Source organism: Roseovarius sp. (assembly GCF_040223625.1).
In the GTDB taxonomy this organism is placed as follows: Bacteria; Pseudomonadota; Alphaproteobacteria; order Rhodobacterales; family Rhodobacteraceae; genus Roseovarius.
In genome coordinates this window covers 1-41,553 of record NZ_JAVKFX010000009.1, presented here as the reverse complement: position 1 = coordinate 41,553, position 41,553 = coordinate 1, and the positions used below count along the sequence as shown (strand labels likewise).

The window sequence follows — 41,553 nt, the reverse complement described above, 5'->3', positions numbered from 1 at the left end:
CTGCGCATCGAGGCACCGGAAGGCTTCAGCGCCCGGCAAGAAGGCCGGATACAGGGCATCACCATCAAGACCGTGCAACGCGGCCTTGAGGAATACGACCGAACCCAACTTCCGCAAAGCTTCAAGCGCATCAACGAAGATCCTAGGAGGCGTGGCTGATGGCATTAACTTACCCACTTTCGGTGGCCGACTTCTGGGGAAAACTCCGGATGGCGGCGACCAGTTTCTATCTGAATGAACCGCAACAAATTGACCGCACCGCAGGCGGCACTGTTCTCAAGGCCAGCTTGGGGGAGAGCTACTGGCGCGGCACGGGGGTAATGATTCCGCACCGTCTCGATGACCTGAACGGTTACGAGATCGAGGCGCTGCTATCGGTGGTCAACCGGGCAGGTTCCACCTTCCTCTGTTACGACACCCGAAAACCGTATCCCTCGGCTGATCCTGATGGCTCGATCCTCGGCAGTTCCACGCCGACAATCTCGGCGCTGAACGCCAACAACCGGCAGATGAACGTCACCGGCCTACCCTCTGGATATGTCCTGACGGCCGGCGACCTGATCGGCTGGACCTACGGCAGCAATCCCACGAGGTACACCCTGCACCGGATTGTGAAAGGCGTGACCGCCAGCGGCGCAGGAACTGCCATCGGCTTCGAGGTGGCCCCGTTCATTCCCTCGGGCACGACAACAGGAACACCCGTTTCGCTGATCAGGCCGGTGGTGAAGGCGGTGCTCGAACCGAACTTGAGCTTCGGCGCCGGGCAGGGCGTCATCATGCCCGGTGCGCAGTTCTCCTTTGTCCAGACGATGAGGTAGCGCATGGATCGCCTCCGCAAGCAGCTCACGCGCGCCCTGGACGATCATCTTGCCGGTGAGCCTCTGCGCCTGCCGGAAGGCGCGGCGGTGCTCTGGAACGCGTTCACCGCCCTGTCACATGCGCGCACACTTGGGCCAGTCGGACCGAACCCGATACAGCACTCCGAGATCGAAGCCTGGGCACGGCTGATGCGCATGCCTCTAGAATCGCGTCACGTGGCGATCCTCGCCGAGATGGATCGGATCTGGATGCGTGACGCCTATAGCAAGAAACCGGCACCGGAGGGCGTGAAGACCCTGCCGGCGCGATCAACACAGGCGATCACGCCGGGGCTGTTCGATTTGGTGGTGGGCTAAAGCTCATCCCTTTGAAACGTCAAAACCGATAGTCTTGTTGGTGAAGAACTCATCTTGGGTCGCATCTAGATAGCGTTCAACTTCTGCAATAACTTCCTTTGCGCAAAAAAGTTGAGAATGCTCTTTTTCGTCGTTATTGAAGGTTTTTTTCGTATGACGAAATCTCACTTCAATCTCCGATGAATTCAAACGACACCATAGCGGAACTGGAAGAGTTCGCTTTGGATATGCGTTGGGGCTTTGTTCAAATGTGACATAGACTGCAAAGCGGACAGTACCGTCACTGTCAATCTGGACGGCGTCGGGCTGGAAGCGTACGGCAGTTGCGGCTCCGTCCTCATCTGACGCCATAAGCCCAACGTAAGGCTTGTTGTATTTGGAATTTGCTTCTCTCACCTCGAACTTTTCGGGCGCGTCGATCAAATCTCTGACGCTTTCTGCAACACCAAATGCGAATGAAGTGCATTTATCAATATAGTCCCTTTCCCTTTTCTGACGGGCTTTAAACTTTTCGTTTAGTTCTTCGTAATTCAAAGTCATTTCTTAAGTCTCACTCCTGCGCCGCCCCCGTTTTCCGCGATGAACTCCACCCCGGCGGCTTCGAGGGCGGTGCGGATGGCCAACACCGTGGCAGGCTTCAATTCTTCGCCGCGCTCAAGCCGAGACACCGTATTCGGTGAGACACCCGCATTCTGAGCCAATTCTCGAAGCCCAAGGCCGGTCGCGGCACGAGCCATTTTACATTGTGTGGCATTCAATTTGATAGCCCTGCTACTTTTTGGTTGACCGTTGATCGGATGAAATGATAGCCATGCTATCAGATTAACGCAATCAGGAGACCCTGACAATGACCAAAGAACGCGCTCGCGCGAACGGCCTCGCTATGTCCCGCCGCACCATGCTTGGCGGGGCACTGGGCACCACCGTAGCAATCCCCGCAACCGCACTGGCCTACCAGGGGGGTGTTGCTAGAGAGCCGATCGGCTTGCCTTCGCCCGTCTTCGCCGAACCGGAAGCCTCCGCCGAACCGGAAGCCTCCGCCGAACCTGATCCAATCCACTCACTGCCATTCGTCCGTGATAGGGCGCCCGCAGAATGTCGCCCCGGAATGCCGCGTCGCATATTCTGGGCGGTAGAGCCTTCCGGCGATTATTTGGCTGACTGTGAAACCGGAGACCACTTTGCACACCTTGCCATGAGCTTCATGGTTGAGCAAAAATTTCCTGGGCTTCTCAACTGTGTGGTGTTCGACATGATGCGCGCCGGACCCGAACGCTCCGGGATCGAGGTCGGGTTTCTGTCGGTGTTCGCGCGACACTCGATGGTGGGAAAATACGTGTCCGATGAACTGTCGCCGCAGCATGGGCGGTGCCGATCCTGAGGAGCTAGAGGTATGCCGATAAACTACACCGAAGCGGAAGCACGAGTGGAATTCTATGCCGACACCATCGGGGTTACGCCCCCGGCACGTATCGTAACTAAGGGCCGCGCGCCTTCGCCTGAACTACTAACATTCTGTAATAGATACGGCGCATCATTGGACTGGATATTCCTAGGCGACATACGCGGCATGATCCGAGGTAACTATAGACTGGCGAGACGGAATTGAGGCTTGATCCCAATCTGGCGAAACCCTGGCCGTCATTGCGATCTGGAAAGCGTGCACGGGGCTGGATGGGTATCCGATCACTTGAGTGGAGCGAGCAATGGGCCATTACAGCCTATTGACAAATGCCATAAGTTTGTGAGAACCATGCTATGGTAAAGTGGAATAGGATACCTCTGACCAATGGCTAAAAAATTCAGAACAAAGGCAGCATGTCGTATCGCGGACGTTAACCCTCTTCGGCTGAACGAAGCTATCTATGCTGGCAACTATCCGTGCGCACCCGAAACGAAATCAGGTTCCGCGAGGGTGTTCGAGGAAGTCGATTTGATGGGGCTCTCTCTTTGGGGCAAACTGATGAAAGACCCTGATATTCACAGGGCGACCGTCGGCGATATTGTGTGTAGCTTTCTTAGCTATCTCAAGATGGACCATATGGAAGAAATCGAACGGCTCGATTTCCCTAAGAACCCGTTTGGTTTCATGAACCCTGCTAAAGCAGAGCAACCGATTTCTTTCACTTATGCGGTGGAAAAACGGCATGCATTTTATGCAATGAGCTTTGATGTCAAGGCGATCCGCGAAGAGGTGCGGGCACGTATCGCCGAGGAAATGGAGATAATTGGGGAAGAGGATTAATGACCTTGGTCGATCCTGTTTCGTGCTGCGCGCAAAGAGCTCAAGAGGAGCTACGGGAGGTCGACCGGATGAACGCGCGGATCGAGATGGAAGAAAGGCGGGCGCGCGAGGAGGTACTCGACAGGATAGACAAGGCTAATGCTGAACTTGTCGGGATCCAAAGGGTGGGTGGGCGTGTCTGACCCGATGACCATATCCATTCCTGAAGCTGCCAATAGACTAGGTGCGCCAAAGGCAACTGTTCGGCGCGTGGCAGAAGATCTTGGGTTGATCATCAACTACGGAAACCGGAAGCGGATCGACCCCAACGACCTAACGGAGATCATGAACGCATGCCGCAGCACGCCAAGGGACCGCGTCTTTACAGGCGCAAAGACACAGGAATTTACATCATCCGCGACACCGGCCGAGGGGAGCGCTCAACAGGCACGCGCGACAGTCGCGAAGCTGAAAAAATCCTCGCCCAATACGTCCACGACAAAGACCGCCACGGTGGCCCAGCTACATCCAGCGAAATGACCGTGGCGGAGGCGTTGAACATATACGCCTCCGAGCATGCACCGCACGTTGCGGACCCGGCCCGGATCGCCTACGCCCTCGATCCCCTAATAAGCTTTTGGGCAGAACTTCCGATATCAGCGATCAGAAGAGAGACCTGCCGGGCATATGCAAAACAGCGCGTGAAGGTGTTAAAGCGCGACCCGGCGACAAGGCAGCCTACAGAGACGGAGCCGATCGGTGCCGGTACCATCCGTAGGGAGTTGGGGGCGCTTTCCGCTGCGCTCGCTTACTGCAGGGAGGAAGGGCGCCTTGTAGATCCTCCGAAAGTTCACCTTCCACCAAAGCCGGAGCCGAAAGACCGGTGGCTGACGCGCCAGGAAGCCGCGCGTTTGCTCTGGGCGGCATGGCGGAACCCGAACGCCAAACACCTCGCGAAATTCATACTTGTCGCGCTCTACACTGGCACGCGCAAGTCCGCGATCCTTCGGCTGCGCTTCATGCCTAACACAAGCGGCGGGCACGTCGACCTAGAGCGGAGCGTAATGTATCGAATCGGCTCTAGCCAAGCGCGGACGAAGAAGCAGCAGCCGGAGATCCGCATAACACCGCGTCTTCTCGCGCACCTGCGCCGATGGCGGATTAACGGCTCCCGTTTTGTTGTGGACTTCCGCGGACAGGGCGTCGGCTCCATTAAGCGCACATGGGCGACCACGGTTCGCGAGGCGGGCTTAGAGGGCACCGGCGTCGTGCCGCATTCCCTGCGCCATACGGCGATCACATGGTCCATGCAGGCCGGCACCGACATCTACCAGGCGGCTGGATACTTCGGCGTGAGCATCGAGACAATGTTCAAGGTCTATGCGCACCACCACCCGGACCACCAGCAGGAGGCCGTCGCAGCAGCCGGGCGCGGTGGTCGGAAATTGTGAGGTCACACAGTTTCAAAGCAAAGCGACGCAGTAAAAGGCGAACAAAAGAAGGTGAAAACCATGATCAAGAAGAGAACATCAGTGTCTGGAATGTCTTCGGGAGGCAGGGGCCGGAGGTTCGAATCCTCTCACTCCGACCATTTAAAAGGGCCCTCAGGGGCCCTTTGGTTTTTTCGGGGGCTAGTTCATCTCGGAGGCGTCCCGGAAACGAAACGCCACCATGGTCTCACGGTGACAAGATCGCTGAAACGGCGCAGGTCCTCAGGCGAGTTCCAATACCTTTTCGATCACGTACTCGGTCTGCGCTGCCGTCTGTCCGGGGCACATGGGCAGGCTGATGACCTCGTTCGCCAGCCGTTCGGCGATGGGAAAGGCGTCTTGCCCATGGCCAAGGTCGGCATAGGCTTTCTGCAGGTGGGGCGGGATGGGATAGTGGATCACGGTCCCGATGCCGGCCTCGGACAGGCGCGCCTGAAAGCGGTCCCGGTCGGGGTGGCGCAGCACGTAAAGGTGCCAGACCGGCTCGGCCCAGTCGGGGACGTAAGGAACGCTCAGCCCGGCGCGGGAAAAGGCGGTGCTGTAGTCGCGCGCGATGGCGCGGCGGTGCTCGGTCCAACTGTCCAGAACCCGCAGTTTCACCGATAGCAGGGCGGCCTGAAGAGGATCCAGACGGCTGTTGAATCCCCGAATATCGTTCTCGTACTTTCGCTCGGACCCGTAGTTCCGCAGCAGCCTGACCGTCTGCGCAACATCGGCATCCGATGTCGTCAAAGCCCCTGCATCCCCCAGCGCACCAAGGTTCTTGGTGGGATAAAAGCTCCAGGCCGCCGTGCCGACGCTGCCGATCCTGCGCGACTTGTAGCGTGCGCCATGCGCCTGTGCGGCGTCCTCCAGAACCTTCAGCCCGTTCCGATTGGCCACGGCGTTCAGGGCGTCCATGTCGGCGGGCTGCCCGTAAAGGTGCACCGGCAGGATGGCCTTGGTGCGCCCGGTGATCGCTGCGGCGGTGCCCTCGGGGTCGATGTTATGCGTGTCCTCAAGGGGTTCGACGGGCACCGGAATTGCGCCGCACTGGCTCACGGCAAGCCAGGTGGCGATGTAGGTGTTCGACGGCACGATGACCTCGTCGCCCGGGCCGATGCCCAGCGCGAGAAGTCCCAGGTGAAGCGCGTCCAGCCCGTTCGCCGTTCCGATACAGGCGCCGGCCTCGACATAGGCCGCAAATCCGGCTTCGAAACGCTCCAGCTCGGGGCCCATGACATAGCTGCCGGAATGCGCGACACGCAGAAGCTCGTGGTCCAGCTCGGCCTGTATGCCCGCCCGTGCCGCCGCAAGATCCAGGAAAGGGACGATCACGCCGCCCCCACCGCTTTGAGAAACTCGCCGCGGTCGCGGATGTAATCCGCCTCGTCATAGGGGGCCGAGGCCAGAACCATGCAGACAGACCCGGAGGAGAAATTGTCGAGATAGCGCCAGATCATCGGGCAGATATATATGCCGTAATAGGGCCGGTTGAGCTGGAACTTTTTCTTCTCGAACCCGTCATCCAGGAGCAGGTCGAAACTTCCGGACATCGAGATCACGAACTGGTGCAACTCCTTGTGCGCGTGCTCGCCCCGGTCGGCGCCGCCGGGAACGTCGTAAAGGTAGTAGACCCGCTTGACGTCGAACGGGATGTGGTTGTTTCCCTCGACAAAGGTAAGGTTGCCGCGACGATCTTCGATTTTCGGGAGATCAATGAGCTTGCAGTCACTTAGGGGCATCTCAAATTACTCCACCTGTTTCCAGTGCTCGTTTCATTGCCGTGTCAGGACTTGATGCATTGAATACGACTGTAATGCAACGTAGTGATATTCTACTTCTGACGCACAACAAACTGGCCAAGAATGTCTGACACAGGAGATGCGTTTGAATAGCGCCGCTAAGCAGATCTTCGTCGGTGGTGTTCACAGATCGGGCACGACACTCGTTCAAAGGATCATGGGATCCCACTCGGAAATCTACGCCGGACGAGAGTTTGATTTTACCAAGGACATCGCTGCCCTGCGGCGCCGTCTGCACGGCGGACACGAAAGCGGGCGTATCGCGGACCTGGTCAACAAGGATGATATCGACAAGGCGGTCGAAAGCTTCACGATGAAGCTTTTCGAGCGTGCCTTGCGCGAAAGCGGAAAAACCATCCTTTGCGAGAAAACCCCGACAAATGCCTTGGTCATGGCAGACCTCTGCGAGTGTATGCCAAACGCATACTGTATTCTGGTTTTGCGTGACCCGCGGGCGATTGTTGCGTCAAACAAAGAGGTGGCGCGAAAGTATTTCGCGGAAGGGCTTCGTCCGCCTTCCTTTTGCGCCAGTGTGTCGGCCAGCATAAAAGACATCAACGAAACCTGGCGCAAAGGTTTGGCGGCAGCCGAGAAATACGACCGTGTGAAAGCGATCCTTTATGAAGACTTGATCGCCAACCCCGAGCGCGTTGTCCGGGACATCTGCCAGTTCGTCGGTTTGGATTACGAGGAAGGCATGGTTCGCCCCGCTCCTTTGGAGGATCGGCAAAACCATGTGAGCGATCAGTTCTGGTATACGAAGGAAGAGCTGGCAAAGCCGATTTCGGATAACAGCCTCGAGAAGTACAAACAGATCCTTTCACCGTCCGAGATAACCTTGGTGGAACGGTTCGTGGTCAGTTACCCGTTGGTTCAACATTACGGTATTGGCCAGCAGTCGCCTTCATTTCTTGACCACTGCGCGATGTTGTGGAGCAAGTTCAACGCGCTGAAGATCATACAGAAAATTCGGGCCAGGCTCAGATGCTGATGTCTGGAAATACAGAAGCAGATCGCCGGATCGAAGCAACAACGCCACCGCGGATGTTTCCAGCGTCCCGCAACAGCGACAGGATGCAAAAGTGACCACGACTGTCGATATCTGTCGTTACCGCTCCGACAAGAAGGGGGCGTGGGACGCGTTCGTGAAGACATCCAAGAACGCAACCTTCCTGCATTATCGGGACTTCATGGAATACCATGCAGATCGGTTCACCGATCATTCCCTGATGATGGGCGTGGACGGAGACCTCGTTGCAATACTGCCGGCGTGTGAAGAGCAGGGCGTCCTGAAATCCCATGCCGGGCTGACCTATGGGGGCATCCTGACAGGTCCGAAAATGACAGCGGAACGCATGTTGTTCATTGTTGAAACCCTGTTGCAGTATCTCCGCGACAATGGTTTCGACAGCTTCCAATACAAGCCCGCTCCTCATATCTACCACGCCCAGCCGGCAGAGGAGGACATTTATGCAATGCACCGCTTTGCCGGCGTGGTGACCAGGGTTGATGTCTCGTCGACAATAAACATGCTGGATCCCTTGCCCTGGTCGACGTTGAGAAAACGTGGCGTGAAAAAAGCACGGAAAGCCGGTTTGATGACCGTCGAGACCCGTGAGTATGCACCGGTCTGGGACATTCTGGAGGAGAACCTGTCGTCCAAGCACGGGGCTCGCCCCACACACACCCTTGCCGAGATAGTGTATCTCGCCAGGACGTTCCCGGACACCATCAGATTGTTCAACGCCATGAAAAATGACAAGGTTCTTGGCGCGATCGTCGTTTTCGACTGCGGGCAGGTGGCGCATGCGCAGTATATCACGAGCAACGAGGAAGGCCGGGATCTTGGCGCTCTGGATTATCTGACCAACAGCCTCTTGACCGAGCATTTCGCCAGTCGTCGCTGGTTCGATTTCGGGATTTCGACGACCGATCAAGGCCGCAATCTGAACTCGGGTCTGGCAAGACAGAAGGAAATGTTCGGCGCCAGAACGATCCTGTACCAGCATTATCAACTCGAAGCTTGAGATACGAAAGAGCAGCGGCAGACCGTGAAGAACTCCTATTCCATCGTAGTGATCGCATATAATCAGTCCGCCTGGATCGAAGATGCGGTCAAGGCTGTTCTGCAACAGGACTGTGATCCCATAGAAATCGTCTTGAGCGACGATTGTTCGACGGATGACACCTTCACGAAGATGACCGCACTCGCGCAGGGCTACGACGGTCCTCACACTGTCGTACTCAACAGAAACCCCGTGAACCTGGGATTGGCCGGCCACGTCAACCGGACGTATGACCTGGCGTCTGGAGATGTCATAATCTCCGTGGCGGGGGACGATATCTGCTATCCCAATCGGGCCTCTCGTACGATCGAGGCCTTTGAAACCGGTGATCCGCTGCTGGTCTTCTCGCAGGCCCGCGTGGAAACCTTCGATGGGCAGGAAAGGCCCAGAACCTATCAGAAGGGTGCGCTCTACTCGGCTTATGACCTGACCTCTGTCGCGGTCTCGATGGAACTCTACCTTGGCGCAACGGCCGCGTGGCACAAGGACATGTTCCGAAAGTACGGACCGATAGCGTATCCCGAATGCTACGAGGATCTGATCTTCGGTTTTCGGGCAGCCTTGGAGGATCGTGTCTCGTGCATAAACGAAGATCTTTTGCTTTACCGAGTTGGAAACGGCCTGACCAACAGCACGACAAGGTCGTCAAGCCGTGAAGAAAATTCCGAGAAGCGCATCCGACTGTTGCAGCGCATGATCTCCGTGTTGGAGCAACGCTATCAGGATGCCCGGACCTTCGGTCTGGATGAAACTCACCCGGTATGCCGCGCCCTCAGGGTCTTGCGGGATCGAACGGAAATGCGACTTTCCTACTATCGGGGCAACAGGCGACGCCACATTCGAACGCCTGCTCGGCTAACGCGTGCATTGCTGTCAGAATGGCTGCGTGATGTCAGGAAACGCTGACAGAGCGCTCGCTCAAGGCAAGGCTCAGACCTTCCTTGCGCTTTTTACAAGGCTGTTCAACTCACCGAACAGGTCCGCCAACTTCTTGCGCTGTTCGGCTTCTTCAGCGCTCATCACGTCACGCGGCTGCGCGTCCGCCTTCTCACGCAATTTTTCGGCCAGCTTTTCATGCAGGCGGATGGAACGGGGGTTCGCATTGTGCAACTCGTACCCCAGTTTCTGCAGAACCTTGCCCCCTTCGGCTTCTACATACTCCAGTTCGCGACCATCCATCGCCTCGAGATATTTTCGCGAATTATCCGCCTTGATAGGCTGCGCCACTTCCTTCCAGTAGATCGAGCTCTGAGCGTGCTTGATCGTCTCCGAACTGCTGTAATACTCCAACTGTGACGCCTCGAACTCCAGACCAACGCTTTCCATGATCGGGCTCAGAACCGCCTCCGGCGACGTGATCAAATCCTCGTAGCGGATGGTGTGGGTCATGTTCGATACGCGCGTGTCTTCCAGGGCTGTCAGCATCCCCTCCTGCTCGCGCTTCCAGCGTGCCATGCCCTGCCGCATGGTGTTGGCGTAATGCCTTTTGCGTACCATGGAGACCGCAACATCGCGCCCGTCCCGTACCAGGTAGACGAAATGGGCGTTCGGAAAGTTCGCGGCAATCTCGACGGCATGCCCGATCAGCCCCGGCTCCTTGCTCAGCCAGATTTCGCCATCGCGATTTCCGATGTAATAGGAATTATAGGCTGCGAACAAGTCCCAGAAATTCGGCTCGCTCGGAAGCATCGCGAGAATGTCCTCGGGATCCGGGAAGTCCGGCCATTTATTCATATGCGTCTGCGTAAGCTCACTCGCATAGGAGATGATTTTCTCCAGCGGCAATTCCGAACCTTCGCGTTTGAAGGCCTCGAACACCGGGTGCAGGGCCAGGACCATCCCAGACGGCGGCGGCGAGGAAATGCGGGAGTTCGAGGACAGGATCGACCGAAGCAGGTTCGTGCCCGACCGTTCAGACGCCAGGATAAAGATGGCGGGTTTGTCGCGCATTGTGGTCATCCGACCTTCCCCAACTGGCCTGCCTGCTGTCGTCATGATCGCTTCGACCTGTCGGTCGAACAAGCGTTTTCTGCCTAATGCGGCACCTGCGGTTGTGCAATGTGCCGGATCAGGCCTGCGATTGCTTTTCACGTCGATTTCGCGCCATCAGATCAGCCCCCTGTCGCCAAGCTCCTTGCGGATGGCGTCGCTGTCGGCGCCGCGCGCGGGCGGGGCGGCGGGGGTCGGGACGGCCCCGCCGAAACGCGGGGCGGGCGCCGGTTGCAGGGTGCCCCCCGCATCCGACCACGTGGCGCGGGCCTGCATGTGCGGGTCCCGCGCGGCCGCCTCCGGCGACAGGACCGGCGCGACACAGGCGTCGGATCCCTCGAACAGCGCGGCCCAGTGGGCCACCGGTTTCTCCGCGAAGATCGCGGCCAGTCGTTCGCATTGGCCGGGCCATCGCGCCCGGTCATACTGCTCGGCGAAGGCCGGGTCGCCCTCCAGCCCCATGAGCGAGAGGAACTCGGCATAGAATTTCGGCTCGAGGCATTGCACGCTGATCCATGCCCCGTCGGCACAGGCATAGGTCCGGCACCAATGCGCCCCGTCCAGCAGGCTCTGCCCGCGCTCGCTCACCGTGTTGCCCGAGGGCGCCATCGACATCAGCAGCGCCATCATGTGCGCCGAGCCGTCGACGATGGCGGCATCCACCACCTTGCCCCGCCCCGTGCGCCCCGCGCTGATAATCCCCGCCAGCAGCCCCGCTACGAGGTAGAGCGCCCCGCCGCCCACGTCCCCCACCAGCGTCGGCGGCGTGACCGGCGCATCGCCCGGCGCGCCCGCGTACCACAGCGCGCCCGAGGTGGCGATATAGTTGAGGTCATGCCCGGCGGTCATCGCCCGCGGCCCGGTCTGGCCCCAGCCGGTCATCCGGCCATAGACGAGCTTCGGGTTGCTCTCCGCGAAACTCTCCGGTCCCAGCCCCAGCCGTTCCATCACGCCGGGGCGGAACCCCTCGATCAGGCCATCGGCCGAGGCGATGAGCGCCCGGGCGGTGGCAAGGTCGCCCGCGTCCTTCAGGTCGAGCGTGATGGAGCGCTTGCCCCGGTCCAGCAGCGAGGGCCCGCTGCCCGTGGGGTTGGCCGAAACGGGGCGGTGGATCACGATCACCTCGGCGCCCATATCGGCCAGCATCATCCCGGCAAACGGGCCGGGCCCCAGCCCCTCGACCTCGACGATGCGAATGCCTTCCAGCATATGTGCCTCCCTCTTTTCCGGCGAAGGGTAGCGAATGGCAGAGACAGGGGAAATGCCGTTTCAGCAACTGTCCCGCCCGGAATCCAGCCACGCCAAGGGCGTGGCGCCGGGCAGCGCCCGTCCGCCCCACCGGGCGGGCGCTTCTGTACCGTATCCACGTCGAACCAACCTCGGATGAATTCGGCACCATAAACCAACCAACACACCCGTCGGCGCGCCCACCCGAGGACGGGCGCTGCCCGGCGTGCCCCCGTTGCGCGCCACGCAACATCTCGTGGCACCCAGCATCGAACGCCACATCAACCAAGGCAGACACCGCCAAAAACACCGACGTAATACCGACAAAATACCGACGTTATACCGACCGGGGCTTCCTCAGCAAAATCAACGCATTAACCCTGATTCGCACCGAAACGCGGAACCGCGCCGCTCAGAACCGCCGGTGCAGCCGCTTCCGCGTCACCACGAACCGCTTCTTCTGCCGCTCCCGCAGGAACACGAACAGCCCCGCGCCCAGGATCAGCGCGATCCCCGCCAGCACCACCGGCCCCGGGAACTCGCCCCATACCAGCCAGCCCCACAGGATCGCCAGAGGCAGCCCCACGTATTCGAACGGCGCAATCGTCGCGGCATCGGCAATCCGGTAGGCCGCGCTCAGGCAATAGCCCACGATGGCCGAGTTGACCCCCAGCGCCAGGAACAGCCACACGTCCTGCCCCTCCGGCCAGACCCACGCCCGAAGCAGGAAAACAAGGCTCCCGTTCTCCACCCCGGCGGCAAAACGCCCGTCCCCCGCCACCAGCCAGAACAGCCCGCTGACGAGGATGAACCCCACCTGGATATAGATCGCCATCGCCGACGCCTTGGAACTGACCCCCAGCTTCCGCGTCAGCACCTGGTTCAGCGCATAGGCCAGCGCCGCGATGATCGGCAGCAGGTAGACCCACAGCGACACGTCGCGCGAGGCGTCGCTCTCCCACGGCCGGGTCATGATGATCACCCCCACCAGCCCCACCACCACGGCGCCGATCCTGAGCGGACCGACCTTCTCGCCCAGAAGCGGGATCGACAGCAGCGTGATCATCAGCGGCGCCACGAAGAACACCGCCGTCGCCTCCGCCAGCGGCAGCACGGCCAGCGCGGCGAAATAGGTCATGTTGGCGAAGATGATCATCAGGCAGCGCAACGCGTGCAGCCCCGGCGTCGCCGTGCGCAGCAGCGTCCAGCCGCCCTCCAACTGCAGTATGACAAGGCTGAAGGCAATGCCGATGGCCGAGCGGCAGAACACCATCTGGTGCAACGGGTACCCGCCGGACAAGAATTTGATCAACACGTCATTCCCGGACAGCGCGACAATCGCCAGCAAGATGAATCCGATGCCCGCCGAAGGGTTCTGAAGCCGTGCGATCCCTGACATGAGAGGTCCTTTCCCTGATCCCGTAGCACGGGCGGGCAGGGGGCTCCATCCTCAATTGCGACATTCCGCCACATGGAAGCGCGGCGCGCCCTTGGCCCGGCCCCGGCGCTGCGCTACGCTCGCATCGACAGCGCGACAGGAGGGAGCCGCCGCCATGAAGATGAGTGACGAAAAGCAGATCAACGCCGACCGCGAAACCGTCTGGAACGCGCTGACCAGCCCCGACGTGCTGCAGGAATGCGTGCCCGGCGCGCAGGATGTCACCGGCTCGCCCGAGGAGGGGTTCGAGGCCACCGTCACCCAGAAGGTCGGCCCGGTGAAGGCGACCTTCAAGGGCACGGTGACCTTCTCGGAAATGGAGAAGCCCGAGAAGCTGACCCTGACGGGCGAGGGCAAGGGTGGCGCCGCCGGCTTCGCCAAGGGCAGCGCGGCGGTGACCCTGACCGAGAACGAGGGCGGCACGCTTCTGTCCTACGATGTCGAGGCGAAGGTGGGTGGCAAGCTCGCCCAGCTCGGCAGTCGGATCGTCGACGGCTTCGCCAAGAAGATGGCCGACCAGTTCTTCACCCGGCTCGAAGAGGTGATCGAGGGGCCGAAGGACGAGGATGAAGAGGCCGAGGCCGAGAAAAAGGGCTGGCTGAAGTGGCTGATTTCCTGATATTTTTCAGATGCTTGGGATCGGCCCCGCTTTCTTGAAAAGAAAGCGGGCAGAAATCTTTTGAAGATTTCGGCTCCCCCGCCTCAACCAACGAATAGGGCGCCCCCGAAGGGGCGCCCCGATCCGTCACCGCACGCCGCCTCAGAACGACTGCGTCGTGTAATCCACCTCGTCGGGGTACAGCGTGTCCTCGATCGACGTGGTATGCACCCGTTTGAGGAACCCGTCCTCGACCCGGCTGATATACTGGTGGCCAAACACCTGGTGGGTCTTGCCGTTGAACCGCTTCGCCCCCTGCGGATGCTCGTTCGATTCCGGCATGTCGGTCATCGCCTCCACGGCCTCGATCAGCGCGGCGCGATCATCCGGCCCCTTGTAATCGGCGGCCTCCATCCCGGCCTTCAGGATGTGCAGCGTCTCCCAGCATCCGAACATGTGGGCATAGGTCGACACGTCGCTCGCATCGCTAACCGAGGCGCCGCGCTCGTCCACGCCCACCTTCTCGCGGAAGAACTTGTCGAACTCGGTCTGGTCCTCCTGCGCGTGGCGCGGGTTGCCCTCCCAGAAATAGGTGCCGTCGAGATACTCGAGGCCGGGGCTCGCCATATCCACCGCTTCCAGGCTGTCGATGAAGCCGAAGATTTCCGGCCGGCTCGGCCCGAAGAACTCGCCCAGCTCCTTGACGAAGGTCAGCACGGCCGGGCCCACCATCACGTGGTAGAGCACCTCGGTCTCGCGCGGGATCTTGGGGAAATACTTGGTAAAGCTCGTCTCGGCCGGCGGAATGGCGATATGCTCCAGCACTTCGCCGCCCTGTTCCTCGATCGCGGCGGTGAAGAAGTCGCGGTGATCGTGACCGAAGGCGAAGTCGGGGAAGACCATCGTGACCTTCTTGCCCAGGTTCTCCGACACGTAGGGCGCCATCGCCTGAACCTGGCTCTTCACATCCGTGATGCCGGGCTGCAGCGTGTAGCGGTTGAGCATGCCGCTGGCCACGTGATGCCCCTCGGAGACCACGAAATACGGCAGCTTCAGCTCACCCGCCCGCGGGGCCGAACCGATCACCACGTGGCTGAACAGCGTGCCGAACCCCACGTCACAGCCATGCTGGTTGGCGAATTTCTCCACCACCTCGGCGCCGCGCTTGGGGTCGGTGCCGTCATCCTCGGCGACGATCTCGATCATTCGGCCGTTGATCCCGCCATTCTCGTTGATCAGCTTGGCGGCGGCCTGTGTGGTGCGGTCGTACCAGCGGCCATAGGCGGCGCCGATGCCGGTGCGGTGCACCTGGAAGCCAACCTTGATCGGTTCCGATGTCTGCGCCTCGGCGAACCGCGCCCAGAGCGGCAGGCTCGCCGCGCCCGCGGCGCCCCCCGCCAGTGTCTTCAGCGCGCCGCGGCGCGTGGTGCCCTTGATGAGTCTGGTCATTGCAAGCTCTCCCTGTTGCTTGACCCGATCCTGCGAAGCGTCAGCGCGTTTGTCCAGTGTCTTGCGGGGGTCACAGGCCCCGCGGCGAGGCCAGCAGCCACAACCCGAACACCGTGTAGGCAACCATGAACGCCGCCAGCGGCGCCTGCCCCAGCACGGCGCGGCGGGTGCCGGGCATGTCCTTCAGCGCCAGCGCATGGGCCAGCAGGATGGCAATCACATGCCCCGCCACCACCACCCCGGCCTGCGTCAGCCAGATCAGCTTGACCGTGCCGGGCGTGTTGAAAAAGCCGGTGGTGACATAGAACTCCGTCAGCCCCAGCAGGCTTGCACCGTTGCCCAGCGGGTCGTTCAGCGCCTTCAGCACGTATTGCCCGTCGACCAGTAGCGCGGTCAGGTAATGGGCGATGTGATAGGCCAGCGCGATCGGCAGGATCGACGGCGCGAAGAGGCAGAACGCGTCGCGCAAAGTCCGCCGCGTCCCCGCCAGCCGCTCTCCCAGCCACAGGCAACCGGCAAACGCCCCGATGAGCGCCAGGTTGCACCCCACCAGCCCCGCCAGCGTCTGCCCGATCACGGCAGACCGGCCGGGAAACTCCAGCGGGTTCACCCCCAGCACGCCCATCCACCAGAACGTCTCGTTCAGCCCGTCGAAACTGCCAGTGCCCAGCAGCACCAGCGTGAACACCGCCAGCGCCAGCGGCGGCGCCTTCAGCCGGATCACCTGCCAACCCGGCAGCCCCGCCGCCACCCGCCCCCTGTCACGACCCAGCACCGCCATCCGCGCATAAATCCGCATCAGCACCGTGATCCCCTCGGCCCGCACCATCCAGGCCGGCCCGAACAGCACCAGCCCCAGCAGGGCCACGTACCAGTAGGCCCCGGCATAGGCCGCCAGTCGCGCCGGATCACTGGGCGCCGGGTCGGCCAGCAGGAACCCGGCGAACATCAGGAAAATCCCCACCGCCGGCCAATGCCCCAGCCAGCGCGGATACCGCCACGGCGCCCGGCTCCCGGTCAGCCTTGCCAGCACCGCCGCCGGCCCCGTCCACGGGTTCGTCCAGCGCCAGTGATTGCCGACCAGCCCCTGCAGCGTGACCAGCCCGATCCACCACACCGTCCAGACAAACAGCGGCATCGGGTTCACCGACGGGTCCCGCGACCCGGTGAACCCGCGCCACACCAGGAAGGCCAGCAGCCCCGCCGCCAGGCAGGAGGTGACATGCCGGAACGCCGCGCTGGCGGGCCACAGCCGCGCCGTGCGAAATACCGCCTCCGCCGCACCCGGCGGCAACAGCGCCAGCAGCACCACCGTCAGAGCGACACTCGCGCCCCCGGCGGCGATATAGACATCCGTAGGAAGAAGCAGCACGAACCCCTGCTCCGAGGCATGCGCCAGCGCTGCCCCCGCCGACAGCGCGACACCCGCAACGACAGCGAGAACGGCAAGGGAGGATTTGAGTATTTGAACCAAGAAGAAGCGCAGGCGCGCCCCGGCTTCTTCTGGCCCCAAATATCCCCGCCGGAGGCATCCCGTCACCTGCCCCAAGCGCGCCCGCCGATGGCTCATCCGCCGCTCTCCGCCTGCCTGTCCCGGCCACCAGCGTCGGGCGTGGCGCGGGCCAAGTCAAGCGGCGCCGGCGTCAGGGCTGCTCGCCCCGGCGCGCCAGCTCGTCGACCCGGCCCAGCGACAGCAGGTGGATCTCCCGCGCCAGCCGCAGGGTCGGCTTGACGCAGAACAGGACAGAACCCACCACGAAGAACCAGATGGCCGCCGTCTCGGTCTCCTTCCAGAAGAACAGCACGGAGCCCACGAGGAAACTGACTGCCGCGCTGAAATCGACAATCGTGTGGGCGATCTCGTAGGTGGCATAAAGCCGTCGGCTGCGCTCGCTCCGCTGCCGGTTCTCATGTCTGAAAAGACGCATGTGGCGACCTCCGGTTCGGCGACGTTCGCGGGGTAACATAAACGCCCCGTTCCGTGTCGCAACCCGGCGGCACGCCCGCTATTCAAACCAACGACACTCCAACGATTTCTGCCAGAAGCCCTCGAGCGTTTCGGCCACCAGGATGAAATCCTCCGGTCCGTCATGCAGGGAAGGCAAGAGGCCATATCCGACGCCTTCGCGATAGACGATGATTTCCCCGCCACCGTTGCCGCCCAGCGGCACGAACCCGGCCGGTAGAAAATCGCGCTGGAACTCGTCGAACGCGGCGAGGTTGTCGGAGACATCGTAGAAACGAACGTACTCTCCTTCCGCATTCTCGCCGCAGAAGCCTTCGAAGGTCAGATTTCGGACTAGGTGCGCTTTCAGCTCATCGGGGATGCGAACGCCCCACCGGGCTTCCAGGGCCTCGATTTCCGTCAACGCCGCCTACCGCGACAACCCGCCATGCAGCGTCGGCACATCCAGGCTCGAAAACCCGTAGTGCCGCAACCACCGCAGGTCGGAATCGAAGAACGCCCGCAGATCCGGGATGCCGTATTTCAGCATCGCCAGCCGGTCGATGCCGATGCCGAAGGCGAAGCCCTGCCAGCGATCCGGGTCGATATTGCCGGCCTGCAGCACCTTGGGATGCACCATGCCCGACCCGAGGATCTCCATCCAGTCGTCGCCCTCGCCGATCTTCAGCGTGCCGCCTTCCCATGAACAGCGGATATCGACCTCGGCCGAAGGCTCCGTGAACGGGAAATGCGAGGCGCGGAAGCGCAGCTCGACCGCGTCGACCTCGAAGAACGCCTTCACGAACTCCTCGAGGCACCATTTCAGGTTCGCCATCGAGATGTCGGTATCCACAGCCAGCCCCTCGACCTGGTGGAACATCGGCGTATGCGTCTGGTCGTAATCGGCGCGGTAGACGCGGCCGGGGCAGATCACCCGCAGCGGCGCGCCCTGAAGCTCCATCGACCGGATCTGCACCGGCGAGGTATGGGTGCGCAGCACGTGCGGCGGGCGCTCGTCGCCCTCGGCCCGGTGCATGTAGAACGTGTCCATCTCGGCCCGGGCCGGGTGGTGGCCGGGGATGTTCAGCGCGTCGAAATTGTGCCAGTCGCTCTCGACCTGCGGCCCCTCGGCCACGGCAAAGCCCATGTCGGCAAAGATCGCCGTCACTTCCTCGGTCACCTGGCTCACCGGGTGGATCGTGCCGCCGCGCCGGGGCCGGCCGGGCAGGGTGACGTCCAGCCACTCGGTCTTCAGCCGCTCGTCCAGCGCCGCATCCGCCAGCGCCGCCTTCTTGGCCGCCAGCGCCGAGTTGATCTCGTCCTTCAGCGCATTGAGCTTCGGCCCGGCCTCCTGCCGCTCCTCGGGCGTCATCTTGCCCAACTCGCGCATCTTCAGGCTGACCTCGCCCTTCTTGCCCACGGCCTGCACGCGCAGGTCCTCCAGCGCGGCCTCGTCGCGGGCCTCGGAAATCAGGGAAATATACTTGTCGCGCAGATCGTCCATCGCCGGGCGCCCTTGGTTGTGCTGTCGGCTGTCCTGCTAGCCGGGGAGGGGCCTGAATGCAAGCGGTGGCGGGGCTTTCGCCCTATCGCAGCGCCTTGGCATAGTCGGCCGTAAATGCCGCGTAGCCCTTCGACGTCACCGCGTGGCGGCCCTGCATGTGCCCGTGCAACTCCGGCAGCCGGTGGAAGGGCACGCCCGGCAGGGTGTGATGCTCGACATGATAGGGCATGTTCCACGCCAGGAACCGGATGATGCGGTTGGTGTAGGTGGTGCGCGTGTTCTCGAACATGTTGGCCACGAAGGAACAGCGCCCGTGCTCGGCCAGCAGGTAGAGCCGCAGGAAGGGCTGGCCGACAAGGCAGGGCAGCAGCCACACCCAGAACACGAGCGGCGTGACCACAAGGCTCGCCAGCGCCACGGCATAGATCGCCAGCATCCACCGCGCCTCGGCCACCACCCGCGGCCGGGCGCGCTCCGGAATATACGGCCCCGGGTCGCGCCCCAGCGCATTCCTGACCGTAACCCCGATCATCGCCCCCCAAAAGGGCAGGCCCGAGACGTGGCGGACATACTGCGCCCAGGTCTCCGGCTTGCCGCCGGCCACAAGCTCGGGGTCCTTGTCGGGGATGTTGGTAAAGCGGTGATGGGCGAGGTGGAAATACCGGAACCACTCGAATGGCTGCGACAGCAGCAGGCCACAGATCCGCCCGACCCACTCATTGATCCACAGCGTGCGGAACGGCGTCTTGTGCGTCGCCTCGTGCTCCAGCGTGAACAGGAAGCAGATCGCGATCCCCTGCGCCACCACCGCCACCGGCCAGAGCCACCAGCCCTGCGCGATCCACACGCCGAACAGCCCGATCAGCCCGAAATGCCCGGCAAGATGGCGCAGGCCGGGGGCATCCTCGGTCGCGTTCAGGTCGGCCAGCACCTCGCGGGGCAGGGCGGCGGTGAATTGCTTGTGGTCCATGGCGCAGAGCCTATGCAGGCGCCGCCCGCCCGGCAAGGGGCATCGGAGGCCGGGCAGATCGCGCTTTCGTCGGTTGACACTCCCGGCGCGGATTCCTAGCGAAGGCGGACAGATTTCATGACCCGTATGGCAGGCCCCGATGCGTTCCTTCTCTCCCGCAGACCAGTTCCTCTTCGGCCTGATGAATGCCAGCCTGCTGTTCACGCTGGCCTACTGGGTTCTCGGCTTCGATCGGCAATTCGCCACCGGCTTCGCCATCGAGGACGGGCCCGTCGAATACGGCACCGCGCTGATGCTCTTCGTCTCGGCTTTGGTTCTGGCCTGGCAGGCGGTGCGGCAGTTCCGCATGGGGCAGGCGCTGGCCGGGGCGTGCCTCACGCTCTATGCCCTGATCTTCGTCTTCGGCACGGGGGAGGAGATTTCCTGGGGCCAGCGCATCCTCGGGCTGGAAACGCCCGACTACCTGCGCGGGCAGAACGCGCAGGAGGAGATCACGCTGCACAATATCGTGGTGGGCGGCAAGCAGCTCACCAGGACGGTGTTCGGCGGCGGGCTGACCGTTGCCATCCTGCTCTACCTGCTGGCCCTGCCGGCGCTCTATGGCAAATCCGCCCTCGTCACCCGGCTGGCCGACCGGCTGGCGGTGCCGGTGCCGCACTGGCGTCACGGGATCATGGGCGTGGGGGCCAGCGTGGTGATGCTGGTGGTCGACATCCCCCGGCAATGGGAGGTCTACGAGCTGGTCTTCAGCCTGCTCACCGTGTCGATCTTCCTCGCGCCCGCGAACCTTGCGGCCTTCGGGCGGCGCACGGCTACTTGAGCAACATCCACGCGCCCATCGCGATCATCACCAGGTTCTCGGTCAGCGACACGAAGCCCAGCGGCACGTTGGAATTCCCGCCCACACAGGCGCATTTCAACTCGCGTTTGTCGACATAGACCGCCTTGAAGACCGAGACGGCGCCCACCGTGCCGATGAACAGCGCCACGGGTGTCGCCAGCCAGATCAGCGCCCCGGCGATCATCAGGATCCCCGCCAGCGCCTCGCCGAACGGGTAGAAATAGCCGTAAGGCACCCAGCGCCGGGCCAGCAGGTCGTAATTGAGGAACATGGTGGAAAAGCTCTCCACGTCCTGCAGCTTCTGCACCGCCAGCAGGGTCATGGCGGTGGCGGCGAACCATTCCACCGTGCGAATGGCCAGCACCGTGCCCAGCGACGCCCAGGCCATCGCCAGCGCCACCAGCGCCGAGACGGCAAAGATGGCGATCACGGGGGTGTAGGAGGTCTCGCCCTCCTCGGTCACCGAATATCCAAGCCGTTCGCGCAACTCCTCGTAGCCGCCGACCCGCTCGCCGCCGATATAGGTCTGCGGCGTGGTCTCGACCCCCTCGCGCTCCATGAAGGCATCCACCTCCTCGCGGCTGGTGAGCAGGTGGTCGTCGACCTCGTACCCCTCCCGCTTCAACAGCCAGCGCGACTTCAGCCCGAACGGGCAGAGATGGTCGGGCATGTCCATCCGGTAGAGGCTGGCAGTGCGAGTATCGGCGGGGGCGGAACTGTGTGCTGTGGCTTCGGTCATGACATGAGAGGAACGTGCTGGCCCGGCAGGCTGTTCCGATTCAGCCCGGCCCGGGCCACTCGCCCTAAACTTTCATTGTTCCAAAAATACTCAAATCCCGCGGCCCGCCACGCGCGGGGCGGCCGCAATCGTGGCTCCTCCATCACCCCAAACAGAAAAACGCCGCCGGCATCCCTGCCCGGCGGCGTTTCAATTTGTCCCTCGGTGCGACTGGCTTACCGTGCCAATGCGCTTTTTGCCTGCTCGACGATGGCGCCGAACGCCGCCGGCTCGTGCACGGCCAGGTCGGCGAGGACCTTGCGGTCCACCTCAACCCCGGCCAGGCTCAGGCCGTTGACGAAGCGAGAATAGGTCAGGCTTTCGTCATGCGCGCGCACCGCCGCGTTGATCCGCTGGATCCACAGGGCGCGGAAGTTGCGCTTGCGGTTCTTGCGGTCACGGGTGGCGTACTGGTTGGCCTTGTCGACGGCCTGTGCCGCCACCTTGAAGGTGTTCTTGCGGCGGCCGTAATAGCCTTTCGCGGCGCTGGTGACTTTCTTGTGACGGGCGTGGGTAACGGTCCCACCTTTAACGCGTGCCATTGATCAGTTCTCCTTAGCGCGAATAGGGCATCATCGGCTTGATGATCTTCTCATCAGCCTTGCTCAGCGTGGTCGTGCCACGCGCGTCGCGGATGAACTTGTTGGTGCGTTTGATCATCCCGTGCTGCTTGCCAGCCTGGGCGCGGATCACCTTCCCGGTGCCGCTGATCTTGAACCGCTTCTTGCAGCTCGACTTCGTCTTCATCTTGGGCATTTCCGGCTCCTTTATCGGTCGGTTGTTCTGCGCGACTCGGCATGCCACTCCGGCCGGCCGCGCCGATGAGCGGGCGATATACGAACTTCCCGCCCGAGAAGCAAGGGGGAATCCGGGCCGCTCAGCCGGCCCCGCGCAGGTGTCCGGCCTCCGCGCGCCGCTCCTCCAGCGCCTGCCGGATGATCTGGACCGAGGAGGACAGGAACAGCCCCGCCATGATCCCGGCGACGATCAGGTCGGGCCAGCCGGTCGTGGTGCCCCAGACCCCCAGCGCGGCCAGCATCACCGCCACGTTGCCGATCGCGTCGTTGCGCGAACACAGCCAGACCGAGCGCACGTTGGCGTCGCCATCCTTGTACCGCACCAGCAGCAGCACGCTCGCCATGTTGGCGGCCAGCGCCATGAAGCCCACGACGCCCATGATCCCGGCCTCCGGCACGCCCACCACGAAGACCTGGTAGATGGTCGAGCCCATCACCCACAGCCCCATCAGCAGAAGGCTCACGCCCTTGGCCAGCGCCGCCGTGGTGCGCACATGCACCGAGGCGCCGATCACCGCCAGCGAAATGCCATAGGTCAGCGCGTCGCCCAGGAAATCCAGCGCATCCGCCTTCAGCGCCTGCGACCCGGCCATCTGGCCCGCGCCCATCTCTACGGCGAACATGCCCGCGTTGATGGCGATCACCGCCCAGAGCCTGCGTTTATAGGCGTCCGACACCCCGTCGAACTTCGCCTCATGTCCACAACAGCCTGCCATGGCCCACCTCGTTGAAATTCCGTTGAGCCTAACCTAATCTCTCTAGGAACTAGAGCTTCAAGAGGTGTTTTCATGTTTTCCATCGGAGAGCTGTCGCGCCGCACCGGGGTCAAGGTGCCCACCATCCGCTATTACGAGGAGATGGGCCTGATCGCCGCCGCCGGGCGCACATCCGGCAACCAGCGGCGTTATGGCAAGGACGAGCTGGAACAGCTGGGTTTCATCCGCCACGCCCGCGATCTCGGCTTTCCGCTCGGCGCCATATCCTCTCTGATCGAGCTGCAGCGCCACCCCGACCGCACCTGCCAGGAGGCCTCGGATATCGCGCAGGCCCAGCTTGAAGACGTGCGCCACAAGATCGCCCGCCTCAGGGCGCTAGAGACGGAGTTGGGCCGCATCGTCGATGGCTGCTCGGGAAAGGGCGCGCCGCAGGATTGCTACGTGCTGGCCTCGCTGTCAGACCACGACATGTGCAAGACAGAGCACGGCGCCGATCATTAGCCGGGCGTCAGATGAACTCCGCCACCACCCGCACGAAGACCTCGGGGATTTCCTGGATCGTGTAGCCGCCCGGCTGTTCGCGGACCGCCCAGACGATCATGCAGCCCGCGATGATGGCGACCACCGCCGCCACACGCGGCGTCCGCCGGTCGGCAAAGGCCGACAGCATCGACGGAATCGACAGGACCGCCAGAACGATACCGATGACAAGCAGCAGGTCGGGGCTCACGCGCGGTCCTTCCCTCTCGTTGGGCGGGTCACAGCTTCCGGGGCAGGTTACCCCGGATCGGTGGAATAAATCAAACTCTCCTGACAGGGCGCCACCCGCAAGATGTTGGTGGTTCCGGGCACGTTGAACGGCACACCGGCGGTCACCACGATCTGGTCCAGCGGCTGGGCATAGCCCTGTTCCCGCGCGGCCCGCGCGGCGTTCAGCACCGCCTGCTTGAACCGGTCGAGCTGCCCCGTCATCACGCAGTTCACCCCCCATGTCAGCGCCAGCCGCCGGGCGGTGCCGACAAGGCTGGTCATGGCGATGATCGGCACGCGCGGCCGTTCGCGGGCGGTCAGCAGGGCGGTGGTGCCCGACTGGCTGAAACAGCAGATGGCGACGATATCCGTGGCCTCGGCAATCTCGCGCGCGGCGGCGACGATGCCGTCGGCCACGCTGGTGCGGCTGATCACCCGCGACGCCTCGATGATCTGGGTGTAGGTCGGGTCGTTCTCCACCTCCCGCGCCACGTTGTCCATCGTGGTCACGGCCTCGACCGGATAGCTGCCCGCGGCGCTTTCGGCCGACAGCATCACCGCGTCGGTCCCCTCGTAGATGGCGGCGGCCACGTCCGACACCTCGGCCCGGGTCGGCATCGGGCTCTCGATCATCGATTCGAGCATCTGGGTCGCCACGATCACCGGCTTGGCCTGCGCCCGGCACTTCCGCACCAGCCGCTTCTGGATCGGCGGCACGTTCTGCACCGGCAGCTCGACGCCAAGATCGCCCCTTGCCACCATGATCCCGTCGGAGGCGGCAAGGATGTTGTCGAACCACTCCACCGCCGAGGGCTTCTCGATCTTCGACAGGATCGCCGCCCGGCCCTTCGCCAGCGCCCGCGCCTCCTCGACATCCGCCGCCCGCTGCACGAAGCTCAGCGCCAGCCAGTCGACGCCCAGCTCGCAGGCGAACTCGAGGTCCTCGCGGTCCTTCTCCGACAGCGCTGCCAGCGGCAGCACCACGTCCGGCACGTTCACGCCCTTGCGGTTGGAAATCGTGCCGCCGACCAGCACCTCGGTCTCGGCGAAATCGGTGCCGCACTCGGTCACCTTCAGCCGGATCTTCCCGTCATTGACCAGCAGCGTCGCGCCGGGCTCCAGCGCTTCGAAAATCTCCGGATGCGGCAGGCAGACGCGGGTGCCGTTCCCCTCCGCCTCGTCAAGGTCCAGCCGGAAGGCGGCGCCCGGCTGCAACTCCTCCTCGCCCTTCGCGAACTCCCCCACCCGAAGCTTCGGCCCCTGCAAATCGGCAAGGATCCCGATGGGGCTGTTCAGGTCCTCCTCGATCTGCCGGATGATCCTGTGCTTTTCGCGGATGCCCTCATGAGTGCCGTGGCTCATGTTCAGCCGGAACACGTCGGCCCCGGCTTCATGCAGGGCGCGGATCATCTCGTAGCTCTCGGACGAGGGCCCCAGCGTGGCGACGATCTTGACGTTGCGGTGGCGTCTCATGGGCGGGTGGTCCTCCGGCTGCTCGTCCGCCCGATCATCATGGCGCGGCGGGGCGTGTCAATGGGCCTGTCGTGAATGGCGGCAGGGTGTACGGAAAGCTGTTATCGCTAACGGATTTACAGCCGGTTATTACCCAATTCACATCCCGGCGCAACTGTCCTAGACCGTGCGCAAAGGACATGACACCCCGATGACGTACCACCCGTTCGAGATCGAAGGGGCCGACCGCCCTGCGCGCTGGCTCGTGACCTGCGACCATGCCGCCAATACCGTGCCGCCCTTCGTCAACGGCGGCACGCTGGCGCTGGCCGAGGGCGACATGATGCGCCACATCGCCTATGACGTGGGCGCCCTGGGCATGGCGCGCGAGATGGCCCGGCAGTTGGATGCCCCCTTCATCGCCACCAATTTCTCCCGCCTCGTGATCGACCCCAACCGGGGCGAGGATGACCCGACGCTGCTGATGAAGCTCTATGACGGCACCATCATCCCCGGCAACCGCCACGCCGGGGCGGAGGAGCTGGAACTGCGCCTCAACCGCTGCTACCGGCCCTATCACACGGCGCTGGCGGAGCTGGCGGCGCGCCGGCCCGATACCGTCATCGTCTCGGTCCACAGCTTCACCCGCCAGCTTCAGGGCCGCCCGCCCCGACCGTGGCACGTAGGCGTGCTCTACGCCGCCGACGAACGCCTCAGCCGCCCGCTCGCCGCCCGCCTGCGGGCCGAGCCCGACCTTTGCATCGGCGAGAACGAACCCTATGGTGGGCACCTTCCCGGCGACGCCATCGCCCGGCACGCGATTGCGTATGAGCGCCCCAACGTCCTGCTGGAAGTGCGCAACGACCTGATCGAGCAAGAGGCGGACCAGATCGCGTGGGGGAGGCGGCTGGCGCCGATCCTGGAGGAGGCGGCGGAGACGGCGGGAGTGTAGCCGGGTAGCGGCTGGAGATGCCGGGCAGCGCCCGTCCGCGGGTGGGCGCACCAACGCCAGTGATGGTTGATTTATGGCGCGGCCAACTTCCGACCTAAGCTCTGCATGGCGCCGTCGCAGAAGCGCCCGTCCTCCGGGGCGGACGGGCGCTGCCTATCGTGAATTGCGTTGCAATTCACTTGTGGCAGGCGATTGCAAGCAATCGCCGATAGCCCGGCGGCGCGCCCTTGGCGCGCCTATGCTCCGGGCGGGCCACTATCGCCTGAACTTTCCGGTTGCACCCCGCACCCCGGCCCCTCTTTACTGCCCCCGCAGAAGGAGACCGCCATGCCCCACATCACCATCGAACATTCCAAGGGCCTCGACACCACCCACGACCTGCAGGCCCTCTGCGACACCCTGTGGGAGACCTTCGCCGCCCACCCCTCCGTCACCGCGCCCGACACCGTGCGCACCCGTACCATCGCCGCCACCGCCTCGCGCATCGGGGTCGAGCCACAGAGCTTCGCCCACGCCACCCTCCTCCTGCTCCCCGGCCGCGACGAGGCCACGCGAAACGACCTCGCCCAGCTCACCATGGACCACCTGCAGAAACACCTCCCCGATGTCGGCAGCCTTACCGTCCGGCTCGACGACTTGAACCAGCCCTACCTCAAGCGCATGTTGTAAGCAGACAAGGAGACCATCATGGACGACCAGACCCGCATCGAGCTCGAGGCCGCCGCCTTCCGCGCCCTGCGCGAGCACCTGATGGAAAAGCGCACCGACGTGCAGAATATCGACATGATGAACCTCGCCGGGTTCTGCCGGAACTGCCTGTCCCGCTGGTATCAGGAGGCTGCCAACGAACGCGGCATCGAGATGGGCAAGGAAGAGGCGCGCGAGATCTTCTATGGCATGACGATGGACGAGTGGAAGGCCAACTACCAGACCGATGCCCCGCCCGAGAAGCAGGACGCCTTCAAGACCTCCTTCGCCGAGAACGTGGGCAACAAGGGCTGAGGTGCCGGCCTCCGACACGCTCAACCTCGTCGGCCGCGTGCTGATCGCGCTGCTGTTCGCGGGCGGCGCGGCGCAGAAACTCTCCGATCCCGCACCGGTGCTGCAGATGATCACGGGCATCGGCCTGCCGGGCTGGCTCATCTGGCTGGTCACCATGTTCAACATCGCCGCCGGCCTCTGCCTCGTGCTGGGGCCACATGTCCGGACCTGGGCGCTGATCCTCGCCGCCTATTGCATCTTCACCAGCTACTTCCACTGGCAGCTCCGCGCCGACCCGTGGCAGGTGACCATCGTGGTCAAGAACTTCGCCATCGCCGGCGGATTGCTAATCCTCGCGGCGCAGGGGCCGGGGCGGCTGACCCTGTTCGGCCCCAAGACCGGCTAGGCTGTCGCAGCCGCGCGGGATCACGGCGCCGACCCGCGCAAGGATCAGCCACCCGCTCCCGCCCCCCTTTCCGGACCGCCCCGCGCCTTCCTATATCCACGGGGTTCCCAACCTTTCCGGAAAGACCGACCCGATGATCGAGATAGACCCCACCGACGACCACGGCATCCTCGAGATCCGCATGACCCCGCCGGTCACCGACGCCGACTATACCGACACGCTGATCCCCGCCATCGACGCGGCCATCGCCCGGAACGACCGCGTGCGCATCCTCGCCATCGTCGAGGCCGGGTTCTCCGATTTCACCCTCGGCGCCATGCTCAAGGACGCCCGCACCGGCCTCAAGCACTGGCGCGGCTTCGACCGGGCGGCGCTGGTCACCGACAACAGCGCCATGCGCAACGCCGTCGGCGCCTTTTCGATCTTCCTCCCCTGCCCGGTGGGCAAGTTCGCCATGGCCGAGCTGGAAGACGCCCGCCGCTGGCTGCGCGAAAGCCTCGGCACCATCCAGCAGCAGGAGATCGGCGACGGCATCCTGCATCTCTCCCTGCGCGGCAAACTGGATGGCGAGGCCTATGCCAACGACCTCGAAGATCTCAACCGCTACATGGCCCAGCACGAAAAGCTGCGCCTGCTGATCGACCTGCGCGATTTCGACGGCTGGCAGGGCTTCGGCGCGCTGAAGGACCATTTCGACCTCGTCCGCGGCCATGCCTCGCGCGTGGAACGGGCGGCGATCGTCGGCACTGCCGGCTGGCAGGAGATGGCGGTGGGCATCGGCAAGCGCGCCTTCGGCTTCGACGCCCGCCATTTCGACGGATCGGAGTTCGACAAGGCACAGGACTGGCTGGCCGCCTGATCCCCTTCCCCGGGGCCGCCTCACGCCAGGGCAGGCGGCCCCCGCAGGAACCTGACCCGCCGGGCATTCGTTGGTCTCGTGACACACGAGAAAGGCTTTGGATGACCGACGACTGCAAGACCCCCCCGACCACCACGGACGCAGGCATCAAGGTTCAGAGCGACGAGCATTCGCTCACCGTGGGCCCCGACGGCCCGATCGTGCTGAACGATCACTACCTCATCGAACAGATGGCCAACTTCAACCGCGAACGGATCCCCGAGCGGCAGCCGCATGCCAAGGGGTCGGGCGCGTTCGGGACGTTCGAGACCACGCAGGACGTCTCGAAATACACCAAGGCCGGCATCTTCCAGCCCGGCGCCAAATGCGAGGTGGTCGTGCGCTTCTCCACCGTCGCCGGCGAACGCGGCAGTCCCGACACGTGGCGCGACCCGCGCGGCTTCTCGGTCAAGATGTACACCGAGGAGGGGAATTTCGACATGGTCGGAAACAACACCCCCATCTTCTTCGTCCGCGACCCGATGAAGTTCCAGCATTTCATCCGCAGCCAGAAGCGCCGCGCCGACAACGCCTTGCGCGACCATGACATGCAGTGGGATTTCTGGACGCTCTCGCCCGAAAGCGCGCACCAGGTGACCTACCTGATGGGCGACCGCGGCATTCCCCACACCTGGCGCGAGATGAACGGCTATTCCTCGCACACCTATTCGCTGGTCAACGCGGAGGGAGAGAAGTTCTGGGTCAAGTTCCACTTCCACACCGACCAGGGCGACGGCAACGCCTATCTCAGCCAGGAAGAGGCCGACCGGCTGGCCGGGGCCGACAGCGACTATCACCGCCGCGACCTGTTCAACGCCATCGCCGAGGGGAACGCGCCGTCATGGACGCTCAAGTGGCAGATCATGCCCTACGAGGATGCCAAGACCTATCGCATCAACCCGTTCGACCTCACCAAGGTCTGGCCGCATGACGACTATCCGCTGATCGAGGTCGGCAAGCTGACGCTCGACCGGAACCCGGTCGATTTCCACACCCAGATCGAGCAGGTGGCGTTCGAGCCCAACAACATGGTGCCCGGCGTCGGCCTCTCGCCCGACAAGATGCTGCTGGCGCGCGGGTTCTCCTATGCCGACGCGCACCGGGCGCGGCTGGGCGTGAACTACAAGCAGATCCCGGTCAACGCGCCCAAGACCGAGACCCACTCCTATTCCAAGGATGGCGAGATGCGCACCAAGCACGCGGTCGACCCGGTCTATGCGCCCAACTCCTACGGTGGGCCGGCGGCGGAACCGCAGACGGGCGGCGAGGCCGGAACGTGGTATGCCGATGGCGACATGGTCCGGCAGGCCTATACCCTGCGCAAGGACGATGACGATTGGACCCAGGCGGGCATCCTCGTGCGCGACGTGATGGATGACGGCATGCGCGAGCGGCTGGTGGGCAACGTCGTGGGCCACCTCTGCGACGGGGTCAGCGAGAAGGTGCTGCAACGCGCCTTCGAATACTGGCGCAACATCGACGCGGATATCGGCAAGCGGATCGAGAAGGGCGTGCGCGAGCAACTCGGCGGCACGTCCGACGCGCCGGGCATGGCCTCGGCGAAAAGCATCGGCGGCTAGGTCTTCGCTGTCAGGGCCGTGGCGCGCCCGGAATTTGCGTAAATTCCGGCCCGGAAAATACGAACTTTCCGGGCCGTTTTCTGCGCAGAAAACGGGTCACCGCCAGTCGGAAGACAGTCCGCTCAGATCGCCGCCTTCAGGCTCTCCTCGAGGTAGATCTCCCGCAGCCGCTTCGACACGTGCCCCGGCGTCCCGTCGCCAAGGCGCGCCCCGTCGATCTCCACCACCGGCATCACGAAGGTGCTGGCCGAGGTGATGAACGCCTCGTCGGCCGCCTTCGCCTCGTCGATGGTGAAGGACCGCTCCTCGACCTCCATCTGCGCCTCGCGGGCAAAGCGCAGCACGGCTGCGCGGGTGATCCCGTGCAGGATGTCGTTGGACAGCTCGCGGGTGATGATCCTGTTGCCCTTGACGATATAGGCGTTGTTGCTGGTGCCCTCGGTCACCTTGCCGTCCTCGATCATCCAGGCATCGTCACAGCCGGCCTTCTTGGCCATCATCTTGCCCATGGAAGGGTACAGAAGCTGCGTCGTCTTGATGTCGCGCCGGCCCCAGCGGATGTCCTCGATGCTGATGACCTTCATGCCTTTCTTCGCCGCCGGGCTGTCGGCCAGTCCCGGCTTGGCCTGGGTGAACAGCACCAGCGTCGGCTTCACCTCCTCGGGGTCGGGAAAGGCGAAATCGCGGTCCGCGGCGGCGCCGCGCGTCACCTGGAGATAGATCAGACCGTCCTCGATCCCGTTCGCCCGCACCAGTTCGCGGTGGATCTCGAGCAGGTCGTCGAACGCCTCGGGCTTCTGCATGTCCAGCTCGTTCAGCGAGCGTTCCAGCCGCTTCAGGTGCCCGTTGAAATCGATCAGCTTGCCGCCCAGCACGCTGGTCACCTCGTAGACCCCGTCGGCCATCAGGAAGGCCCGGTCGAAGACCGACACCTTGGCCTCGTTCTTGGGCAGGTACTCTCCGTTCACGTAGACTGTGCGCATGCTCTTATCCCCAAAGTTCCGGCGCGGGCGGATGCACCCCGGCCTCGTCGAATGTCAGCGGTGTGTCGCGGTCTTCGGCCAGAAGCAGCGGGCCGTCAAGGTCGGTCACCACCGCGCCCTGCGCCACCAGCACGGCGGGCGCCATGGCAAGGCTCGACCCGATCATGCAGCCGACCATGATGTCATAGCCCTCTTCCCGCGCCGCCTGCCGCAGCGCCAGCGCCTCGGTCAGCCCGCCCGTCTTGTCGAGCTTGATGTTGACCACGTCATACTTGCCCTTGAGCCCCGGCAGGCTTCCCCGGTCGTGACAGCTCTCGTCGGCACAGACCGGCACGGGCCGCTCCATCCCCAGCAGGGCGTCATCCTCGGCCGCCGGCACCGGCTGTTCCACCAGCGCCACGCCGAGGCGGACGAGATGCGGGGCGAGGTCGGCATAGACCTCGGCGCTCCACCCCTCGTTGGCGTCGACGATGATCTTCGACTTGGGCGCGCCGGCGCGCACGGCTTCCAGCCGCGCCATGTCGTCGGGCGTGCCCAGCTTGATCTTCAGAAGCGGCCGGTGCGCATGTTTCGCGGCCTGCGCCCGCATCTTCTCGGGCTCGTCCAGCGACAGGGTATAGGCCGTCACCTCCGGTCCCGGCACGCCAAGCCCGGCCAGGTCCCACGCCCGGACACCGGCTTTTTTCGCCTCCAGATCCCACAGGGCGCAATCCACCGCGTTCCGCGCGGCACCCGCCGGCAGCAGGTCATAAAGCGCCTCGCGGTCGAACTCCGCCGGAAGCCCCTCGATCTCGGCCGTCACGCTGTCGAGCGTCTCGTCGTAGCGGGCGTAGGGCACGCATTCGCCCCGGCCCGTCACGCCGTCCTGGCTGATCCGCACGGTCAGCACCTGCGCCTCGGTCCTTGACCCGCGGCTGATGGTGAAGACCTGCGCCAGCCTGAAGACGTCCCGCGTTACCGATAGTTCCATGTCATCCCGTCCCGGACTTGATCCGGGACCTCCCCGTTTCTGGCCAGAGGCCCCGGGTCAGGCCCGGGGCCCGTGTCACGTGTGTCAGAGCGCCGCCAGCGCGTCGACCAGCTTGCCCGAGCCGAACCGGTAGGGGTCGGTCGCCGGCAGGCCCATCTCTTCCTCGACCTTGGCAAGATAGGCCTTCGCCTCGTCCTCGCCCATGTGCTGGGTGTTCACCGACACGCCCACCACCTGGCAGGCGGCGTTGGCGACCCGGGCCAGCGGCAGGGCGGTGTCGCGAAGCTGCTGCAGGCTCGGCAACTGGTAGTCGGGCAGGCCGCGCATATGCGCCCGCGTCGGCTCGTGGCACAGGATCAGCGCGTCGGGCTGGCCCCCATGCACCAGCGCCATGGTCACGCCCGAATAGCTGACATGGAAGAGCGAGCCCTGACCTTCGATCATGTCCCAGTGATCGTCGTCGTTGTCGGGCGTCAGCCACTCGATCGAGCCGGCCATGAAATCGGCGATCACGGCATCGAGCGGCACGCCCTCGCCGGTGATCAGGATGCCGGTCTGGCCGGTGGCGCGGAAAGTGGCCTTCATGCCGCGCTCGGTCATGTCGCGTTCCATCGCCATGGCGGTGTACATCTTGCCCACCGAACAGTCGGTGCCCACCGCGAGACAGCGCTTGCCGCGGCGTTTCTTGCCGTCGGCGATGGGGTACTTGACCGACGGCACCCGCACGTCATGCAGGGTGCGGCCCGTGGCCTCGGCCACGGCCACCAGGTCGGGTTCGTCGCGCAGCAGGTTGTGCAGGCCCGAGGCGAGGTCGAAGCCTTCTTCCAGCGCGGTGACCAGCACCTTCTTCCATTCCTGCGAAATCACCCCGCCACGGTTCGCCACGCCGATCACCAGCGTCTTGGCGCCCGCCGCCTTGGCCTCGTCCAGCGTCATGTCGGTAAGCCCCAGATCGGCGCCGCAGCCTTCCAGCCGGAACTGGCCGACCGCGTGCTCGGGGCGCCAGTCGCGGATGCCGATGGCGACCTTCGCGGCCAGCATGTCGGGCGCATCGCCCAGGAAGAGCAGGTAGGGGGTCTCGATCATCGCGCGTCTCCTTGTCGGCCGGCGGCGGGGCCGCAGGCGGGAATCAGTTTTGCGGCAGTTTCCGATGAAGCCGCCGCGATGTCCTCTTTGATTCGGAAGTCTATCCGCCAATCAGCGCAAGATTGTTCGAACTTTCGGCTAACTGTGCGAAGATTCATCGCTGTCGGACTGCGGTGCGGCATCCTCCTCGGCATAAACCTCGGCCTGCAACAGCCCCGGCTGGGCGATGCCGATGACGCCGGTCGGCCGGACCTCGCCGGTCTCCTCCGGCGCGTCGGAGCGCACCCGCCGCGTCACCGCCAGCAGCACCGTCGCCACGCCCACCACCGCCAGCATCAAGGGCAGGCCCCGCCCGTCGAACAGCTTCAGCGTGTTGGGCCCGATCAGCATCCCGAACACCTGCCCGAACTGCAGAAGGAACGCCATCGTGCCGGCCGCGGGCACCACCTGCCCGGGGCTGAGCTGGTCGTTGGCGTGGGCGGCAAGGATCGAGTAAACCGGCAACGTCACCGCCCCGATCACCGCGAAACCCACCAGGATCGACATCGGCCTTGTGTCCAGCGCCATCCACAGCGCCGCCACCACCGATACGGCGGCCATGCCGATCACCACGTAGCGCCGGTCGGTCTGGTCCGAGATCCAGCCCAGCGGGTATTGCGACACCGCCGCCGCCACCATCGCCACCACCAGCGCGAACGAGGCCTGCGCCTCGGAAAACCCGTTCTGCAGCGCGTAGAGCGGCAGCGAGATGAACCACGCCACCACGCCCGCGCCCATGATGACGATGCCCAACACCGCCATGGGCGAGACCTTGTAAAGCCGCCTGACCGGCATCCGGTCGGGGGCGGTGTATTCCGGCGCGCGGTTGTTCGACAGCAGAAGCGGCACGATCGCCACCGACAAGAGGATCGAGCAGAGGCCGAAAAGCAGGTTGCCCTTGGGGTCGGGCAGGGCGACCATCGCGGTGCCCAGCGCCGGGCCGGCCGACTGGATGATGAAATAGACCGACAGAACCTGCGCCCGGATGCGGTTTTCCGTCTTGGCGTTGAGCCAGCTTTCGGTGATCACGTAAAGCCCCGGAAAGCACGCCCCCGCCAGCAGCCGCATCAGCCCCCAACTGACCGGGTCACTGGTCAGCAGGTGCGCAATCGCCGCCACCGACACCATCGAGGCCAGCGCCGAGAACACCCGGATATGCCCCACCTTCTCGATCAGCCGCGGGGTCAGCACCGTGCCCGCCAGCGCCCCCAGCGGGTAACAGGCCTGCATCAGCGAGATCTCGAGGTCGGTGAACCCCAGCACGCTGCCCCGGATGGTCAGCAACGTCACCAGCATCCCGTTCCCCACCATCAGGAACAGCATGCCCAAAAACAGGGCCCAGTTGTCGATCAGGGCGCGTCTCATGCCACCGCTTTGTCACGGGGCGCCACGGGGCTGCGCCTGCGTTTCCGACATGTGGCGTCGCTGGGGGAACACCGGGCCGGAAAGCGCCCTTTGCCGCCATGCTCCCGCACCGCCGAAAAAAAGCCCCCGCCAACAAGGGCGGGGGGCACAGTTGAGTGCCTGCAATGTCAGGCCACAGGCACCGGCGGTGTTCGTCTGATTTCGGGGGGGGGCTCTAGTTGGGCCGGTCGCCCATCTCCGCCCTGATCTGCTGGCGGAAGATGTCGATCGGCACCTTCTTCCCATCGCGCTTGATGCACCAGTAGGTCCAGCCATTGCAGCTTGGCGCGCCTTCCAGCGCCGCGCCGACCTGGTGAATCGAGCCCTTCACATCGTCGCCCACAAGCGTGCCGTCCGCGCGCACCTTGGCTTTGTGGCGGTTGTTCATCGAATAAAGCTCCTCGCCCGGGCGCAGCATGCCCCGTTCGATAAGCTGCCCGAACGGGATGCGTGGCGCGGCGCGTTTCGAGGTCGACACCTCCAGCGCGGCCCGGTCGTAGCGCCGGATATCCGCCAGCCGCTTCTCGGCGACCTTGCGATAGCTCTCCTCGCGCTCGATGCCGATGTAATCCCGCCCCAGCATCTTGGCCACGGCGCCGGTCGTGCCGGTGCCGAAGAACGGGTCGAGCACCACGTCGCCGGGGTTGGTTGCGCCCACCAGCACCCGGTGCAACAGCCCCTCGGGCTTCTGCGTCGGGTGAGCCTTGTCGCCGTTCTCGTCCTTCAGCCGCTCGTGGCCCGTGCACAGCGGCAGAACCCAGTCCGACCGCATCTGGATGCCGTCATTGAGCGATTTCAGCGCCTCGTAGTTGAAGGTGTACTTTCCGCCTTCCTCCTTCGAGGCCCAGATCATCGTCTCATGCGCGTTGGTGAACCGCTTGCCGCGGAAGTTCGGCATCGGGTTGGCCTTGCGCCAGATCACGTCGTTGAGGATCCAGAACCCCGAATCCTGCAGCGCCGCGCCGACCCGGAAGATGTTGTGATACGACCCGATCACCCAGATCGCCCCGGTGGGCTTCAGAAGCCGCCGCGCGGCGGCCAGCCACTCGCGGGTGAACCGGTCATAGACCTCGAAACTGGCGAACTGGTCCCACGCATCGTCGACCGCATCCACCTGGCTGTTGTCCGGCCGGTGCAGGTCGCCCCGCAATTGCAGGTTGTAGGGCGGGTCGGCAAAGATCAGGTCGACGCTGGCCTCCGGCAGGCCATTCATCACCTCGATGCAGTCGCCGGCAAGGATCGTGTTGAGCGGAAGCGCGGGCGCGCTCGCAACCTTGGTCATCTTCGTCATTGTCTGCCTCTGTCCCGGCGCTTTCTGCGCTCTGAGTTGTTGGCTCCGAAGATGAGTCAAACCCGATTCGTCGTCAATTTCTTTTTTGAATCAGGAGGTTATTGATTTAACTTGATACAAGATATTGTGTACCGGTTTGAACGAACGTCTATGGTGTGGGGTCACACCGAGATTTTGAAGCGCGGCCATGTGGCTTTTCGAACCATAGCCCACATTGGTCTCCCAGCCGTATCCCGGAAACTGTTGCGCCAAATCCCACATGATGCGATCGCGCCTGATTTTCGCCACAATCGACGCGGCAGCGATCGACACGCAAAGCCCGTCTCCGCGGATCACCGGCCGGGCCGGACCGCGGCAATTCCGCGGGATCATGTTGCCGTCGATCAGCGCCATGCAGGCCGGTTTGCTCAGCCCCGCCAGCGCCCGCTCCATCGCCAGGTGCGCGGCGCGCAGGATGTTGATCTCGTCGATCTCCTCGACGCTGGCATGGGCCACCGACACCTCGGCACAGGCCATGATCTGGTCGTGCAGCTCGGCCCGCCGCTGGGCCGTCAGCTTCTTGGAATCGTCGAGGCCTTCCGGAATGCAATCCCGCTCCAGCACCACGGCACAGGCGGTCACCGGCCCCGCCAGCGGCCCGCGCCCCGCCTCGTCGACCCCGGCCACGCGCAGCGCGCCCTGGCCCAGCAGGTCGAGTTCCATGGTGTAATCCGGTCCGTCCATAAAGGCAGAAAGCATGTTGCCGGCGGAAATGCAAAGGGGCCCTGGCGGAACTGCGTCAGCCGGCCGCACGACGGGGCCACGAAGCCCTCTTGCGACCTCGCAAAAAGAAAGAGGAGGGCCGAAGCCCTCCCCTCCCAACGGCTCACGGAACGCCGTGAGTACTGGTTACCGTAATCACCAGTTGCGATGACCGTGGTGGCGGCGGCCATGATGGGAATGACCGTGGTGCCGGTGATGCTTGCGGTACTGGTGCCGCTGGTACCGCTTCTGCTGAACCCAGCGGTTGTGCTGGCGCATGCGCTGATGTTGAACCCAGCGGTTGTGCTGCCGGTACTGATGGGCGCGGTACGGGTTATAGCCGTGACGCGAGACGTAATAGTTGTCGTTGTCATTGGCTTCCGCGATCGCCATGCCGATGATCGCCAGCGCGGCGGCACCGGCGATGATCTTGGCGGTGTCGTTATCCGCGCGCGCCGGCGCGGATGACAGCACCGTCAGCGCCATGGCGGCGGCCATGATCGAGGTGATGAAGCGTTTGAAGGGCATCGGGGCCTCCTTTCAGGCAGGGGTTACCGTGATGTCCGGCAATCGGGCAAAGCCGGTGACACCGGTCATGCCCCGATCCTGCGCCCACCCCCGTCTGACAGGCAATATCGCCTCGGTGTTATCCGATAACAGGGTCGGAAAAGGCCATTTCGCGCAGGCGGTTATTGAATAGCTTCACGCTTCGGCGCATGTTGGCGCCATGAAACGAACCCTCACCATATGCCTGCTTGCCGCGGGTCTCGCGCTGTCTGCCGCCGCATCGGCCCAGGCTGCCTGTCAAGTCGAATACAAGGCCAAGCGCGACAACCCGCTCGAGCTGTTCTTCGAGGTCGCGGTCGTGCCCGGCCCCTGCGACACCGCGACGGCCCAGGCCCAGCTTCGGCCAATCCTTGCCGGCAAGGGGCTGACCCTGCTGAAGATTCTGTCGGTCCGCGAACAGTGACGGTAATGAGATGACGTGATCTGACGATGGGGGCACGCCGGTGGTGACAGACGAGACAGCCTTGGCCGCGGATGCGCGCCGCTCGGGCAGCCGGGTGGTGATTGGCGGCGTCATCGCCATCGTGACGATCCTGTCGCTGACCGCCGTCTTCCTGTTCCTGACCCTGCCCGACGGCAACGCCTTCAACGCAAGGGTCGAGCGCATCTTCGTCGAAAACGACGCGCTGACCGCACAGGCCGAGATCAAGCTGCTGGAAATCCTCGCCCTCTCGGGCACCGCCTTTTCCGAAACGCTGACCAGCTACCGCATCGTCATCTTCGTGCTGCTGGTCTTCGCCACGGCGCTGCTGATCGCGGCACTCGTCTTCCTCGTGATGCTGGTGGCCCTCAACCGCCGCATGGCCCAGATCGAACGCTCCGGCATCCAGGTCAGCTCGCTCCTCATCAGCCGCGACGAGAACACCGTCTACCTCAACAACATGGGCTTCAAGCTGACCGAGGCGGCGATGGAAACACTCGCGGTGCTGGCCGAGGCGCGGATGGATGACGACGTGCTCACCGGGGCCGAGATCGAATCGGTCATCTCCGGCCGCTCCAAGGAAGACTGCGAGGAAGCCGCCGGCGCCACCCGCATCAAGCGCCTGCGTGACACGCTGGGCAACCAGATGATCTCGGAACTGCTGGTCAAGAACATCGCCCGCCGCGGCTACATGCTGGCCATCGACAAGGACGTGATCCGCGTCATCTGAAGGCCGGCGCAGCCAACGCCCTGTTCATCGACGCCGCGGGCCAACTTGGCCTCGGCACCTCGTTGCCGCAGAACGGGCTGCATGCCATGCGCGACTTCGAGGCGGGCATCCGGCTGGAACACACATCCTCCTACATCTGGGACCTGCGCGGCAACGATGCCGGCATCTATGTCTACGACGAAACCTTCAGCTTCCTACGCATCACCTGCGGCGGCCAACAATCAATCCGCCCACGTGGTCGTCACCGAAGGGCCCCTCGGCACCGGCGAGTTCCGCTACAACATCGTCGACGGCGATGGCCCCGAGATGCGCCTGAACGCCAATGGCGACGTGACCCTCACCGGCACGCTCACCACCGGCGGGCCCACCTGCGACACCGGCTGCGAGGCGGTGGCGCGCCGATCAACCTCTCCGAACGCATCGGCACGCTGACCAACGAACTCGAGCACGCGCATATCTACATCGAGGAACTGCACGGCAAGATCGAACGGCTCGAGGCCGAAACCGCCCGCATCGACGCCCAGGAGCAGGTGATCGCCCAACTCGCCGCCCGGCTCGAGGCGCTCGCAGCCGATTAGCCCGCCCGGGCCGATTTCCACCCTCTTGACGCATTCCGGCCCTAAAATCGCGCCGGCCATCGCCGACACCGGGCCGGACGGGAGACGAGGGTCGAATGGAACGGGTCGCCAACAATCTCTACATGCTGATCGCGTTCGCGGTCTTCGCCTGGACATGGGCGAGCCCCGGCGTGACGCTGAGCCATTTCGCCGGGCCGCTGCTCGACTACGTGCAGATGGCCCTGGCCATGTGGGGCGCGGGCGGGCTGATCCTGGTCTGCCTCGCCCTTCTGCGGCAGGGCACCGGCCCGCGCGACCCGCGCGGCCGCCTCGCCTTCCTGCGCGACTGGGCCGCGCATCACCGGGCCGAAAGCCGCTTCGCCCACGTGGTCATCCCGGCGCTGGCCTTCGTCGTCACCATGGCCAGCTTCACGGTTCACAAGACCGTGGCCCTGCCGCTCCACGGGTTCGACACCGGCTGGGACGCGGCCTTTGCCACGCTCGACCGCCAGCTCTTCCTCGGCACCGATCCCTGGCGCCTGTCCCACGACCTCTTCGGCTCGCCCACCGCCACCTGGCTGATCGACCGCATCTACCACGCCTGGTTCTACCCGATGATCCTGGCTTACGTGTTCTGCAGCCTGCTGGTGATCGGCGCCCACGCAAGGGCCTGTTACATCGCCACCTACCTGGCAAGCTGGGGGCTGATCGGCTGCGTCCTGGCGCTGACCTTCGCCTCCGCCGGCCCGGTCTACGAGGGCGCGCTCTTCGCAGCGGGCGGGCTCTACGACGACCTCGCCGCACGGCTCGCCGCCGTGGCGACGGCCACGGGCGGCCTCGACTCGCAAACCTACCAGCAGATGCTCCTCGACGGTCACAACGCGGGCCAGGTGGGCCTCGGCCTCGGGATCTCCGCCATGCCGTCGATGCATGTCGCCCTCGCCGCCATGTGGGCGCTGCTCTTCGCCCGCATCAATCCGTGGCTCGGGGCGCTCGGCACCGCCTATACCGTGGTGATCTGGATCGGCTCGGTCCACCTCGGCTGGCACTACGCGGTCGACGGGCTGGCCTCCTCGGCGCTGGTGGTGGCGCTCTGGGCCGCGGTCTCGGCCGGGCTCCGCACCCGCCCCGCGCCCGGCACCGCCGCCGTCAACCCGGCGGAATGACCAAGCTCCCCGCCCGGCCCGCCGACTGCACTGACAAGTGAAACGCTGGCGACCCCGGCAGGATTCGAACCTGCAACCTGCCCCTTAGGAGGGTATCGTTTATCATCTCATTTTCCTTTCTGTTTCAGGGAGATACCGGTTTCATCTTCAGTACGCTGTACGCGTCCTGTACGAATTTGCTCGCGCAGCATGGCTTGATCATCCTCCGCGTGGGCGTAAATCTGGTCGGGCAGAGAGACTGATTTCCAGCGGCCTGCCTTGGCGGCTGACACTGGATCTACACCCTGCCTCACGCGCAACTCAGTGTAGAAGCCGTGCCGGCCGGCAGCGTGGGCGGAAAGTGGTGCAATACCGGCGTCGCGACAGATCGTCAGCCATCGTTTGCGGTATCCTGTGGGGGTGGCGTAGCCGAACACCCGAGCTTCCATGCGTTTGCCCGTTTTGCGGTTCAGAGGCCGCTTGGGCGGCAGGTTTGCCAGCTCAATCATCATGTCGTGTGAGATATCGACCCATTGGGCCGGATGGCCTTTCGCGGCTTTCAGCCAAACTCTCTTTTTGAGAAGGTCCAAATGCTCAGGGAGGATGGAAATCGCCTGGTCGATTCTCGCAGCCGTTTCGAACATGAAGTGCGCCAAGGCAGCGTTGTGGACGTCGGCATGAGCGCAGAATGCCGCTATCCACGCTCTGTCAGATGGTTTGCGCTCTACCCGGCTTTGTTTCCCTCGGTTGAGGTCTTGGTCGATCCGTTCCTTATCGGTGTACCGCTTGACCTTGATTGGTGGGCACTTCCCCAGATCATGGGCATTGTTTATCACCGCTCGGAGCGGGGTTACGATGCTTCGCCACATGGTGTCGGTGGAGGCATTGGGCTTTAGACAAAACCCGAGGTCGCGGAGATATCGCGGTGTCACTTCGACAATGGGCTTATCTAGAAAGTCATCTCCAAGAGCGTCCACGATATCGAGCAGGCATTTGGCTTCGGCCGGCTTGGCATCGTAAAGCTGGACGGCATCCCCCATCGTCAGCTGTTCCGCCTCGTCTCCAAGGAGGTAACGACGCCTTTGCCTTTCCGTTTCCCGTTGGATCCATTCATGCGCGCCCGCTTTTGTAGATGCTCCCGTGCTGACTCTGTAGTACTCGGTGATCGGGCGCCCTTCGTATTCGACGCGGCCTCTGGCCCAGTAAACTGATCCGCGGGAGTATGCTTCGAGCGGCATGGTTGCGACTCCATCAAGATTTGATCGATGTGCTCGGGTAGAAGAATCATCGCGTTGCCAAACTTGCAGCACGCTCCAATGCGCTTTGCGCCCTCGCGAAGTGTTCGCACGCTGACCTCGAACCCGCGTTCCAACATCAGCTCAACCCACTGTTCCGGCGTTTTGCCGGTGTCGAGAAAGACTGAGCCAGTGTCGCGAAGTTCGGTCATGTGATTCCGGCGGTTCGATCTGCTGCAAAGAAAGGGTAAGGGGCGGCCATCAGTCAGTCCGCCACCCCGTTGGCTCCGATCCACGCGAGCGTCACGTCGCTGACAGTCGCCGTCCGTTTGAGGTCCGTCGAGACGAAATCGACAGCGCCAATGAAGATAGCT

The 41,553-nt window shown here is 63.8% G+C and carries 48 protein-coding genes; 21 read left to right on the top strand and 27 right to left on the bottom strand.

Features of this window, described 5'->3' with window-relative positions; genetic code table 11:
- The first annotated feature begins 158 nt into the window (after positions 1 to 158).
- Positions 159 to 818, top strand: a complete 660-nt coding sequence (locus tag RLN94_RS03175; protein WP_350130950.1) for a hypothetical protein — start codon at positions 159 to 161, stop codon at positions 816 to 818.
- 3 nt (positions 819 to 821) lie between these two features.
- Positions 822 to 1,175, top strand: coding sequence for a phage tail assembly chaperone (locus RLN94_RS03170; RefSeq protein ID WP_350130949.1), 354 nt, complete (start codon positions 822 to 824; stop codon positions 1,173 to 1,175).
- Between the two features lie 3 nt (positions 1,176 to 1,178).
- On the opposite strand, the gene RLN94_RS03165 is transcribed toward RLN94_RS03170, so the two are convergent.
- Together RLN94_RS03165 and RLN94_RS03160 are read right to left on the bottom strand one after the other, a co-directional pair.
- On the bottom strand, positions 1,179 to 1,715 hold the full coding sequence (locus RLN94_RS03165) for a hypothetical protein (RefSeq protein ID WP_350130948.1): 537 nt from the start codon (positions 1,713 to 1,715) through the stop codon (positions 1,179 to 1,181).
- Entirely contained in the window at positions 1,712 to 1,912 is a 201-nt protein-coding gene (locus RLN94_RS03160) for a helix-turn-helix domain-containing protein (protein WP_350130947.1), read from the bottom strand. Before RLN94_RS03160 ends, RLN94_RS03165 begins: the two co-directional genes overlap by 4 nt.
- A gap of 110 nt (positions 1,913 to 2,022) precedes the next feature.
- Between RLN94_RS03160 and RLN94_RS03155 the strand changes: the two genes are divergently transcribed.
- The 3 genes from RLN94_RS03155 (at position 2,023) to RLN94_RS03145 (ending at position 4,850) form a co-directional block, all read left to right on the top strand.
- Entirely contained in the window at positions 2,023 to 2,556 is a 534-nt protein-coding gene (locus RLN94_RS03155) for a hypothetical protein (RefSeq protein WP_350130946.1), read from the top strand.
- 408 nt (positions 2,557 to 2,964) lie between these two features.
- On the top strand, positions 2,965 to 3,420 hold the full coding sequence (locus RLN94_RS03150) for a hypothetical protein (RefSeq protein ID WP_350130945.1): 456 nt from the start codon (positions 2,965 to 2,967) through the stop codon (positions 3,418 to 3,420).
- 332 nt (positions 3,421 to 3,752) lie between these two features.
- Positions 3,753 to 4,850, top strand: coding sequence for a tyrosine-type recombinase/integrase (locus tag RLN94_RS03145; protein WP_350130944.1), 1,098 nt, complete (start codon positions 3,753 to 3,755; stop codon positions 4,848 to 4,850).
- Between the two features lie 261 nt (positions 4,851 to 5,111).
- Here RLN94_RS03145 and RLN94_RS03140 read toward each other — a convergent pair whose 3' ends face one another.
- Both RLN94_RS03140 and RLN94_RS03135 read right to left on the bottom strand, forming a co-directional pair.
- Entirely contained in the window at positions 5,112 to 6,206 is a 1,095-nt protein-coding gene (locus tag RLN94_RS03140) for a DegT/DnrJ/EryC1/StrS family aminotransferase (protein ID WP_350130943.1), read from the bottom strand.
- Positions 6,203 to 6,613 (bottom strand): sugar 3,4-ketoisomerase, encoded by a 411-nt coding sequence (locus tag RLN94_RS03135; RefSeq protein WP_350130942.1) that lies wholly within the window; start codon positions 6,611 to 6,613, stop codon positions 6,203 to 6,205. Before RLN94_RS03135 ends, RLN94_RS03140 begins: the two co-directional genes overlap by 4 nt.
- Before the next feature lie 145 nt (positions 6,614 to 6,758).
- On the opposite strand from RLN94_RS03135, the gene RLN94_RS03130 reads away from it, so the two are divergent.
- The 3 genes from RLN94_RS03130 to RLN94_RS03120 all read left to right on the top strand — a co-directional run bounded on the left by RLN94_RS03130 (position 6,759) and on the right by RLN94_RS03120 (position 9,645).
- The gene (locus RLN94_RS03130) at positions 6,759 to 7,664 is read left to right on the top strand and encodes a sulfotransferase family protein (protein ID WP_350158327.1); all 906 of its coding nucleotides are present in this window, start codon (positions 6,759 to 6,761) and stop codon (positions 7,662 to 7,664) included.
- Positions 7,665 to 7,755: 91 nt separating this feature from the next.
- A complete protein-coding gene (locus RLN94_RS03125; protein ID WP_350130940.1) occupies positions 7,756 to 8,700 on the top strand; it encodes a GNAT family N-acetyltransferase in 945 nt (314 codons plus the stop codon).
- A gap of 24 nt (positions 8,701 to 8,724) precedes the next feature.
- Entirely contained in the window at positions 8,725 to 9,645 is a 921-nt protein-coding gene (locus RLN94_RS03120; protein ID WP_350130939.1) for a glycosyltransferase family 2 protein, read from the top strand.
- A gap of 24 nt (positions 9,646 to 9,669) precedes the next feature.
- On the opposite strand, the gene RLN94_RS03115 is transcribed toward RLN94_RS03120, so the two are convergent.
- The 3 genes from RLN94_RS03115 to RLN94_RS03105 all read right to left on the bottom strand — a co-directional run bounded on the left by RLN94_RS03115 (position 9,670) and on the right by RLN94_RS03105 (position 13,354).
- Positions 9,670 to 10,689 carry a sulfotransferase family protein gene (locus RLN94_RS03115; RefSeq protein ID WP_350130938.1) on the bottom strand — a complete coding sequence of 340 codons (1,020 nt, stop codon included), beginning with the start codon at positions 10,687 to 10,689 and terminating at the stop codon, positions 9,670 to 9,672.
- A gap of 156 nt (positions 10,690 to 10,845) precedes the next feature.
- Entirely contained in the window at positions 10,846 to 11,937 is a 1,092-nt protein-coding gene (locus tag RLN94_RS03110; RefSeq protein ID WP_350130937.1) for a CaiB/BaiF CoA transferase family protein, read from the bottom strand.
- Between the two features lie 430 nt (positions 11,938 to 12,367).
- A complete protein-coding gene (locus RLN94_RS03105) occupies positions 12,368 to 13,354 on the bottom strand; it encodes a DMT family transporter (protein WP_350130936.1) in 987 nt (328 codons plus the stop codon).
- Positions 13,355 to 13,508: 154 nt separating this feature from the next.
- On the opposite strand from RLN94_RS03105, the gene RLN94_RS03100 reads away from it, so the two are divergent.
- Positions 13,509 to 14,012 (top strand): SRPBCC family protein, encoded by a 504-nt coding sequence (locus RLN94_RS03100; protein ID WP_350130935.1) that lies wholly within the window; start codon positions 13,509 to 13,511, stop codon positions 14,010 to 14,012.
- Positions 14,013 to 14,153: 141 nt separating this feature from the next.
- Here RLN94_RS03100 and RLN94_RS03095 read toward each other — a convergent pair whose 3' ends face one another.
- The 6 genes from RLN94_RS03095 to RLN94_RS03070 all read right to left on the bottom strand — a co-directional run bounded on the left by RLN94_RS03095 (position 14,154) and on the right by RLN94_RS03070 (position 19,859).
- Positions 14,154 to 15,440, bottom strand: a complete 1,287-nt coding sequence (locus tag RLN94_RS03095) for an ABC transporter substrate-binding protein (RefSeq protein ID WP_350130934.1) — start codon at positions 15,438 to 15,440, stop codon at positions 14,154 to 14,156.
- Between the two features lie 70 nt (positions 15,441 to 15,510).
- Positions 15,511 to 16,812 carry a hypothetical protein gene (locus RLN94_RS03090; protein ID WP_350158328.1) on the bottom strand — a complete coding sequence of 434 codons (1,302 nt, stop codon included), beginning with the start codon at positions 16,810 to 16,812 and terminating at the stop codon, positions 15,511 to 15,513.
- A gap of 271 nt (positions 16,813 to 17,083) precedes the next feature.
- The gene (locus tag RLN94_RS03085; protein ID WP_350130932.1) at positions 17,084 to 17,368 is read right to left on the bottom strand and encodes a YrhK family protein; all 285 of its coding nucleotides are present in this window, start codon (positions 17,366 to 17,368) and stop codon (positions 17,084 to 17,086) included.
- A 78-nt stretch (positions 17,369 to 17,446) separates the two neighbouring features.
- Positions 17,447 to 17,809 (bottom strand): SMI1/KNR4 family protein, encoded by a 363-nt coding sequence (locus tag RLN94_RS03080; protein WP_350130931.1) that lies wholly within the window; start codon positions 17,807 to 17,809, stop codon positions 17,447 to 17,449.
- Between the two features lie 6 nt (positions 17,810 to 17,815).
- Positions 17,816 to 18,889: a phenylalanine--tRNA ligase subunit alpha gene (gene pheS, locus RLN94_RS03075; protein ID WP_350130930.1), complete on the bottom strand. Its 1,074-nt coding sequence runs from the start codon at positions 18,887 to 18,889 to the stop codon at positions 17,816 to 17,818.
- Positions 18,890 to 18,971: 82 nt separating this feature from the next.
- Positions 18,972 to 19,859, bottom strand: coding sequence for a fatty acid desaturase family protein (locus RLN94_RS03070; RefSeq protein ID WP_350130929.1), 888 nt, complete (start codon positions 19,857 to 19,859; stop codon positions 18,972 to 18,974).
- A 139-nt stretch (positions 19,860 to 19,998) separates the two neighbouring features.
- On the opposite strand from RLN94_RS03070, the gene RLN94_RS03065 reads away from it, so the two are divergent.
- Positions 19,999 to 20,679, top strand: coding sequence for a hypothetical protein (locus tag RLN94_RS03065; protein ID WP_350130928.1), 681 nt, complete (start codon positions 19,999 to 20,001; stop codon positions 20,677 to 20,679).
- On the opposite strand, the gene RLN94_RS03060 is transcribed toward RLN94_RS03065, so the two are convergent.
- The 4 genes from RLN94_RS03060 to RLN94_RS03045 all read right to left on the bottom strand — a co-directional run bounded on the left by RLN94_RS03060 (position 20,672) and on the right by RLN94_RS03045 (position 22,991).
- Complete coding sequence (locus RLN94_RS03060; protein WP_350130927.1) at positions 20,672 to 21,439, bottom strand: glutaredoxin family protein; 768 nt, start codon at positions 21,437 to 21,439, stop codon at positions 20,672 to 20,674. The genes RLN94_RS03065 and RLN94_RS03060 overlap by 8 nt on opposite strands.
- Before the next feature lie 215 nt (positions 21,440 to 21,654).
- Positions 21,655 to 22,020, bottom strand: a complete 366-nt coding sequence (gene rplT, locus RLN94_RS03055; RefSeq protein ID WP_300891780.1) for a 50S ribosomal protein L20 — start codon at positions 22,018 to 22,020, stop codon at positions 21,655 to 21,657.
- A 13-nt stretch (positions 22,021 to 22,033) separates the two neighbouring features.
- Positions 22,034 to 22,234 carry a 50S ribosomal protein L35 gene (gene rpmI, locus RLN94_RS03050; RefSeq protein WP_300891778.1) on the bottom strand — a complete coding sequence of 67 codons (201 nt, stop codon included), beginning with the start codon at positions 22,232 to 22,234 and terminating at the stop codon, positions 22,034 to 22,036.
- A gap of 121 nt (positions 22,235 to 22,355) precedes the next feature.
- Complete coding sequence (locus RLN94_RS03045; RefSeq protein WP_350130926.1) at positions 22,356 to 22,991, bottom strand: cation efflux transmembrane domain-containing protein; 636 nt, start codon at positions 22,989 to 22,991, stop codon at positions 22,356 to 22,358.
- A 72-nt stretch (positions 22,992 to 23,063) separates the two neighbouring features.
- On the opposite strand from RLN94_RS03045, the gene RLN94_RS03040 reads away from it, so the two are divergent.
- Entirely contained in the window at positions 23,064 to 23,492 is a 429-nt protein-coding gene (locus tag RLN94_RS03040; protein ID WP_350130925.1) for a MerR family transcriptional regulator, read from the top strand.
- 7 nt (positions 23,493 to 23,499) lie between these two features.
- Here RLN94_RS03040 and RLN94_RS03035 read toward each other — a convergent pair whose 3' ends face one another.
- Together RLN94_RS03035 and pyk are read right to left on the bottom strand one after the other, a co-directional pair.
- Complete coding sequence (locus RLN94_RS03035) at positions 23,500 to 23,721, bottom strand: hypothetical protein (protein ID WP_350130924.1); 222 nt, start codon at positions 23,719 to 23,721, stop codon at positions 23,500 to 23,502.
- 47 nt (positions 23,722 to 23,768) lie between these two features.
- The gene (gene pyk, locus RLN94_RS03030) at positions 23,769 to 25,214 is read right to left on the bottom strand and encodes a pyruvate kinase (protein ID WP_350130923.1); all 1,446 of its coding nucleotides are present in this window, start codon (positions 25,212 to 25,214) and stop codon (positions 23,769 to 23,771) included.
- Between the two features lie 190 nt (positions 25,215 to 25,404).
- Here pyk and RLN94_RS03025 point away from each other — a divergent pair, with 190 nt between their 5' ends.
- The 6 genes from RLN94_RS03025 to RLN94_RS03000 all read left to right on the top strand — a co-directional run bounded on the left by RLN94_RS03025 (position 25,405) and on the right by RLN94_RS03000 (position 30,010).
- A complete protein-coding gene (locus tag RLN94_RS03025; RefSeq protein WP_350130922.1) occupies positions 25,405 to 26,145 on the top strand; it encodes an N-formylglutamate amidohydrolase in 741 nt (246 codons plus the stop codon).
- A 327-nt stretch (positions 26,146 to 26,472) separates the two neighbouring features.
- On the top strand, positions 26,473 to 26,814 hold the full coding sequence (locus tag RLN94_RS03020) for a tautomerase family protein (protein WP_350130921.1): 342 nt from the start codon (positions 26,473 to 26,475) through the stop codon (positions 26,812 to 26,814).
- 18 nt (positions 26,815 to 26,832) lie between these two features.
- Positions 26,833 to 27,147, top strand: a complete 315-nt coding sequence (locus RLN94_RS03015; protein WP_350130920.1) for a DUF1244 domain-containing protein — start codon at positions 26,833 to 26,835, stop codon at positions 27,145 to 27,147.
- 1 nt (position 27,148) lies between these two features.
- Positions 27,149 to 27,532, top strand: coding sequence for a DoxX family protein (locus RLN94_RS03010; protein ID WP_350130919.1), 384 nt, complete (start codon positions 27,149 to 27,151; stop codon positions 27,530 to 27,532).
- 133 nt (positions 27,533 to 27,665) lie between these two features.
- Entirely contained in the window at positions 27,666 to 28,391 is a 726-nt protein-coding gene (locus tag RLN94_RS03005) for a SpoIIAA family protein (protein WP_350130918.1), read from the top strand.
- Positions 28,392 to 28,492: 101 nt separating this feature from the next.
- Entirely contained in the window at positions 28,493 to 30,010 is a 1,518-nt protein-coding gene (locus RLN94_RS03000) for a catalase (RefSeq protein ID WP_350130917.1), read from the top strand.
- Positions 30,011 to 30,132: 122 nt separating this feature from the next.
- On the opposite strand, the gene RLN94_RS02995 is transcribed toward RLN94_RS03000, so the two are convergent.
- The 7 genes from RLN94_RS02995 to RLN94_RS02965 form a co-directional block, all read right to left on the bottom strand.
- Positions 30,133 to 30,993 (bottom strand): D-amino-acid transaminase, encoded by an 861-nt coding sequence (locus RLN94_RS02995; RefSeq protein ID WP_350130916.1) that lies wholly within the window; start codon positions 30,991 to 30,993, stop codon positions 30,133 to 30,135.
- A 4-nt stretch (positions 30,994 to 30,997) separates the two neighbouring features.
- On the bottom strand, positions 30,998 to 31,963 hold the full coding sequence (gene dgcA, locus RLN94_RS02990; RefSeq protein WP_350130915.1) for an N-acetyl-D-Glu racemase DgcA: 966 nt from the start codon (positions 31,961 to 31,963) through the stop codon (positions 30,998 to 31,000).
- An 84-nt stretch (positions 31,964 to 32,047) separates the two neighbouring features.
- Positions 32,048 to 33,049 (bottom strand): N-acetyltransferase DgcN, encoded by a 1,002-nt coding sequence (gene dgcN, locus RLN94_RS02985; RefSeq protein WP_350130914.1) that lies wholly within the window; start codon positions 33,047 to 33,049, stop codon positions 32,048 to 32,050.
- A 138-nt stretch (positions 33,050 to 33,187) separates the two neighbouring features.
- Positions 33,188 to 34,453, bottom strand: coding sequence for an MFS transporter (locus RLN94_RS02980; RefSeq protein WP_350130913.1), 1,266 nt, complete (start codon positions 34,451 to 34,453; stop codon positions 33,188 to 33,190).
- Positions 34,454 to 34,667: 214 nt separating this feature from the next.
- Positions 34,668 to 35,783 carry a site-specific DNA-methyltransferase gene (locus RLN94_RS02975; protein WP_350130912.1) on the bottom strand — a complete coding sequence of 372 codons (1,116 nt, stop codon included), beginning with the start codon at positions 35,781 to 35,783 and terminating at the stop codon, positions 34,668 to 34,670.
- 90 nt (positions 35,784 to 35,873) lie between these two features.
- Complete coding sequence (rnhB, locus tag RLN94_RS02970; protein WP_350130911.1) at positions 35,874 to 36,506, bottom strand: ribonuclease HII; 633 nt, start codon at positions 36,504 to 36,506, stop codon at positions 35,874 to 35,876.
- Between the two features lie 174 nt (positions 36,507 to 36,680).
- The gene (locus RLN94_RS02965) at positions 36,681 to 37,052 is read right to left on the bottom strand and encodes a hypothetical protein (RefSeq protein ID WP_350130910.1); all 372 of its coding nucleotides are present in this window, start codon (positions 37,050 to 37,052) and stop codon (positions 36,681 to 36,683) included.
- 199 nt (positions 37,053 to 37,251) lie between these two features.
- On the opposite strand from RLN94_RS02965, the gene RLN94_RS02960 reads away from it, so the two are divergent.
- The 4 genes from RLN94_RS02960 (at position 37,252) to RLN94_RS02945 (ending at position 39,965) form a co-directional block, all read left to right on the top strand.
- The gene (locus tag RLN94_RS02960) at positions 37,252 to 37,494 is read left to right on the top strand and encodes a hypothetical protein (RefSeq protein ID WP_350130909.1); all 243 of its coding nucleotides are present in this window, start codon (positions 37,252 to 37,254) and stop codon (positions 37,492 to 37,494) included.
- Between the two features lie 43 nt (positions 37,495 to 37,537).
- Positions 37,538 to 38,242, top strand: a complete 705-nt coding sequence (locus RLN94_RS02955; RefSeq protein WP_350130908.1) for a winged helix-turn-helix domain-containing protein — start codon at positions 37,538 to 37,540, stop codon at positions 38,240 to 38,242.
- Positions 38,243 to 38,328: 86 nt separating this feature from the next.
- Positions 38,329 to 38,820 (top strand): hypothetical protein, encoded by a 492-nt coding sequence (locus tag RLN94_RS02950; RefSeq protein ID WP_350130907.1) that lies wholly within the window; start codon positions 38,329 to 38,331, stop codon positions 38,818 to 38,820.
- Between the two features lie 95 nt (positions 38,821 to 38,915).
- Positions 38,916 to 39,965, top strand: a complete 1,050-nt coding sequence (locus RLN94_RS02945) for a phosphatase PAP2 family protein (RefSeq protein WP_350130906.1) — start codon at positions 38,916 to 38,918, stop codon at positions 39,963 to 39,965.
- 107 nt (positions 39,966 to 40,072) lie between these two features.
- On the opposite strand, the gene RLN94_RS02940 is transcribed toward RLN94_RS02945, so the two are convergent.
- Positions 40,073 to 41,182, bottom strand: coding sequence for a tyrosine-type recombinase/integrase (locus RLN94_RS02940; RefSeq protein WP_350130905.1), 1,110 nt, complete (start codon positions 41,180 to 41,182; stop codon positions 40,073 to 40,075).
- Positions 41,183 to 41,553 lie beyond the last annotated feature (371 nt).

Bases quoted from the DNA above. Each gene is read 5' to 3' on its own strand.
- RLN94_RS03175 (WP_350130950.1), top strand. From the start codon at position 159: ATGGCATTAACTTACCCACTTTCGGTGGCCGACTTCTGGGGAAAACTC.
- RLN94_RS03170 (WP_350130949.1), top strand. From the start codon at position 822: ATGGATCGCCTCCGCAAGCAGCTCACGCGCGCCCTGGACGATCATCTT.
- RLN94_RS03165 (WP_350130948.1), bottom strand. From the start codon at position 1,715: ATGACTTTGAATTACGAAGAACTAAACGAAAAGTTTAAAGCCCGTCAG.
- RLN94_RS03160 (WP_350130947.1), bottom strand. From the start codon at position 1,912: ATGGCTCGTGCCGCGACCGGCCTTGGGCTTCGAGAATTGGCTCAGAAT.
- RLN94_RS03155 (WP_350130946.1), top strand. From the start codon at position 2,023: ATGACCAAAGAACGCGCTCGCGCGAACGGCCTCGCTATGTCCCGCCGC.
- RLN94_RS03150 (WP_350130945.1), top strand. From the start codon at position 2,965: ATGGCTAAAAAATTCAGAACAAAGGCAGCATGTCGTATCGCGGACGTT.
- RLN94_RS03145 (WP_350130944.1), top strand. From the start codon at position 3,753: ATGCCGCAGCACGCCAAGGGACCGCGTCTTTACAGGCGCAAAGACACA.
- RLN94_RS03135 (WP_350130942.1), bottom strand. From the start codon at position 6,613: ATGCCCCTAAGTGACTGCAAGCTCATTGATCTCCCGAAAATCGAAGAT.
- RLN94_RS03115 (WP_350130938.1), bottom strand. From the start codon at position 10,689: ATGCGCGACAAACCCGCCATCTTTATCCTGGCGTCTGAACGGTCGGGC.
- RLN94_RS03110 (WP_350130937.1), bottom strand. From the start codon at position 11,937: ATGCTGGAAGGCATTCGCATCGTCGAGGTCGAGGGGCTGGGGCCCGGC.
- RLN94_RS03105 (WP_350130936.1), bottom strand. From the start codon at position 13,354: ATGTCAGGGATCGCACGGCTTCAGAACCCTTCGGCGGGCATCGGATTC.
- RLN94_RS03100 (WP_350130935.1), top strand. From the start codon at position 13,509: ATGAAGATGAGTGACGAAAAGCAGATCAACGCCGACCGCGAAACCGTC.
- RLN94_RS03095 (WP_350130934.1), bottom strand. From the start codon at position 15,440: ATGACCAGACTCATCAAGGGCACCACGCGCCGCGGCGCGCTGAAGACA.
- RLN94_RS03085 (WP_350130932.1), bottom strand. From the start codon at position 17,368: ATGCGTCTTTTCAGACATGAGAACCGGCAGCGGAGCGAGCGCAGCCGA.
- pheS (WP_350130930.1), bottom strand. From the start codon at position 18,889: ATGGACGATCTGCGCGACAAGTATATTTCCCTGATTTCCGAGGCCCGC.
- RLN94_RS03070 (WP_350130929.1), bottom strand. From the start codon at position 19,859: ATGGACCACAAGCAATTCACCGCCGCCCTGCCCCGCGAGGTGCTGGCC.
- RLN94_RS03065 (WP_350130928.1), top strand. From the start codon at position 19,999: ATGCGTTCCTTCTCTCCCGCAGACCAGTTCCTCTTCGGCCTGATGAAT.
- RLN94_RS03060 (WP_350130927.1), bottom strand. From the start codon at position 21,439: ATGACCGAAGCCACAGCACACAGTTCCGCCCCCGCCGATACTCGCACT.
- rplT (WP_300891780.1), bottom strand. From the start codon at position 22,020: ATGGCACGCGTTAAAGGTGGGACCGTTACCCACGCCCGTCACAAGAAA.
- rpmI (WP_300891778.1), bottom strand. From the start codon at position 22,234: ATGCCCAAGATGAAGACGAAGTCGAGCTGCAAGAAGCGGTTCAAGATC.
- RLN94_RS03045 (WP_350130926.1), bottom strand. From the start codon at position 22,991: ATGGCAGGCTGTTGTGGACATGAGGCGAAGTTCGACGGGGTGTCGGAC.
- RLN94_RS03040 (WP_350130925.1), top strand. From the start codon at position 23,064: ATGTTTTCCATCGGAGAGCTGTCGCGCCGCACCGGGGTCAAGGTGCCC.
- pyk (WP_350130923.1), bottom strand. From the start codon at position 25,214: ATGAGACGCCACCGCAACGTCAAGATCGTCGCCACGCTGGGGCCCTCG.
- RLN94_RS03025 (WP_350130922.1), top strand. From the start codon at position 25,405: ATGACGTACCACCCGTTCGAGATCGAAGGGGCCGACCGCCCTGCGCGC.
- RLN94_RS03020 (WP_350130921.1), top strand. From the start codon at position 26,473: ATGCCCCACATCACCATCGAACATTCCAAGGGCCTCGACACCACCCAC.
- RLN94_RS03015 (WP_350130920.1), top strand. From the start codon at position 26,833: ATGGACGACCAGACCCGCATCGAGCTCGAGGCCGCCGCCTTCCGCGCC.
- RLN94_RS03005 (WP_350130918.1), top strand. From the start codon at position 27,666: ATGATCGAGATAGACCCCACCGACGACCACGGCATCCTCGAGATCCGC.
- RLN94_RS03000 (WP_350130917.1), top strand. From the start codon at position 28,493: ATGACCGACGACTGCAAGACCCCCCCGACCACCACGGACGCAGGCATC.
- RLN94_RS02995 (WP_350130916.1), bottom strand. From the start codon at position 30,993: ATGCGCACAGTCTACGTGAACGGAGAGTACCTGCCCAAGAACGAGGCC.
- dgcA (WP_350130915.1), bottom strand. From the start codon at position 31,963: ATGGAACTATCGGTAACGCGGGACGTCTTCAGGCTGGCGCAGGTCTTC.
- dgcN (WP_350130914.1), bottom strand. From the start codon at position 33,049: ATGATCGAGACCCCCTACCTGCTCTTCCTGGGCGATGCGCCCGACATG.
- RLN94_RS02980 (WP_350130913.1), bottom strand. From the start codon at position 34,453: ATGAGACGCGCCCTGATCGACAACTGGGCCCTGTTTTTGGGCATGCTG.
- RLN94_RS02975 (WP_350130912.1), bottom strand. From the start codon at position 35,783: ATGACGAAGATGACCAAGGTTGCGAGCGCGCCCGCGCTTCCGCTCAAC.
- rnhB (WP_350130911.1), bottom strand. From the start codon at position 36,506: ATGGACGGACCGGATTACACCATGGAACTCGACCTGCTGGGCCAGGGC.
- RLN94_RS02965 (WP_350130910.1), bottom strand. From the start codon at position 37,052: ATGCCCTTCAAACGCTTCATCACCTCGATCATGGCCGCCGCCATGGCG.
- RLN94_RS02960 (WP_350130909.1), top strand. From the start codon at position 37,252: ATGAAACGAACCCTCACCATATGCCTGCTTGCCGCGGGTCTCGCGCTG.
- RLN94_RS02950 (WP_350130907.1), top strand. From the start codon at position 38,329: ATGCGCGACTTCGAGGCGGGCATCCGGCTGGAACACACATCCTCCTAC.
- RLN94_RS02945 (WP_350130906.1), top strand. From the start codon at position 38,916: ATGGAACGGGTCGCCAACAATCTCTACATGCTGATCGCGTTCGCGGTC.
- RLN94_RS02940 (WP_350130905.1), bottom strand. From the start codon at position 41,182: ATGCCGCTCGAAGCATACTCCCGCGGATCAGTTTACTGGGCCAGAGGC.